Origin of the sequence: Stutzerimonas stutzeri KOS6 (assembly GCF_000307775.2) — a bacterium.
Taxonomy (GTDB): domain Bacteria; phylum Pseudomonadota; class Gammaproteobacteria; order Pseudomonadales; family Pseudomonadaceae; genus Stutzerimonas; species Stutzerimonas stutzeri_B.
Window position 1 is genome coordinate 360,625 of record NZ_KK020677.1, and the last position, 56,084, is coordinate 416,708.

Consider the following 56,084-nt stretch of genomic DNA (forward strand, 5'->3'; position numbering starts at 1 on the left):
ATACTGGATGCCGTGCGTAACCTGACTCAGAATGCACTGGTGCATTCCGGCGAAGGCAACGTCACCGCCGAAGCCGGTGGCGACCTGCTGATGACGGCCAACGGCAGCACCACCGCCACTCTCGGCAACGTCGACTACAGCGCCGTGGGTGATGCGACCATCCAGGACGTCAGTGTCGGTACCGGCGATGTGGTTCTTGCGGCCCAGGGCGACCTAGTGCAGAACGGCACCGTTTCCGTGACCGAAGGTCAGGTGAACGCCGACGCCAATGGTGACCTGAGCATGAGCGTGGGCGCACTGACCAACGTTGCTGGCAAGGGCGATGTCGCCTACAGCGCTGGTGGCAACCTGCTGATCGACCAGATCCGCACCGCTGACGGCAATGTGGCACTCACCGCCGAAGAAGGTGACATTCAGGTACAAGGCACTGCCGAACGCAACGTTACGGCCAAGCAGCTGACGGCGAACGCTTCGGGCGATATCGGTACCAACGATGCCTTGCGCACCGACGTCGATACCTTGGTTGCCAAGGCCGATAACGGGTCGATCGTGGTCAACGAAGCTGACGGCATCACTCTGGATGACGTGGCAGCTGCCAATGGCCTCGTGTCGGTGGATGCGGGTGACATCGCCATCCAGCAACTGCAGGGCGACTCCATCGAGCTGGTTTCCAGTGGCAAGGTCGAAACCCTGAGCAATGGTCTGGTCCAGAGCGGCAGCCTGAGCGTCGACGCCGAAACCGGCGTGAACCTGCACACTGCGGTGGACAGCGCCACGGTAACGGTCAACGGCACCGGCGACCTGACCCTTGCGGAGGACGACGACATCACCCTGACCCGGCTGGTCACCGCCGACGGCGACATCACCGTCACCGCCGGTGGCGACATCGGCGTGAATACGGTCGATGCCGGTAGCCACAACGTAAGCCTGACCTCCAACGGAGGGGCCATCGTCACTGATCAGCCATCGATCTTGCGTCGCCTGTTTGCCCGCATCGCCCAGGTCACCGGTATCAGCGGTGACCGCGTCGAGCTCAACGCCGCCAGCGGCCTGGGTAACGGCGATCAGGGCGCGCTGCAACTGAGCGCCAATACCATCGATGCCAGCACCACCGCCGGCAACGTCGACCTGACGCAATCCCAGGCAGTGACTCTGGAGCACGTCAGTACCGGTAACGGCAACGTGCAGGTGGCAGTCAACGACGGCAATGCCGTGGTCGGCGAAGTCAGCGGCAGCGGCGCGGTGAACCTGTCGGTGAATAACGGTCAACTGATCGACGATGGCGATAACAATACGCTCATCGAAGGTCAGGACCTGAGTCTGGCCGCCAGCGGTGGTATCGGTGCCGACGGCGCTCTGCAGACGCGGGTGAAGACCCTCGACGCGCAGGTTTCCGGCAGCGGCAATATTGCCATCGACGAAGCGGACGGCCTGGACAGCCTGACCGTCAACAGCGGCGACGGTGATGTGGCCATCAACAGTGCCAGCGGCGACCTGAATGTCGACGTGATCAACGCCGAAGGTCACAACGTCAGCCTGCAGGCTGGCGCCGGTGCCATCCTCGATGTGCAAAACGATGATGTTGATGACATCAACGCCAACGGTGTCGAGCTGGTCGCGGCCAACGGTGTGGGTTCCAGCGGTAACGCCTTCGATGTGAACGTGCAGACCCTCGGGGCTGACGGCGGCACCGGCGGTATCCGTGTCAACAGCACTTCGAGCGGTACGCTGACCCTGTCGTCGACCTCGGGCGATGCACTCAAGGCCAGCAAGGGCGACATCGTGCTGACCACCGCAGGCGATCTGCAGGTGGGTGGCAACGTCGAGCACAGCGGCAATGGCAACATCTCGCTGAGCGGTGCGAATGTTGCGCAGAACGCTGACATCACTACCCAAGGCAGTGGCAACGTCACCGTCAATGGTAGCGGCGCGGTAAACATGGCGGCTGGAACCACCACGTCCACCAGCAACGGTACCGTCACCTACAAGGGCGGCCAGAGCGTCAGCGTGTCCTCGATCCAGACCTCCAACAAGGCCGGAGGCGGCAAGGTGATCTTCGAAGCGCCGAGGGTGCTCGACAACCTGCCGGGCGTGTCGAACGTCAAGGCCTGGGAGGTCACGGTCAACGCCAACAACGGCTCTGCCGGGTTGATCAGAGAGCTGATGGGTAACATCAACGGTTCTGCTCACGTCAACTTGGATAACCGTGTGATTGGTGGCAGCCTGGCCGAAAGCCGACGCTTCATGGAGGCCCTGTTGCAGCCGGCGGTGCAGCAGCAGAGCCGTCCGGAGCAGATGTTCGCGGTCGGTGTGATCAACGAGGCACAGCTCGCTCCGAGCCGAGGCTTCGTGGAGGGTGAGGATGGCGTGATGACCTACAACAAGTAAGTCACCACGTTGTGAAAAAGGCCGCCGGGTTTGCCCGGCGGCCTTTTTTCAGTTCTGTACTTTTTGCTTGCCCGGACCGCTACATGGGGGCGAGCTTGCCAGCGAAGCATCGTGAATACGCTTCCTCACCCGACTGCCGATAACTTGCGCTGTGCTGTTTCCCGGCAGGGATCATCCCCCGCTCGACCATTCGCTCAAAAACTTTATCGAAAGGCTACGTCGTGCTTCATGATCGCTCTGGACGGGCGGCTGTATAAGGCTGCTGGAGACAAGGTCAGTCTGCTCCGGCGCCGGAGCAGACACTTGCCTGGCTGATGGCAGGCATCTTCGTGCGCGCTGTGGCTCGGTCTGTTGGCCGGGTTCTGCCGCACGGTTCCTGTCCTTGCAGGTGGTCGATGTTAATCTAACGGCGCATTCAGGGCGGTGCTCGCGAGGGCGCCGGGACCGTCCTGGTAATTGTTAAGAGAAGGAAGTACCTATGAAAAAGCTGAACATGAGCGCTGTCGCCGCGGGTCTCGCCCTGCTGGCCGGTTGCACCAGCAACCCCTATACCGGTGAGCAGCAGGCGGGCAAGGCCGGCATCTATGGCGGCATTGGTGCCATCAGCGGTGCAGTCATCGGCGCGGCGACTTCAAGCAAAAAGGATCGCACCAAGGGTGCCCTGATCGGTGCTGCGGTTGGCGGTGCTGCCGCCGGTGGCTATGGCTATTACGTTGACACGCAGGAAGCCAAGTTGCGCCAGACCCTGCAGGGCACCGGGGTTCAGGTACAGCGCGACGGTGACAACCTGACGCTGATCATGCCGGGCAACATCACCTTCGCCAGTAACTCGGCCGATATTTCCAGCACCTTCTATCCGACGCTGAATTCGCTGGTGCAGGTGTTCAGGGAGTTCGACAAGAACGGCGTCGATATCGTCGGTCATACCGATAGTACGGGATCGCTGCAGCTGAACCAGGACCTGTCCAACCGCCGCGCGCAAAGCGTTGCATCGTACCTGGTGGGCAATGGCGTGGCGGCGGCGCGAATTTCGTCCTACGGCGCCGGTCCGAGCCAGCCGGTTGCCAGCAACGACACGGCAGCCGGCCGTGCTCAGAATCGCCGTGTCGAGATCAATCTTCGTCCGCTGTAACAGCTGATAGGCAACAGGGGCGCAAGGCCCCTGCTGCCGTCGTGATTCAGACGCCATTAATTCGTTTCCCTCTGCGGGCGTTGAACCTCTCTGCGCTATCCGAATCTGACACTGGATAGCGCGCCAGTAGTGGCACAGAGGAGGTCGAATGGATGATCGTCCCGCTCTCCATTCCCGCAGGACCCGGCTGCCAGTACTGGTCGCTCTGGTCCTGATGGCGGGGTTGGGTGGATGGATTGGCTGGCAGTGGCATGTTCAAGAGCAGCGCAGCGAGGCCGAGCAGGAGCAGCGCTTCATCTTCGCCGTCGATGACATCGAGCACACCCTGCGCGAACGGATGCGAGCCTACGAGATGGTGCTGCGCGGGCTGGCCGGCGTAGTGGCGGGCAGCGATGAAGTCAGTGCGGACGACTGGACGCGTGCCGCGTACCAGTTGCAGCTGCAGGACTTCTATCCGGGCATCCAGGGCATCGCGCTGGCCCGGCATGCCACTGCGGCAACCATCGACGGTATGATCGAACGGATCCGCGCGGACGGGCGCGAACGCTTTCGCATGTACCCGCCCGGCGAACGGGACGAGTATGTCGTCGTCGACTACATCCATCCCGCCGACTGGCGGAATCGCCGAGTGCTGGGCTTCGATCTCTTCAGCGAAGCCACCCGCCGCGAGGCCATCATCAGCACGCGCGACAGTGGCAATCCGGTGCTCACGGGGCCGCTGCGCCTCAAGCAGGAAACCGAAAAGAACGTCCAGGTAGGCGTGCTGCTGTTTCTGCCGCTTTATGCCTCTGCCGCCCCGGTCACTACCGAGGAAGAACGCCGGCAGGCCTTCGTTGGAACGCTGCATGGTGCGTTCCGGCTGACCGATCTGATGGAGGGCATCCTCGGCTCGCGCAGCCGGATGCTGCAGTTGCAGCTTTACGACGCCGCGAACCCGGATGCCCCGCTGCTGGCCGGGCGGGCTCCGGTCAGCGACGACGCGGCCTTTCAGCGGGTGCGCAACATCTACATGTATGGGCGCAGCTGGCAGCTTCAGGTCGCCAGCACGCCGGAGTACGAGGCGCTGCTGCGTGACCATAACCGCGCCTTCAACCTGGCCGCGGCGCTGACGGCGGCGGTGTTGTTTTCGCTTCTGGTCGGGGGCTACCTGTACCTGCGCGAACGCGCGCTGCGCAGCAGCCAGGTACTCAGCCTGCAACTGCAGGAGCGAGAGGCGCGTTTTCGCCAGTTAATTGAACAACTGCCGGTCGCGACGCTGCTGTGCAACGCCAGCGGGCGCATCGAACTGGCCAACCAGAGCGCCGGGCAATTGCTCGGCAGCACCGCCGAACTGCTCGCCGGCGAGCGTGTCGGTCGCTACGTGCCCGGGGTACTCGGCGAGCAGATCCTCCGGCAGTTGCGGGAAGCCAGCCAGCTTGAACTGCAGGCCCAGCGGGAGGACGGCAGCCCCATTCCGGTGGCCGTCAGCCTGACCAGTTTCAGTCACGACGATGCGTTGTACTACGTGCTCAACCTGCTCGATCTGCAGGCGCGGAAGCGTGACGAGGAGCGTTTCCGCAATGTCGTCGAGGCGTCTCCCAATGCGTTCGTGCTGGTGGACGGGCACGGTGACATCGTCATGGTCAATCGCCAGACCGAACTGCTGTTCGGCTATAGCCGGCAGGAACTGCTCGGCCAACCGGTCGAGCTGCTGCTGCCTGAAACGCTACGGGAAGTGCATCGCGGCCTGCGCCAGGATTTCGCCAGGCATCCGGAGCCACGGCGCATGGGCAGCAACCGCGAGCTGTTCGGTCGTCATCAGGACGGCAGCGCGCTGCCGGTCGAGATCGGCCTGTCGCCGTTGCGCAGCGGCGACGAGCAACTGGTGCAGGCGGTCATCATCGATATCAGCCACCGCAAGGCGGCCGAGCGACGGTTGCGTGAACAGGCTGACCAACTGGCTGTGGCCAATCGCTACAAGTCCGAATTCCTCGCCAACATGTCCCATGAGCTGCGTACACCGCTGAACAGCATTCTTATTCTCAGCGACCAGCTGCGGCAGAACGGTTCGGGCAACCTCAACGACAAGCAGGTGCGTCATGCCGACATCATTCACCGTGCCGGCCACGAGTTGTTGCAACTGATCAACGACGTGCTCGATCTCGCCAAGATCGAGTCCGGGCGCATGCAGCTCAAGCTGGAGCCGCTGAATCTGCGCGAGCTCTTGACCGAACTGGAGGTTGGTCTGAGGCCGATGGCCGAGCAGAAAGGACTGGTGCTGAAGGTGAATATCGACCCGGACGTGCCGTCCGTCCTGAGTTCCGATCGCGCGCGGCTGCAACAGGTCCTGCACAACCTGTTGACCAATGCCTTGAAATTCACCGAGCACGGCGAAGTGGAGTTGCTGGTGAGCTGCCCGGCAGCCGATCACGCGGCTGAGCAGATGCTGCAGCTACAGGTGCGTGACACGGGCATCGGTATCGCCAAGGACCAGCAGGAGCGCATCTTCCAGGCGTTCCAGCAGATCGATGGTTCGATCAGTCGGCAGTACGGCGGTACCGGTTTGGGGCTGGCGATCACCCGACAGCTGGTTGAAGTGCTGGGTGGGGAGGTTGCCGTCGCGAGCGAGCTTGGCGAGGGGGCCATCTTTACCGTCCGGCTACCCGTGGGCTCGGTACCGGCGACGCCTGCAGCGTCGTTTTTTCCGCCCCAGCCTCAGCGGCGAGGGCGGGGCCCAGGGCTGTTGATCATCGAGGATGATGCGGATTTCGCATCCGTGGTGGCCGAGGTCGGGCAGAACCATGGGTTCACCAGCCTGATCTGCAACACCGGCCAGCAAGGGTTGGAAGCGCTGAAGCGGGAGCACTTCGCCGCGGTGATCATCGATATCCTGCTGCCGGATATCAGCGGCTGGCAGGTGCATCGCGAACTGCGCGCCGATGAACGCCATCAAGGCATGCCGGCACTGATCATTTCCTGCGTGCCGCAGCCCCATGACTGGAACGACGACGGCTCGCGCTATCTGGTCAAACCAGTTGCGCAGGCGGAACTCGAGCGCATCTTCATTGAAATCGCGCGTCATGAGCACAACCCGCTGCGCCTTCTGCTGGTGGAGACCGATCCACGGCGCCGGGGTCTGATTCGCGACCATTTCGAACGACTCGGTTACAGCGTCACGCTGGCGGCTACGGGGGGCGGTGCTCAACTGGCCTATGCCGAGCATGTCTTTTCGGTCGTGGTGGTCGATAACGAACTGGCCGATGGCAACGGCCTGGGTCTGCTGGACGCTCTGGAGCGGGTCCGCTCGCTACGAGGGGTTACGGTGCTGCTGACCAGCGAGGAGCCGCTGTCAGACGTAGATCAACGACGACTACGCCAGTATTCGGGGACGGTAATAGCCAAGTCGGAAGCCGTGGAACGCATGGGCGACGTCCTGCGGCCGCAGCCTGCGCCGTTATCATCCGACGCTGCCGCCGCGCTGCAACTGGCTGCACCCGGACGAAGGGTGTTGCTGGTGGATGAAGACGTGCGCCTGATCTATTCGTTGACTGCTCAGCTCGACCAGTTGGGTCTACAGGTGGTCCCGGCGACCAGTGCCGAAGAGGCCATCCAGCGGTTCGAGGCCGATGCCTTCGATCTGGTACTGCTGGACATGCACCAGCCAGGGGTGGAAGGTCCCGAGCTGGCGCGACGACTCAGGCAGGAGCATGGTTGCCAGGTGCCGATCGTGGCGCTGGCCGGCGCCGATGAAGTGGGGGCACCCGAGCATTACCTTGCCGCGGGTGCGGACGATGTGCTGGTCAAACCGGTCGAAGACGTGGCGCTGCTGGAGCTGCTGCGGCTCTGGCTGGGTCTGGAGCAGGCCGCGGCCGATGCGGAAGAGGAGTAGGGCGTGCGACATGCCGGACAATGGGGTCTCAGGGCCGTGGCTCAGTTGCTTTCGTGCGCGGTGCATGAGCCCATCGTGTTCATTACCGACAGCCCTGTGCTGCCGGCCGGAGGTTGGCGATGACGCAGACGCAGCTTAAGACCAGGCCACGCAGTCGTACGCTGCTGGTAGTCGATGATCGTGAGGCCAATCTGGTGGCAATGGAGGCGCTGCTGGGCGACGGCGACTGGCAGGTACATACCGTCAACTCCGGTGAGGCGGCGCTCAAGGCGCTGCTCGAACGGGATGTCGAACTGGTTCTGCTGGACGTGCAGATGCCCGGCATGGATGGCTTCGAAGTCGCCCGACTGATGCGCGGCAGCCCGCATACGCGTTACACGCCGATCATCTTCGTTTCGGCCATTGCCCATACGCGCGATTCGGTATTGCGCGGTTATGCCACCGGAGCGGTGGATTTCATCCTCAAGCCGTTCGACCCCCAGGTGCTCAAGCACAAGATCAATACCCTGCTGGCCCACGAGCATAACCGCCGCGACCTGCAACTGCTCTCGCAACAGCTGGATAGCGCCCGTGCCTTCAACGCCTCGGTGCTGAGTAACGCGGCGGAAGGGATCCTGGTGGTCGCCGAGGACGGTTTCATCAGCTTCGCCAATCCGGCGATTGCCGGCATGCTGCATACCCGCGTCGAGGATCTGCAGGGCACGATGCTGCTGTCACACCTGGCAGCGCCGCAGATGCCGGCCAGTTGGCACGAATCCGATTTCTATCGTTACTGGCGCAGCGGTTCCACGTACCGGCTGCACGAGGCGCAGTTGCATACCGCCAATGGCTCGACTCTGCCGGTGGCCCTGTCCAGTTCACCGTTGCCACGCCAGCAGCGCTCGATGGTGGTCATCGCCCTGGACATGTCGGTGGTGCGCAACCTGCACGACCAGCTGGAAACCCAGGCGGTCACCGACTCGCTGACCGGGCTGTTGAACCGGCGCGGTTTCCATCAGGCACTCGAGTCGTCGCTGGCGCGGGTCGATCGCAACGGCAAGCGGATGGCCATCCTCTACATCGATCTGGATGGCTTCAAACGCATCAACGACTCGCTAGGCCACGACGCCGGTGACGAGATCCTGTGCAAAGTGGCGCGCCTGCTGGAAACCTGCATGCGTCCGTACGACATCATCGCGCGCATGGGCGGCGATGAGTTCACCGCACTGCTGGATTCCCTCGACCAGCCGGAGGACGCCGCGCGTGTCGCGGAAAAGCTGATCGAGCTGATCTCGGTGCGGCACCGGATCGACGGTACCGAGGTTACCCTCGGTGCCAGCATCGGCATTGCGCACTTTCCCGATTGCGGGGTCAGCGTCGACCAGTTGCTGCGCTCGGCGGACATGGCGATGTACGAGGCCAAGCGTGCCGGTCGCCGGCAGTACCGGTTCTTTTCCAACGATATGAACGAGCGGGCGCACGCGCGGCTGATGATGGAGGAAAACCTGCGCAGCGCCACCGACCGCAACGATTTCGAACTGCTCTATCAGCCGCAGATCATCCTCGACAGCGGGGCACTGCGCGGCTTCGAAGGCCTGCTGCGCTGGCCGCAGGGCGAGGCCGGCGAGAATCAGCCGGGCGTATTCATCCCGCTACTGGAAGAGACCCGGCTGATCGAGCGCGTGGGGGACTGGGTGCTGCGCGAGGGCATGAACCAGCATTCGCAGTGGCTGTCGGCGCTTGGCAGCGATCTCGTGCTCAGTCTCAACGTCAGCCCGGTGCAGTTCAGTCGTGCCGGGCTGTTCGATTCGCTTCGGCGGCTGCTCGACGAATTCCAGCTGAACCCCGCCCAGCTCGAGCTGGAGGTCACCGAAGGCACGCTCATGCAGGACCTCGAGCAGAGCTGCGAGAAGCTGCGTCAGTTGCGCAAGCTCGGGGTGCGGGTGGCGATTGACGATTTCGGCACAGGCTATTCGTCATTGGCCTATCTGCGCCATTTCGAGCTGGATACGCTGAAGATCGACCGCTTGTTCATCTCCAACATGCTTGACTCGCCGCGCGACGCTGCGGTCGTCAGCACCATCATCGATCTGGGCCGCAACCTGGGCCTGGAGGTGGTTGCCGAGGGCGTGGAGACCCTCGCTCAGCGCGATTGGCTGGTGGAAAACGGTTGTGATGTCATGCAGGGCTTTCTGGTATCTCCCGCTGTAAACGCTGAGCAGGCCCGCGCGTTTCCCGCCCGGTTCGCCTGGGAGCCAGCCCTGAACCGGTAGCGGGCCGAACTCAGCGCTGGGCCGGAAACTGCTCGTGCAGCTGCGCCAGATGAAGGTCCTTTTCGCTCCAGAGCTGGTTGACCCACTGCTGGAAGGCCAGCCGATACGCTTCGTCCTGGTCATAGTTTCTGCGCAGGAACTCGCTGGGAATCGGCTGCGCCTTGATCCGTAACACCACCTGGCGAATGTTGCCTGCCAGCAGATCCCAGAATGTCGGGCGACCGTCTGGGTAGTGGATGGTGACGTTGATCAGCGCCGTCAGTTGCTCGCCCATCGCGTCGATGACGAAGGCGATGCCGCCGGCTCTGGGTTTGAGCAGGTAGCGGTATGGCGAGGCCTGCTCGGTGTGTTTGTCATCGGTAAAGCGTGTGCCTTCGATGAAGTTGAATACCGAAACCGGATTGGTCCGGTAGCGTTCGCACGCCTTGCGCGTCGTCGCCAGATCCTGGCCGCGCTTTTCCGGATATTTGGCCAGATATGCCTTGCTGAAGCGCTTCATGAACGGAAACTCGAGCGCCCACCAGCACAAGCCGATCACCGGCACCCAGATCAGCTCCTGCTTGAGGAAGAACTTGAGGATCGGCATGCGCCGGTTGAACTGATACTGCAGGGCGAGAATGTCAGCCCAGCTCTGGTGATTGCTGGTCACCAGGTAGGAATGCTGCATGTCGACCTGATTGAGCCCCTGGACGTCCCAGCGAATGGAGCGGACCGAATCCATCCAGAAGCTGTTCACCGCTATCCAGGACTCGGCTATCCAGTGCATGCCAAAACGCAGCGTGCGTTGAATGGCCGGGAAGGGAAGCAACAGTTTCAGCAGCGAAAGGGCGAAAAGCGGCCAGCACCAGAAGAGGGTATTGAGTGCCAGGAGCAGCGCGGCGAGGGCGCCACGCAGTGGAGCAGGAAGAAAGCTCAGCATGTAATTCTCATCGATACGGCGGATTCGAGGCGCCAAGAGTAGCGATTGCGCGCCGAACTGCAACAGTCGTGCACACGCCCGATCGTGTTGGACAGCCTCACGGCTGGATGGGCTCGCCGAGGTGAGCTGCCCAACGGCGATGAACAGGCGACGCATCGGTGAGCGTTGGGCTTCGGCGCTGCGCGCCTCAACCGCAACCTACGGCGCGCACCTGTGGATGGGTGGAGCGATCGTAGGTTGCGTTGAGCGAAGCCCAACGAGCAATGCAAGAGGCGGCATGTCGGCGCAAGTTGGCCTTCGGCGCCTCTCAACCGCTACGCCGTCGACATGCCGGTTGCCCGACGCAACGTACCGCGCTTCGCGGCGTCCCTGCCGCTCGATCACGTTTTTGCGAGTCAGCCGTTCTGGTTGGCAGCCTGCAGCGCGGTCAGGGCGATGGTAAAGACGATGTCGTCCACCAGCGCGCCGCGCGACAGATCGTTGACCGGCTTGGCCAGACCCTGCAGCATCGGGCCGACGCTGAGGCAGTTGGCGTTGCGCTGCACCGCCTTGTAGGTGGTGTTGCCGGTGTTCAGGTCGGGGAAGATGAACACGGTGGCCTGCCCGGCGACCTTGCTGTTCGGCGCCTTCTGCCTGCCGACGCTGAGCACGGAGGCGGCGTCGTACTGCAGCGGGCCGTCGATCGGCAGTTCGGGGGCGCGTTCCTGGGCGATGCGGGTAGCTTCGGCGACCTTTTCTACTTCCGCACCGCTGCCGGAACTGCCAGTGGAGTAGCTGATCATTGCCACGCGTGGGGTAACGCCTAGTGCCACGGCGGACTCGGCGCTCTGCAGGGCGATTTCGGCCAGCTCGGTGGCGCTCGGGTTCGGGTTCACCGCGCAGTCGCCGTAGACCAGCACCTGGTCCGGCAGCAGCATGAAGAATACCGAGGACACCAGGCTGTAGCCCGGCGCGGTCTTGATCAGTTGCAGGGCCGGGCGAATGGTGTTGGCTGTGGTATGCACGGCGCCGGACACCAGGCCGTCGACTTCGTCGAGTGCCAGCATCATGGTGCCCAGCACCACGGTATCCTTCAGCTGTTCGCGAGCGTCATCGGGCGTCAGGCCCTTGGCCTTGCGCATCTCGCACATCGGCTCGACGTAGCGGTTGGCGATGGCGTCCGGGTCGAGGATCTCCAGGCTGGCCGGCAGAGTAATGCCCTGCTCGCGAGCGACCTGCTGAACTTCCTCCGGCTTGGCCAGCAGTACGCAACGGGCGATGCCGCGGTCCTGGCAGATGGCAGCGGCGCGGATGGTGCGCGGCTCGTTGCCTTCCGGCAGGACGATGCGCTTGTTGGCTTCCTGGGCGCGCTTGACCAACTGGTAGCGGAAGGCTGCCGGGGACATGCGCAGCTCGCCGCGCGGCACGCTGCAGCGGGTGTGCAGGAATTCGGGATGCAGATGGCTGGCGATGAAATCGGTTACCCGCTTGGCACGCTCGATGTCGTCCGCAGGGGTTTCCTTGTTCAGGCCGAACAGGTTGTTGGCCGTGTCGTAGGAATTGGTTTCGACGGTCATCACCGGCAGGCCGCCATCCAGGGCTGCCTTGCACAGCTCGAGGATGCGCGGGTCCGGCGTGAAGTCGCTGCACAGCAGCAGGCCTGCGAGCTTCTCGCCGTTGAGCGAGGCCAGGCTGGCGGCAAGAATGATGTCGTCGCGATCGCCCGGGGTCACCACCAGTACGCCGGATTGCAGCAGCTGCACGGTGTTCGGAACGGCGCGAGCGCAGAGCACGATCTTGTTGACGCGGCGCTGGTCGGCCTCGCCGGCGTTGAGCACCTGGGCGCCGAGCAGCTCGGCGATGTCGCGGGTACGCAGGGCGTTGAGCTCTTCGGAGAAAGGAATGGCGCCGAGCAACTGGAACTCTGCGCTACCCAGTAGCGGCAGATGCTGCTTGAGGTTGTCGATGAACGTCGGCAGCCCCTCGTCAGTCTTGACCTTGTTGAGAATCACGCCCAGCACCTTGGGGTCCTTGGCGCCGCCGTACAGGTGTGCCTGAATCTCGATGCGCTCGGCCAGACGCTTGAGGCTGTCGCTGCCTTGCGCAGCGATCAGGATGACCTCTGCGTCCAGGCTCTTGGCCAGCTGGGTGTTGATGCGCTGGGTGTAGTTCGACTCGCGAGTCGGCACCATGCCTTCGACGATGACCACATCCTTGCCGGCAGCCACTTCCTGATAGCGACTGATCACGTCTTCGAGCAGCAGGTCGATTTCGCCATCGGCGAGCTGGCGTTCCACCTGTTCCAGCGGCAGCGGCTCGGGGGAGGTCAGGTTCAGTGTGCGCTCGACGAGAATGCAGGAGCGCTCACGGCCTTGATCGACCGGGAACGGCTGGGCGATGGGCTTGAAGAAACCGACCTTGAGGCCCGCATTTTCCAGCGCGCGAATCAGGCCCAGGCTGATGGAATTGAGGCCGCCACCGAAACCGGTAGGGGCGAGAAAGAGTGTGTGCATGGCATCTCCTTTATGACAGGGTGCTCGGATAACGGTGGGCCAGGCTAGGCAAATCGTGCCGGTGCGGGAACTGCCTGATTGCCGCGGCGCTCAAGAGCAGAAACCCGACGGCTCGGGCCTGTCGGGTTTCGCTATGCTGCTTGCCTCTGCGATCAGGCGTCCAGCAGGGCCAGCGTGTCGAGGGCGATCTGGCGTTCCTCGTTGGTCGGCACCACCATGATGCGCGGGCTGCCTTCGCTCTGGATCTCGCCAGCGACACCGCGGGTGCAGCGGGCATTGGCTTCGGCATCGACCTTGAAGCCGAACAGCTTGAGGTGATCCAGGGTCCGCTCACGCACGGCAGAGGAGTTTTCGCCGATGCCGCCGGTGAACACCAGGCCGTCCAGCTGCGGCAATGCGCAGGACATGGCGGCCAGGGACTTGGCCAGGCGGTAGCAGAACACCTCGAAGGCCAGCATGGCGCCCGGATGGCCGGCCTGGCGGGCTTCGGCCAGGGTGCGCATGTCGTTGGACAGGCCGGACAGGCCCTTCAGGCCGCTTTCCTTGTTGAGCATGTTGTCGATCTTGGGCAGATCCCAGCCCAGGGTCTTGTTCAGGAAGTTGTGCAGGCTCGGGTCGACATCGCCGCTGCGGGTGCCCATCACCAGGCCTTCGAGTGGGGTCAGGCCCATGCTGGTATCACGGCTTTCGCCATTGACCACGGCACAGGTCGAGCAGCCGTTGCCCAGGTGGGCGACCAGCCAGCTGCTGTTTTCCACCGCTACGCCGGCCAGCTCGGCCGCGCGCTTGCTGACATAGCGATGGCTGGTGCCATGGAAGCCATAGCGACGCACGCCGTGCTCCTTGTAGAGCACGTCCGGCACGGCGTAACGGTAGGCATGCTCGGGCATGGTCTGGTGGAAGGCGGTGTCGAATACGCCGACCTGTGGCAGATCCGGGAACAGATTGATGGCGGCATGGATGCCGCTGAGGTTGGCCGGGTTGTGCAGCGGCGCCAGTTGGATGTTGGCTTCGATGCCGGCCAGCGTCTCATCGTTGAGCAGCGAGGAGGCGAAGAACTTTTCACCGCCATGTACAACGCGGTGGCCGATGCCGTGCAGGTGACCGCCGGCGGCGTCTTCCACCCGCGGCAGGATCTGGGCGAGAGCAGCCTGATGGTCGGCGTTCGGCACCTTGACGCTTTCCTTGCCAGCGGCGCTCTCGAAGTGGATGACGGCCTCCGGGCTGCCGATGCATTCGGCCAGGCCTTGTAGCGGGAAGGTCGCTTGCGCTTCGTTGACCAGGGCGAACTTGATCGACGAGCTGCCACAGTTAATCACCAGGATGTTACGAGCCGACATCGGTGCTCCTTGGTTCTCTAATGTTATTGAAATGGTTGCCAAAGATATTTTTCGCCGATTCTTGCACATCGGCTTCGAAAGCGATGCCATCCAAAGGTTGTAGTCCGGTGTTCGAAGGCACTACAACGGCATCCATGACGACGGGTGGCACTGGTCCGTTCATCCAAGGCCGGTTCGCATTCGGCGCGGTGGATGGTTAAACTTCGACATCCATTCTCTCAAGCGAAGGTTCTGTCCCATGCTGATTGCCGCTAACAAGGCTGTCTCCATCGACTACACACTCACCAACGACGCCGGTGAGGTGATCGACAGCTCGTCCGGCGGCGCACCGCTGGTCTACCTGCACGGTGCAGGCAACATCATTCCCGGTCTGGAAAAGGCGCTCGAGGGCAAGCAGGGCGGTGACCACATCCAGGTCGCCATCGAGCCTCAGGATGCCTATGGCGAGTACAGCGCCGAGCTGGTTGCCACGCTGAATCGCGCCATGTTCGAAGGCGTCGACGAGCTGGAAGTGGGCATGCAGTTCCACGCTTCCGGTCCGGACGGCGGCATGCAGATCGTCACCATCCGTGACGTCGAGGGCGACGATGTGATCGTCGACGGCAATCATCCGCTGGCCGGTCAGCGCCTGAATTTCGACGTCAAGGTCGTCAGCGTGCGTGATGCCAGCGAAGAGGAAGTGGCTCATGGCCACGTCCATGGCGAAGGTGGTCACCACCACTGATCAGGTCCGCCGCACAGGCGTTCGCATGCACGGTGGCAGACCTGTCTGCCGTGCCGATCGAAAGAAAAGCGCTCCGGTTGCCTGCCGGGGCGTTTTTTTGTCAGGAGAGATGACATGAGCGCATTCCACCAATTGGTGTTGCCGGGGCTGGGCGGCGAGCAATTGCCATTGGCGCAGTTCGGCGATCAGATCACGCTGGTGGTCAATGTCGCCTCGCAATGCGGGCTGACGCCACAATACGCCGGCCTCGAACGGCTGCACCAGCAATACGGTCCCCGCGGGTTCAGCGTGCTGGGCATACCGTGCAACCAGTTCGCTGCGCAGGAACCGGGAAGCGATGAGGAGATTCGTTCGTTCTGCACGCTCAACTACGGCGTCAGTTTCCCCTTGAGCGGCAAGCTCGAGGTGAACGGCCCGCAGCGCCATCCGCTGTATCGTTTGCTGGCAGGCGAAGGTGCCGATTTTCCGGGTGACATCACCTGGAACTTCGAAAAATTCCTGGTGGGCAAGGATGGCCGCGTGCTGGCCCGCTTCTCGCCCCGTACCGCGCCGGACGACGCCGCGTTGCTCCAGGCGATCGAAGGCGCCCTGGCCTGATCCCGTTCGCGGCCGCATGCGCGGTCGCGTCTCCTTCTTCTGCGTTGCGCGCTGCGCCATGGTCGCCGTGGTTGCGCCTGGATAAGCGCGATGGATGATGCTGTGCCGGCGAGACGACCGGTCATATCCTCGGCGCATGAGCACTCCAGCACGCAACGACAAGCGCGACCTGATCCTTTCCAGAGGCGCCCAGGTGATGACCCGCCGTGGCTATCACGGCACGGGCGTGCAAGAGATCGTCCAGGCGGCCGGCATTCCCAAGGGTTCGTTCTATCACTACTTCGCCAGCAAGGAAGAATTCGCCCTGCAGGCCCTGGATTACATCTATGTCCCGCGCCTGCAGCGCTATCAGGCCGCACTCAGCAACGGCGCGGTCGCGCCACGCCAGCGCATTCTCGGCTACTACGCGGAGCTCGTCGCTCACTTCGCGCGAAAGGAGACGCCCGAGTATCACTGTTTCATCGGCAGCCTGAGCTTCGAAATGGCCGAGTTGTGTCCGCCCATTGCGCGGCGGCTCAGCGAGATCCTCGCCCGCTCGGTCGAGCTGCTGGCGTACTGCCTGGAGCAGGCGCGCAGCGCGGGAGAGATCGCTCCGGACTGCGATTGTCCGGCAACCGCGGAGTTCATCAGTGATGCCTGGGAAGGCGCACTCCTGCGTATGAAAGTGAGCGGTAGCGTCGCGCCGCTGCAGGTATTTCTTCAACAGATCGGGCGCCTGCTGGCGCCGGTTGCAGTCCATTCGCCGGGCCGCGAGCGCCCGGCTGCCTTGCCCAAACAATTAGGAGACGATCGATGACCGCTAGCGTACAAGCCCTGTTTGAGCCCTTCGAGCTGGGCGCCCTTCGTTTGCCGACCCGTGTGGTCATGGCACCGATGACCCGTTCGTTCTCGCCCAATGGCGTGCCCACCGCCGACGTGGTCGAGTACTACCGCCGTCGTGCCGCGTCCGGGGTCGGGCTGATCATCACCGAGGGCACCACGGTCGGCCACACCGCCGCGAATGGCTATCCGCAGGTGCCGCGCTTCTACGGTGAAGATGCGCTGGCTGGCTGGAAGGCCGTGGTCGATGCTGTGCATGCGGCCGGCGGCAAGATCGTCCCGCAGCTCTGGCACGTGGGCAATGTGCGCCGCAAGGGCACCGAGCCGGAGCCGGAGGTGCCCGGTTATGGCCCGATGGAAAAGCAGAAGGACGGGCAGGTCGTCGTTCATGGCATGACCACGCAGGACATTCAGGACGTGATCGAAGCGTTCGCCCAGGCTGCACGCGATGCGCAGGCGATCGGCATGGATGGCGTGGAAATCCATGGCGCCCACGGCTACCTGATCGACCAGTTCTTCTGGGAAGGCAGCAACCAGCGCACCGACGAGTACGGCGGCAGCCTGGCCAACCGCTCGCGCTTCGCCATCGAACTGGTGCAGGCCGTGCGCGCGGCGGTTGGGCCTGACTTCCCGATCATCTTCCGCTTCTCGCAGTGGAAGCAGCAGGACTACACCGCGCGGCTGGTGCAATCGCCCGAAGCGCTTGGCGAATTCCTGGCGCCTCTGTCGGCTGCCGGGGTGGACATCTTCCACTGCTCGACCCGCCGCTTCTGGGAGCCGGAATTCGAGGGCTCGGACCTGAACCTGGCCGGTTGGACCCGTCAGCTGACCGGCAAGCCGACCATCACCGTCGGCAGCGTCGGCCTGGATGGCGAATTCCTGCAGTTCATGGTCAAGACCGACAAGGTCGCGCAGCCGGCCAACATCGAAGGGCTGCTGGAGCGCTTGAACAAGCAGGAATTCGATCTGGTGGCGGTGGGGCGTGCGCTGATCTGCGATCCGGATTGGGCGGTGAAGGTACGTGAGGGGCGGATGGAAGATATCCTGCCGTTCAGTCGCGAGGCGTTGAAGACGCTGGCGTAATGCTCATGTCCGGCAACGATGCATGCGCCAGCCAAGGCTCATCTTCGTTGCCGATCGAGCTGCCGATTCGGCCCGCCTTCCCGTACCCAGAACAACGTAGCCCCCGCCACCGCCGCCGGCATGATCAACAGGTTCAGCACCGGCACCAGCAACGCTGCATAGGTCACCGCGCCGAAGCTCAGGCTCTGCCAGCGGCGCTGGCGCAGCCAGCTCATCATGTCCGACCAGCTCAGCTTGTTGTTGTCCGCCGGGTAGTCGATGTATTGAACCGCCATCATCCACACGCCGAACAACAGCCATAACGGCGCGGCCGCAAGATTCAGCACGGGGATGAATGAAAGCACCAGCAATGCCAGCGCGCGAGGTGCGAAGTAGGCCAGTTTGCGTAGCTCGCGGCCAATCGTGCGCGGCAGCATGGCCAGCAGTTCGGCCCAACTGAAAGGCGGCGCGGCATCTTCACCGCGTACCACCACCTCGACCTTTTCCGCCAGAAAACCGTTGAACGGTGCGGCGATGATGTTGGCCAGCATGGTGAAGCTGAAGAACACCATCAGCACCACCAGCGCGACGAACAGCGGCCAGAGCACATACTCGAGAAACGCCAGCCAGCCCGGCAGGCTGGGCATGAAGGTGTCGACCCAGCTGTCGAACTGATCGATGGCAATCCAGATCAGTCCGAAGAACAGCAGCACGTTGACCGTCAGCGGCAAAATCACGAACAGCCGCAGGCCGGGGCTGAGCACCAGGCGCAGGCCTTCGCGCAGATAGTGCGGGCCGGAGAGGGCGGATACGGGCATTGGCGTCTCCTGAGTCGATGCGGGTCGGATCGGATCGGGCAAAGAGGAATAGTCCATCCCTATGGGCGGGATGAAAAAGCTGAATTGTCCGCGGGTTCGGCAGAGGGGTAAGGTGGCACTCAACGGTTTCGGGTCATCCACTCCTACAGCCTTCCCCAAGTGCCTGGGATGACCCTTTTTACTCCTCGCGAGCCGGACATTTCCGGCTCGCTCTCGCCGTATGCCGGGGGGCGTTACTTGCGCCTGATCGGCTGGCTGTCGAAGCGAACGCCAGGCAGCCCGGTATCCATCAGGGCGCGGATGTTGCGGTGATCGCTGCCGTTCGGATTGGCCAGTACCGCTTTGTAGTGCTCACCGAACGCAAGCAGGGCCTCTTCGCTGCTGAAACCTTCCAGCTGCGCCAGCCCAAGGGTCTTGCACGACCCTTCGTTTTCACCAGCGGCGTTTTCCAGCGTGCCGTTGACGAAGCGACTCGGCTGGTAGTCGTAAGCGCTCTCGATGAAGGCGAGGGTATCGCTGAACGCGTGGTCATGATTGCGCAGGCTTGCGCGAAAGCTCTTCAGGTCGTTCATTCTTTTTGTGCCTTGTCGAAAGCGGCCTGTTGCTCGGCGCTCGCTTCCTTCTGATAGCGTTTCTTCCATTCGCTGTACGGCATGCCGTACACCTCTTCCCGGGCCTGGTCGATGCTGACCTCGACTTCTAGGTCGTCCGCCGCGGCCTTGTACCATTTGGACAGGCAGTTGCGGCAGAAGCCGGCCAGGTTCATCAGTTCGATGTTCTGCACATCGGGACGGGTGCGCAGGTGCTGGACCAGGCGGCGGAAGGCGGCGGCTTCCAGTTCGGTGCGTTCTTGTTCGTTCATATCTCGGGTCTCGGCATTGGCTGAGGTCGGCCGGATCATAACCTTGCGCCGTTGAGCGAGCCAGCCTTGGCAGTCGTCAATCCCGGTGTGCGGCGAGGGTGATCGAGACGGATTCGGCGAAGCGCAGGGCATGGGGCTTGTCGACCTCGACCTCGGCATAGCGCACCTGCGGGTAGCGCATGACCAGGTCGAGTATCTCCTGGGTCAGCCGTTCGAGCAGGGCGAAGCGGTTGTCTTCGACGTGCTGGATGATCGCCTTGGTGATGGTGCGGTAGTTAAGCGCCTGTTCGATGTCGTTCTCGCGCACCGCCTCCGCGGCCGGGTAGAGCATCGTCAGGTTGATCAATACGTCCTGGCGGTTGAGGATTTCCTCTTCCTTGATGCCGATGTAGGTGCGCAGCCGCAGGTCCTTGACGCGGATGCGCGCCATTGCGGGTTCCAGTCGGGGCATGTCGTCTCCTCGGTCTTCAGATCAGATGGCGACCGCCGTTCACGGTCAGTGTGGTGCCGGTGACGTAGGGATTGTCGAGCAGGTAGCGCAGGCTCTGGTAGATCACCTCGGCGCCGGGCTCGATACCCAGCGCGGATTTGGCCAGCGCCTTGCGACGGTATTGCGGATCATCGTCCGGGTTGAACTGGATCAGCGCCGGCGCGATGCCGTTGACCTTGATTGCCGGGGCCAGGCTGGCGGCGAAGGATAGCGTCAGGTTGTCCAGGCCGGCCTTGCTGGCGGCGTAGGCGATGTGCTTCCTGCTGCCCTTGCGGGTGACGTCATCGCCAATGTGCACGATATCGGCCGGCCCGCCGTGGCGCAGCAGGTCGGCACAGTGCAGGTTGATCAGATAGGGCGCGAGCATATGCACCTGGAACAGCTGGCGGAACGCCTCGGCCTCCTGGCCGGGTGTATCCGGGCGCCATTCGGAGGCGTTGTGGACTATTGCCCGCAGCCCGTCGGTCTGCTCCCTGAGCGCCGCGATGAAACCGGTGATGCCGGCTTCGTCGCTGAAGTCCGCGTGCAGCGCCGTGGCACCACGGGAACGCAAACGCTCGATGCCTTCGCGTTCGCGACGATAGGTGACGATGACCTGGAAACCGTCCTCCAGCAGTCGTTCGGCGCAATGCAGCCCGATCCGCTGACTGGCTCCGGTGATGAGAATCGGGGCCTGATGCATGAAAGTCCACTGCCGGATATGGATGGGCCGCCTGCCATTGCAGGCGGCTGCCAGAGGCGTTGCAGCTTACACCAGATCGGCGGGCAGCTCAGGCTGCAAATCAGGATGCAGCCGCTGGTGCTGGCGGTAGAGGAAGGATCGAATGCGTTCGGCATCCTTTTGCCGGGCGAACTCGACTTCGTATGCCGCCCGGCCGCCGCTCAACTCGCGAACACGATGGGCATCGATCTCCAGCGGTGTGTCGTCCGGCAGCGCCAGGCGCAAATGGAAGTGCTTGGGTGGCTTGCGATGTTTGCCGGCCTCCACCAGCAGGCCGTGCGGAGACAGTTCGTGCACGCTGAGTGCGCTCTGGCCGCCATCGTTTTCCAGCAGGGCGAGCGGCTCATCCAGATGCAGGCGCCAGGCCCGGGTCGTCGGCCCGCGCTCGTAGATCACCGGCGGTGCCAGTTGCAGGTCCAGGCTGTGCAGCTCGTCTTCCTGCAGCTGTAGCGGAAACGACATGCAGAAGTCCCCGAACTCTGCCCGCAGCGATAGCTCCGCGCGAGCGGCCAGTTGCATCAGCAGCTCGTTGGAACTGGCACCGCCGTCGATCCGAAAGCCCGTTGCGCGCTCAGTGCTGCCGCCGCCGTTGCGCTGCATGAGCGTGCGGATGAAGGTCAGTTCGTCGTTGTTGAGTATCGTCTCGTCCGCCATGCGGATAACCTCGGAGGGGCGATGCCTCTCCCTGAGCGTCGCTGCGGATTCGCGTGGCGCAGCGGCTTGACGGCTGCGGTGGGGCAGTCGCAGCTCTGACCATGGGCGGTCTTCCTAGTTCCGCTTCGCGGGCGGTTCCGGACCGCAGGGGAGCGCCATCCGCGCCGGTTGCCGCGTCGGTCCGGTGATTGCGGCATAATGCGCGGCTCGATTCGTCTCGGAGCTGCACATGAAAGTCGCCATCCTTTCCGCAAGCGTCTACGGCACCGCCGAAGAGGTCGCTCGCCATGCCGAACGCCAGCTCAAGGCCGCCGGCTTCGACGCCTGGCACGACCCCCGCGCGCAACTGCCACAGATTCTCGAATTCGCGCCCGACGCGTTGCTGGTCGTGACCTCCACCACAGGCATGGGTGAGTTGCCGGACAGCTTCATCCCGCTGTATTCGACCATCCGCGACCAGTTTCCGGCTTGGAGCGGTCTGCCTGGCGGCGTCATCGCACTTGGCGATGCCAGCTATGGCGAGACCTTCTGTGGTGGCGGTGAGCTGATTCGCGAGCTCTACACCGAACTGGGCGTGCGTGAGGTGCAGGACATGCTGCGTCTCGACGCCAGCGAGACGGTTACCCCGGAAGCCGACGCCGAGCCCTGGCTCGAGGCCTTCGCCGCCGCCCTGCGTGGCTGATCCTGGCTCGTCGGGTCAGCGGCCTGGCTGCGGCGGCAACTGCCGAGTAGTCCGCGTCTGGCTAGAATCGATGGCACCTTCACGACAATAACAAGAGGTGCCTTCGATGACTGCGCTGCACACCCTGCCTTCTCTTCAGTCCCAGGTCAGTTCCGCCGAATGGCAGGCGCGGGTCGATCTCGCCGCCTGCTATCGGCTGGTCGCGTTGCACGGCTGGGATGACCTGATCTTTACCCATATCTCGGCGAAGATTCCTGACACCGAACACTTCCTGATCAACCCGTACGGCCTGATGTTCCACGAGATCACCGCGTCGAGCCTGGTCAAGGTCGACCTGGCCGGCAACAAGCTGATGGACACTCCTTACGAGATCAACCCCGCCGGCTACACCATCCACAGCGCCGTGCACGAGGTGCGCCACGACGTGGCCTGCGTCATGCACACCCATACCGCGGCCGGGGTTGCGGTTTCGGCTCAGCGCCCGGGCCTGCTGCCCATCAGTCAGCAGTCGCTGTTCGTGCTGGCGAGCCTTTCGACCCATGGTTACGAAGGCGTGGCGCTGAACCACGACGAGAAGGCGCGGCTGCAGGCCGATCTTGGCGACACCGGCTTCATGCTGCTGCACAACCACGGGTTGCTGACCTGCGGCGGCAGCATTGCCGATACCTTTCTGATGATGTTCATCTTCCAGCGCGCCTGCGAAATCCAGGTCATGGCGCAATCCGGTGGCAGCGAACTGATCGCGATCCCGGAGCAGATCCTGGCCGGAGCCAAGGCCATGGCCGCGGGGGTCACCCGTACCCGCACGGGCATGGGTGGTGCACTGGCCTGGCCGGCCCTCTTGCGCAAGCTGGATGTGCAAAGCCCCGGCTACGATGCCTGAGGCAGTAGCGCCTCAGGCCGTTCTAGCGAATTGCTGGAGCGCTGGATAGAAGTCGCGGAAGTCCTGGAGCAGCGGTTCGTACAGCTGCTCCAGCTCGGCCAGCCCACCGGCCAGGCCATCCGCTCGGCTCAGGCGCCGGCTCATGTTCGCCAGCACCCGTTCCAGCACATCGAACTCGCGGTAGCTGCCCAGCCAATCGTGCGCCGCCATGTGCGGCGCGATCACTGCGAGCTTGCCTGGCAGCTCGGGTTCGGCAGCCAGCACGCCGTAGACGCGCTGGGTAAAGCGCGCGAGGGGCTCGGTCGAATAGTCCGCCCAGTTGGCCGCCAGGCAGTGATCGAAGAACAGGTCGATCAGGATGCCGGCGTAGCGGCGCCGTTCGCTGGGGAAGCGGCTTTTGGCCTGCAGGACCAGCGGATGACTGTCGGTGAAGGCGTCGATCTGGCGATGCAGGCGGATGCCGGCTTCGATCTCGGCAGGCCAACGGCCCTGCAGCGGACCCTTGACGAAGTCTCCGTAGAGGCTGCCGAGCATGTCGGCCGGGTTGGGGCCGCCCAGATGAAGGTGTGCGAGATAGTTCATGGACGAAGCTTACCGCAGCGTCGCTATCCGTGGAGGCTATGCGGCCTCTCTCGTGGCGTCCTGCACCGGCGCAAACAGCACCTGCTCGATCGCCTGTTGCGCTTGCTCTGCGACGGCTTTGCGGCTGAGTGAGGTGACGGAAATGGGTGCCAGCAGATGGATTTCCACTTGCGCCACGTCATCGGCCAGCAGCCTGCGCAGATGTGCAGACAGTTCGTCGTCGCCGATGAAGGGAGTGATGCTGTCGCGCTTGCCGTTGCGCAGATAGCGGATGGCGACGGGTTGAACGGCGCAGTCGGCGGCTATCGCGCAGGCAAACAGTCGGGGGTGGAAGGTTCGCACGCTGCTGCCGTCGGTCGAGGTGCCCTCGGGAAAGATCAGCAGATGGCGTCCCTGGCTGAGGTGGCTGGCCAGTTGCTGGTTGATCTGCGCTGCATCGCCAGCACCGCGACGGATGAACAGCGTGCCGGCCTGGCGAGCCAGCCAGCCAAGCACGGGCCAGGCGGAGACTTCGGCCTTGGCGAGAAACGACAGTGGCCGCAGCATTCCCAGCAGTGTAATGTCGCACCAGGACACATGATTGGCGACCCACAGCATCGGCTGCGCTGGCGGCTCGCCAATGACTCGCACACGATAGGGCAGCGCGCCTGCCAGGCGAACCATGAACCAGCGGCTCAGTCGCTGTCTGCGTTGCAGCGACGCCCGTATTGCACAGCGTTCGCCGAGTCCCAGCGCAGCCGCCAGCAGCAATCCCAGCAGGATCACCGCGCCAATGCGCAGCAGGCGCCAGCAAAGGCGCAACCGCGCCATCTATACCGCAGCCTTGAAATGACGGGCGTAGCGCGGGCAGAGCTCCTCGCGTTTGAGCAGGATGAATACGTCGGCGACCTGGAATTCCGGATCCCAGCAGGGCTCGCCACAGATCTTCGCGCCAAGGCGCATGTAGGCCTTGAGCAGCGGTGGCAGCTGCGCCGTTACGTTATCCGCGAGCTCCAGCTCGGGAAGCGGCGTGCGCGGCTCGGCATGCAGCAGCTCCGTGCTCAGGTGACTGTCGCGCAGTCGCTGCATGATGGCGCGGGCCTGAATCCCACCGTCGCGCATCGGGATGCTGGCGCAGCCCATCAGGTAGCGATAGCCGCCCTGGTTGAGTACCTCGGCCAGTTCGCTCCACAGCACCGCGATGGTCGCCCCGTTGCGATAGGCCGGTGCAACGCAGGTGCGGCCGATTTCCAGCACCGGCTCGTTGATCTGCGCCAGGCCGTGCAGGGCGAACTCGCCTTCGCTGTAGAAGCGTCCAAGCTGCTTTGCGGTGAGGTGGTCGAGCAACCGGGTAGTGGCGACCAGCTCGCCGGTCGCCAGATCGCGCACGCCGATATGCCGGCAATGGATGTCGAAGTCGTCCATGTCCAGGCCGAACTCGGCGCCGTGCAGCTGGGCATCGAATTCGTTGCTGAATACCCGGTAGCGCAAGGCCTGGGCTTCGCGTAGGGCCGCTGCGCCGTGCAGGCGTTCGGCTCGGAGTTGACGCGTGCTGCGTGGGTCGACGATGGCTTTCATGCTCTGGCTCCTTGTCCGCCTGGGCAACAGGTTGGCAAATGCAGCGCGAGCGTCTGATTGTTATCGTTGGGCTCGGCTGGTCTGGCTGGATCAGGCTAGGAGCGCGGCATGTCGCCGCTGTGACGAACAGATGATGCTTGGATGACTGTCGCTGCAGTCGCGCGGCGTCCACTTGGAGGAGGCAAGCATGTCGTGGGAGCGATGGATCGGATCGCTGCAGCCGCTCGCTACGGCGTCGGGGCCGGGCGAGTGGTATCGGGAAGTGCGCGTCGCTGCCGGCGATGCGGACAGCTTCGGCCAGGCGATATACGGCGGCCGACTGGCAGCCACGCCGGGGCTGGCGTTTCTCGGCGGGTACCAGGCCGCATTGCGCGCGCTCTGGCCGGCTGCACCGGCGGGGCTGGGCGCGCTCTGCACGACGGAACGGCGCAAGGTGCGGCCTGCCGACATGGCGACGCGCTGCGATGAAGGTCGACTGAGTGGCTGCAAGGATTTCGTCACGGCTGGCGCTGCGGTGCAGTGGCTGCTGGTGTCGGCGCGGGAGGAGGGCGCGGGGGAGCGGCCCCGGCTCGGTCTGTTTGTCGTCGCGGCCGACGCCTCCGGCGTGACGGTCGATAGCGGACCGCTCCTGCCGATCATTCCGGACATAGCGCATGGCCGTCTGCGCCTGGAACGGGCAGTCGGCGAGCGGTTGCCGGGCGATGGCTGGGGCGATCACGTCAGGCCGTTTCGCACCCATGAAGACCTCCACGTAATGGCAGCGCTCGGCGCCTGGCTTTACGGCGTGGCCCTGCACGACCGTTGGCCAGCTAGTCTGCTGCTGCGCCTGGCAGGATTGCTGGGCGGGGCGGCGGAGGCTGCCCGCATGGCGCCGGACGACGCTGCCGGCCATCTGCTGCTGGCGGGGCTGCTCGAGCAGTTCGCTGCGTTGCAGCCAGAGATCGAAAGCGCGCTGGGCGCCCGGGGTGTGCTCTGGCAACGCGATCGAGCCGTCGTGACGCTCGCCCGCGAAGCCCAGGCACGCCGCCTGGAGCTGGCCGCTGCAGCGCTTGGAGTGACGCTCGGCTAGGGGCTGTTGGCGTTTCATTCACAGCAACACGGCTTGCGCTGAAACGCCAACAAGCCCTGGAGTCCGACCGCCCATGCCTGTCGCCAGGGAACTTGAGTCGCCGAAGCCTGGCCTATAGGAAGTCGCACCCGGCTGCGGTCGGGCTGACCTGGCGCGCCGCTGGCGGTGCACCTGCCTTGTCTTGCCGCTCGGGCTGGCTAAGCTAGCGCACGGCACATGCCGCTTATCGGTAACGGGTGTGGCAGTCCGTGCCTCGGGACGCCGACCGAATAAAGGGAAGTCATGTCATTTCGTTGTTCGTCTGATTCGTCGCTTCGTTGGGCGCTGAGCGTTTCCGTGCCGGGTGCTGCCACATGATGCTGGCGGGCGCGGTATTTCCCTGGCGCAGCGATAACCGCTTCCGCCTCCTGATAGACGGGCCGCAGTTCTTTCCGCCCATGCTGGAAGCGATCGAACGCGCCGAGCGGCGTGTCGATCTGGAGCTGTATCTGGTAGAGGACGGGTATTGTCTCGAACGGCTGTTGGAGCCTCTGCTGCGGGCCGCGGCACGCGGCGTTCGGGTGCGCTGTCTGTTCGATGGCTTCGGCTGCCTGAAGATGGGGCGGGCCAGCCGCGACCGCATGACCGAGGCCGGTATCGAGTTGCGCCTGTACAACCCGCTTTCGTGGCGCCTCAAGTTCCGCAACCTGCACCGTGACCATCGCAAGTTGCTGCTGGTCGACGGCAGTCTCGGCTACGTCGGTGGCACCGGGGTTACCGACGAGTTCTGGAATCCGCGCAAGCCAGGGGTTCACTGGCACGAGGTAATGGTCGAGATGGCCGGCCCGCTGCTGCAGGACTGGCAGGAACTGTTCGACAGCCAGTGGGTGTATTGCCTGAAGCGGCGAATCTGGCAGCTGCCCCTGCCAACCGGCGCGCCGCGCATTCCGGTGTTGCCTGATGGCTCGGGGCTGGGACGGGTCGCCTATGCGGCGGCCCGCCAGCACCGCGACATCCTGCTCAGCCTGTTGCGCAACCTGCGGCGCGCACAGACGCGCATCTGGCTGGCCACGCCGTATTTCCTGCCTACCGGCAAGGTGCGGCGGGCACTGATCCAGGCGGCCCGTCGCGGTGTCGATGTGCGCCTGCTGCTGACCAGCCGCAACACCGACAATCCACCCGTACGCTATGCAGGGCAGCGCTTCTACCCGCGCCTGCTGCGTGCCGGCGTGCGAATCCACGAATATCAGCCACACTTCTCCCACTTGAAGATGGTGTTGGTGGATGACTGGGTCAGTGTCGGCTCATGCAATTTCGACCACTGGAACCTGCGCTGGAATCAGGAGGCCAATCTCGAGGCGATCGATGCCGCGTTGAGCGCGCAGGTCCGACAGAGTTTCGAGCGCGACTTCCAGGACAGTATCGAAATCGACATGCAGAGCTGGTACGCCAGGCCCTTGCATCAGCGCCTGTACCAGCGCATGTGGGGCTGGATGGACCGGCTGCTGGTGAATATCTTCAATCGTGGTGGCTGAGGCTGCCGCGTATCGGAGCGATGCTTCAGACGCGTAAGGAGGATTATCCAAATGGCGGCAAAGAATATTCTGATGCTGGTGGGCGATTACGCCGAGGATTACGAGACGATGGTGCCGTTCCAGGCATTGCAGATGGTCGGTCATCGTGTACATGCGGTGTGCCCGGACAAGAAGGTCGGGGATATCGTGCGTACGGCGATTCACGACTTCGAGGGCGACCAGACCTACAGCGAGAAGCCAGGCCACAACTTCGCACTCAACTTCGACTTCGCGGCGGTGCGCGCCGAAGACTACGACGCGCTGGTGATCCCCGGTGGACGGGCGCCAGAATACCTGCGGCTGAACGAGCAGGTTCTGGCCCTCGTCCGCGCCTTCGACGAGGCGAAGAAGCCGATCGCCGCCGTTTGTCACGGAGCCCAGCTGCTCGCTGCGGCCGGTGTGCTGAAGGGGCGTTCGTGCAGTGCCTATCCGGCCTGTGCGCCGGAGGTGAGGCTGGCTGGTGGTGATTACGTGGAAATCCCCGTGGATCAGGCGCACACAGAAGGTAATCTGGTCAGCGCCCCGGCCTGGCCTGCGCACCCAGCCTGGCTGGCGGGCTTTCTCAAGCTGCTCGGCACCGAGATAAAGCTGTAGGATGCGCCCCCCATTCGCGCGTCCCGGCTGGCTCGGGACGCGCAACGTTTCATTATCAGCGCAGCGCAGGCTGCCCCATGGAGAGCGCTGTCCTTGACTACCCCGAATGATCCGTTGCACGGCGTTACGCTCGAAAAAGTGCTCGGCGAACTGCAGGCCCATTATGGCTGGGAGGGCCTGGCCCAGCGGGTCGACATTCGCTGCTTCAGGAGCGATCCGAGCATCAAGTCCAGTCTGACCTTCCTGCGCCGGACGCCTTGGGCGAGGCAGAAGGTGGAGGCCCTGTTCGTGCAGTTGCGTCGCCGCGGCTGAGCTTGGCAGGCCGCCAGAATGCACAAAGCCCGGCGCAAGGCCGGGCTTTGTGCATTCTGGGGGTCGCGATTACTGCACCTCGACCGCCAGGCTGTCGGCAATCTTCTGTTGCCAGATCGCCGGCCCGGTGATGTGCACCGACTCGCCATTGGTATCGACCGCAACGGTGACCGGCATGTCCTTCACTTCGAACTCGTAGATCGCTTCCATGCCCAGTTCGGCAAAGGCCAGTACCTTGGACTTCTTGATCGCCTGGGCGACCAGATAAGCTGCACCGCCGACTGCCATCAGGTAGACGGCCTTGTTGTCCTTGATCGCGTCGATGGCGATCGGGCCACGCTCGGACTTGCCGATCATGCCCAAGAGGCCCGTGCTTTCCAGGATCTGACGGGTGAACTTGTCCATCCGCGTCGCGGTGGTCGGGCCAGCCGGGCCAACCACTTCGTCACCGACCGGATCGACCGGGCCGACGTAGTAGATGAAGCGGCCCTTGAGGTCCACCGGCAGTTCTTCACCCTTGTTCAGCATGTCGACCATGCGCTTGTGCGCGGCGTCGCGGCCGGTGAGCATCTTGCCGTTGAGCAGGACGGTTTCGCCCGGCTTCCAGCTCTGCACCTCTTCCGGCGTGATGCTGTCGAGGTTGACGCGACGGGCACTCGGGCCGGCTTCCCAGACGATCTCCGGGTAGGCGTCCAGCGGCGGCGGGGTGAGCTCGGCAGGGCCGGAGCCGTCGAGCACGAAGTGCGCGTGACGGGTGGCGGCGCAGTTGGGGATCATGCACACCGGCAGCGAAGCGGCGTGGGTCGGGTAGTCCATGATCTTGACGTCGAGCACGGTGGTCAGGCCGCCGAGGCCCTGGGCACCGATACCCAGCTGGTTGACCTTGTCGAACAGCTCCAGGCGCAGTTCCTCGATGCGGTTCTGCGGGCCACGGGCCTTGAGCTCGTGGATGTCGATGGACTCCATCAACACTTCCTTGGCCATCACCGCGGCCTTCTCGGCGGTGCCGCCGATGCCGATGCCGAGCATGCCCGGCGGGCACCAGCCGGCGCCCATGGTCGGCACGGTCTTGAGTACCCAGTCGACGATGGAGTCGGACGGGTTGAGCATGGCCATCTTCGACTTGTTCTCGGAGCCGCCGCCCTTGGCCGCGACATCCACTTCCACCTTGTCACCCGGAACGATGGAGTAGTGGATGACCGCAGGAGTGTTGTCCTTGGTGTTTTTGCGGGAACCTGCCGGGTCGGCGAGGATCGAAGCCCGCAGGACATTTTCCGGCAGGTTGTAGGCGCGGCGCACGCCCTCGTTGATCATGTCGTCCAGGCTCATGGTGGCGCCATCCCAGCGCACGTCCATGCCGACCTTGACGAAAACGGTGACGATGCCGGTGTCTTGGCAGATCGGGCGATGGCCGGTGGCGCACATGCGCGAGTTGATCAGGATCTGCGCCATGGAGTCGCGGGCAGCTGGGGATTCTTCACGCAGGTAGGCTTCGTGCATCGCCTGAATGAAGTCCACGGGATGGTAGTAAGAAATGAACTGCAAAGCATCAGCGACGCTTTGAATCAGGTCGTCTTGCTTGATCACGGTCATGCAGCGCGTCCTCATGGCGGGGGCGGGAATTGGCGCGTCGAGCATGGCAGTCGGCGTGCCGCGGTAAAAAAGGGCGCGGCAGTATAACGCGTCAGGCGGCGCGGTACACGGATGGACCAGAGGCGATGGGAATGCCAGCTAGGTTTTTATTTTCGGTAGGCGTAAAGTGCGGAGATTGGCACAGTGGGACGGATCCCTATGAGCGCGATGCGTGACGAGACCGATGAGCGGGCGCTACAGCAGTTGGTCACTCGGCGCTTCGCGATGGCCTCCTTGACCTATGGTCTGGGGCTGGTGCTGACGTGGGTCGCGGTCGCGGGCGGTTTCTACGAAGCCTCCATTGCCAGCGCGGTCGTGCATTCGGCACTCATGGTCTTGAGCCAACTGTTGTTCTTCTGGCTTTTCCATCGCGGAATCAACCTGCGCTTCAGAGACCCCAGCCTGACCGAACCCCAGGTGCTGGTGGGCCTGGTCTGGCTGACCAGTTTCCTGTTCAACCTGGGCAGCGCACGCGGGTCGTTGCTGGTCCTCTATCTGCTGGTGCTGATGTTCGCCGTGTTCCTTCCGCCGAAGGTGTTCATCCGCTACGCTGCGTTGGCCTTTCTCAGTTTCGTTGGCCTGGCCGCCATGGACCACTGGTTGCAGCGAGCGGTGGACATCACGGCGTTTCTGTTGCAGGCCAGCGTGCTGCTGGTGACGCTGATCTGGATGTGCCTGTTCGCCAGCCATGTCTACCGTCTGCGTCAGCGCATGCGTCAGCGGCGCTTCGCATTGCAGGCGCATCAGGACACGCTGCGCGGCATGATGCGCCAACTGGAGGATCTGGCCTCTACCGACGAGTTGACCGGGCTGTACAACCGGCGCCGGTTCCTGCGGATCGCCGAGGGCGAGCTGAGTCGCCTGCGCAAGGGTCACCAGTGCGGCCTGGCGCTGATCGACCTGGATCATTTCAAGCGCATCAACGACATCCATGGGCATGCCACTGGCGATCGCGTGCTCCAGACCTTCTCCAGCGTGGCCCGCGCCTGCCTGCGCGACGGTGACGTGCTGGCCCGCTACGGTGGTGAGGAATTCGTGCTGCTGCTGCCCAATACCGACGCCGAACAGTTCAGCGCCTGCTGCGAGCGCGTGCGTGAGGCCTTTGCCAACGCAGAACCGGAAGACACAGACATCACTTCCGGCCAGCTCAGTCTGTCGATCGGTCTCACGCTGCTGGACGCCGGGGACGAACTGGAAGCCGCCCTGCAGCGTGCCGACGAAGCGCTCTACCGGGCCAAGCGAGCCGGGCGCAACCGCTGTGAGCCGGCCTGGGCGACCAGCGATGCCTGAGCTGAGCTGCGCCGGTCGGCGCTGGACGGTGGCGGTTGACAGCAACCTGCTCGATGCCCTGCTCGATGCCGGTGTACCCGTGCCGTTCAGCTGTCGTGCCGGGAGCTGCCACGCCTGTCTGGTCCGTTGTGTCGCTGGCTCGGCGCAGGAGCAGCAAACGGGTCTGCTGAGTGCCGAGCAGCATGCCCGGGGCTGGCGTCTGGCCTGCCAGTGTCGCGTCGAGAGTGACCTCGGTGTCGAGGTCTTCGACCCGCTTCGCGACGGTCAGCTGGCGCGCGTCGAGAGCCTGCACTGGCTGAGCGGCAGTGTGCTGCGTCTGCGTCTGCTGCCGGAGCGACCGCTGCGCTACCGGGCCGGGCAGCATCTGCTGCTATGGACGGCCGATGGCATCGCTCGACCATACTCTCTTGCCAGCCTCCCCGGCGAAGACCCCTGGCTGGAGTTCCACCTCGATTGCAGTCGGCCTGGCGCTTTCTGCGATGTCGCCCGGCGGCTGCGCCCCGGCGACGAATTGCGCCTGGGCGAGCTGCACGCTGGAGCGCTGCACTACGACCCGGACTGGACCGAGCGACCGATACTGCTGCTCGCCTCGGGCACCGGGCTGGCGCCCTTGTGGGGCCTGCTGCGCGAAAGCCTGCGCCAGGGACATTGCGGCACGATCCGGCTGCTGCATTTCTGCCGAGACGGGCACTACCTGCGCGAGGCTCTGCTTGACCTGGCGAGCCGGTACGACAATCTGCAGCTGGAGTGGATCGATGCGGATGCGCGCGCTGGCGTATTGCAGGCGCTACGGCCCGCATCGCGTCGGGACATTGCACTGATATGCGGTAGTGCGGCATTCGTGGAGGCCTGTGCCAGGCGCCTGTTCCTGGCGGGTCTGCCGCGCGGACAGATCCTCGCCGATACGTTCGTCGGCACGAGCGACGTCCTCTAGCGGGGCACCCGCCCACTGGGGCGGACAGCAAAAGGCCGGCAATCCGCCGGCCTTCGCTCATGCGCAGTGAGCTTACTGGTCCCCGACCCGGAGGATCTTCATGGTATTGGTGCCACCGGTGCTGTCGTGGTAGCTGTCGCCCTTGGTCAGGATCACCCAGTCGCCCGGCTGCACGATGTTGCGCTTGAGCAGTTCCTCGACGGCCATCTGGCTGACCTTGTCTGCCGGCAGCGCAGCCGGATCGAACGGCACTGTCTGCACGCCGCGGAACAGCGCGACGCGTGCCTGGGTTTCGCGGTGCGGCGAGAAGGCGAAGATCGGCACGGAGGAGCGGATGCGGGACATGATCAGCGGCGTGTATCCGCTCTCGGTCAGGGCGATGATGGCCTTGACCCCGGGGAAGTGGTTGGCGGTATACATCGCCGCCAGTGCGGCACTCTCGTCACAGCGCTCGAACTGCTGGCCGAGGCGGTGGCCGGAGCGGGTGCTGGTGGGATGCTTCTCCGCGCCGCAGCATACCCGTGCCATGGCCTTGATCGCTTCGACCGGGTACTCGCCGGCAGCGCTTTCGGCCGAGAGCATCACCGCGTCGGTGTAGTCGAGCACGGCGTTGGCTACATCCGATACCTCGGCGCGGGTCGGCATCGGGCTGTGGATCATCGACTCCATCATCTGGGTTGCGGTGATCACCACCTTGTTGTGGCGGCGCGCGTGCAGAATGATTTTCTTCTGGATTCCGACCAGTTCGGCATCGCCGATTTCCACACCGAGGTCGCCGCGGGCCACCATCACGCCGTCGCTGGCGCGGATCAGCCCATCCAGCGCCTCGTCGTCGGCGACCGCTTCGGCGCGCTCGATCTTGGCGATCAGCCAGGCGTCCGAGCCGGCTTCGTCGCGCAGGCGCCGCGCCAGGTCCATGTCGGCAGCGTCACGCGGAAAGGAGACGGCCAGGTAATCCAGCTGCAGGTCCGCAGCCAGCTTGATGTCGGCCTTGTCCTTGGCGGTCAGTGCCGGCGCGGTCAGGCCGCCGCCACGGCGATTGATGCCCTTGTTGTCCGACAGCGGGCCGCCGATCAGGACGGTACAGTGCAGTTCGTCGGCAGTGGCGTTGTCGACACGCATCACCACGCGGCCGTCGTCCAGCAGCAGTTCGTCTCCGATGCTGCAATCCTTGACCAGGTCCGGGTAGTCGATACCGACGACGTCCTGGTTGCCGGCATCGCGCGGGTGGGTGACGGAGAAGCGGAAGCGGTCGCCTTCCTTCAGCTCGATGCGCTTGTCGGTGAACTTGGCAATGCGGATCTTCGGTCCCTGCAGGTCACCGAGCAGCGCGACGAAGCGACCATGGCGCGCGGCGATTTCACGGACCAGTTCGGCTCGGGCACGATGCTCGTCAGGGCTGCCATGGGAGAAATTCAGACGGGCTACGTCCAGCCCGGCGACGATCATCTTCTCCAGCACCTCCGGCGAGCTGCTTGCCGGGCCTAGGGTGGCGACGATCTTGGTGCGACGCGGAATCATTCAATTGCTCCTTCTTCTGGCTGGCCCCGAGGCTACTATGCCCACCCGTTGTAGTCATCGTCCGGTGACCACTACTCTTTCGCCCGCTCTGGTGGGTCTGCAGGATTTCCCGATGCGGTCGATACAGGAGCATACGGAGGAACCCATGCGAACCCTGATCATCCTTTTCCTGTCCTTTCTGAGCGTCGGTTGCAGCAGCCGGCACGCTTTCGATCGCTACCTGGACGCGGCCTACCAGCACTACGAGGCGGACAATTGCGAGCGTGTCATGCAATCGCTGTCGCAAGCGGAGCGCAGCAGCAGGCCGCACAGCCCGGTGCAGCCCGAAATATCCCTGCTGCGCGGCCAGTGCCTGGAGCGCCAGAGTCTGTTCGTCGATGCTGGCGAGACCTATCGCTTCATCATCGAGCGCTACCCGGCCAGCGAATACGCCTATCGTGCCCGCGCGCGGCTGGAGACGCTGCGGCAGCTCGGCCACTATCATGCCGAGGCGCAGCTGGTGGTTCAGCCGGCAAAACGCTGATGCCGTGATCGAGCCGGTTCATGCGAGGGTCTATGCGAGTTCTGCTTCTTCTGACAGCCGCTCTGATGCCGGTGCTGGCCGGTGCCGAAATCTATCGCTGGACCGATGCCGAAGGGCGCGTGCATTTCGGCCAACGTCCGGCTGCCGGGGCCGAGCAGATTCAGGTACGGCCACAGGTGATCGAGCGCGATGAGCTGACTCGCCAGCGTGAGTCTCGCCGCGAACGCATCTTCGCTGCGCGTCGACAGGAGCAACTTACGGCGCGGGAGCAGGCCAGCCAGGCCCGGGCCGCGCGGGAGCAGGAATGCCTGGGTCTGCACAGCCAATTGTCGCGGCTGCAGCTTGGCGGGCGCTATTTTCGTAACGATGCAGCGGGAGCGCGCGTCTACTACAGTGACAGTGAATTAGAGGCGGCTCGACAGCGCCTGGCGACGCGCATCGGCCAGGCATGCAACTGAACGGATTCGAACCGTAGCGCCCCCGGCCAAAGGCTTCAACGATATGAACATGGCGAACCAGCGTCGTATTCAGCGGCATCAGTTGCCGTATTACCTCAACGTATTCAACCGTTTCACCGACAGGCCGCTGGGTTTCATCGGCAACCTGTCCGAGGCCGGGCTGATGCTGATCAGCCCCTATCCGATGATGCTCGGCGTGCGTTTCGAGATGCGCCTGAAGATTCCTGGGCAGACCGGGCAGCTGCGCCATGTGGATTTCAGTGCCTTCAGCCTGTGGTCGAGCGAGGACGTCACGCCCGGCAGTTACGACACCGGCTTTTCCTTGATCGAGCCTCCGGGCGACATTGGCGAGATGATCATCGCGCTGCATCACTATTTCAGTTTTCAGCCGATGCTGCCCATTCCCCCGGCGCATCACTGCGGCACGGCGCCCGACCGGTTCACCGACAGGGACTGCTGTTGCGGGATGTGAGGCCGGCTCACAGCGCCCCGGTCTTCTTCCATGCCAGGTAGCGCCCGACCAGGGCGGGGCCCAGGTCGCAAGGCTGTGTATCGAGCACTGGCGTGCCGTGGGCAGCCAGCCGTTTGTGCAGTTCCTGGCGTGCGCTGAGATAGTCCTGCGCGCCGCAGTAATCCAGCGCATCTTCCAGGCTTTGCACCGGTCGCAGGCGCAGCTGATCCAGCACTTCTTCCCGGAGACTCACCAGCAGTACGCGGTGCCGCCGCGACAGGCGCCGCAACGCGGCGTGCAGCTCGGCGTCGTCCTCATCGCGCAGGTTGCTCAGCACGATGACCAGTGCCTGGCGCTGCTGGCGGGCCAGCAGTCGATCGACTGCCGCGGCATAGTCGGCAGGCTGTTGGGTGGCCTGCAGGTCGTAGACCGCATTCAGCAGCACCCGTAGCTGCTGCTGGCCCTTGGCGGGGAGAACCTGGCGCTGCTGTTCGCTGGCGAACGTGCAGATCCCGACGGCATCGCCCTGGCGCAGCGCAGCGTAGGCCAGTAGCAGGCTGGCATTGAGTGCATGATCGAAATGGGTGAGCTCGCCATCCCGGCTGCGCATGCGGCGGCCGCAGTCGAGCATCAGCATGATCTGCTGGTCGCGTTCGTCCTGGTACTCACGGGCAATCGGCATGCGGCTGCGGGCGGTGGCCTTCCAGTCGATCTGACGCAGGGTGTCGCCCTCGCGAAACTCGCGCAACTGGTGAAATTCCAGGCCCAGCCCACGGCGAGGCTGCTGGCGAACGCCGAGGCGGTTCAGCCACAGGTCGATCGCCTGCAGGCCGGCGCCCTGCAGTTGGGCGAAGTCGGGATACACCCGGGTTTCGTCGATAAGCTCCAATTGGCGCCGACTGCGCCACAGACCGAAACGGCTGGTCAGCCGCACATCGCAGTGCTGGAAGCGGAAATGGCCACGCTGGAGCGGACGCAAACGGTAGTCGAGCAGGCAGTGCTGCTCAGGCAGCAAACGCAGGCGTTGCGGTAGCTGCTCGACGAGCATGCCGGCCGGCACGTGATCGAACAGCTCGATTTCCAGCGGCCGGGAATGCAGGTTTCGCACCATCAGCTGCACGCTGTTCCAGTGTCCGAGCGGCAGGTTGCCCGGCAGGCTGCGCTGCAGGGCTGGATCGCGTAGGCGGCGCAGCGCGAGCGCATCCTGCAGGGCCAGAGCGGCCAGTGCCAGCAACAGGCCCCACCACGCGCTGTGCCAGCTGTCGGCCGGCTCGATGCCGAGCGCAGCGCGGATGCCGAGCGGCAGCGCCAGCAGTGCCAGTGCGGCCAGCGCAACGAGCAGGCGGCGAGACGGGGTCATGCGCGCGGCGCCGGGACCTGGTCGAGCAACTGCTGCAACACCTGATCCACCGAAAGCCCCTCGATGTCCAGCTGCGCGGACAATCGTACGCGATGGCGCAGAACCGCCATGGCGCAGGTCTTGATGTCGTCGGGCGTGACGAATTCGCCGCCGCGTAGCAGAGCCCTGGCGCGCGCTCCGCGCACCAGCGCGATCGATGCGCGTGGCCCGGCGCCCAGCGTCAGTCCCGGCCAGTTGCGGGTGCTGCGTGTCAGGCGCACGGCATAGTCCAGGACCTGCTCGTCCAGCGGCAATTCGCTGGCGATTTTCTGCAGCGCCAGCACGTCGCGCGGCTGCACCAGCTGGCGCAAGGTGCTGACGTCGAGTATGTCGGCGCGCGCCGAACGGGTGACCTGACGCACCAGTTCCAGCTCCTCGTCGGCTTGCGGATAATCCATGCGCAGCATCAGCATGAAGCGGTCGAGCTCGGCTTCGGGCAGTGGGTAGGTGCCTTCCTGTTCGATGGGGTTCTGGGTGGCCATGACCAGGAACGGTTGCGGCACGACCAGCGCCTTGCCTTCGAGGGTCACTTGCCGCTCCTGCATCACCTCGAGCAGCGCGGCCTGGGTTTTCGCCGGCGCACGGTTGATTTCATCGGCCAGCAGCAGATGGGTGAATACCGGGCCCTTGCGCAGCTTGAACTGCTCGCTCTGCAGGTCGTACACCGCATGGCCGGTAACGTCGCTGGGCATCAGGTCGGGGGTGAACTGGATGCGCGAGAACTCGCCACCGAAGCAGCGCGCCAGCGCCCGTACCAGCAAGGTCTTGCCCAGGCCGGGTACGCCCTCGATCAGCACATGGCCGCCAGCGATCAGGGCGGTCAGCACACCATCGATGACCGCCTCCTGGCCGATCACGGCCTTGTGCAGTTCGTTGCGCAGGGCCTGGGCCAGCTGGCTCGCGCGCAGACGCTGGCCGCTTGGGTCGGAAGCCGGGACGGGGCTGTTCGATTCGGAGGTGTGTTCGCTCATAGCGCGTTCCTGAGACGTTGCAGGTGTGCGACCTGCCGGGTGAATTCGGTGGCGGGTAGGCGGTGCGGGTGGGGCGGGCTCATGGCCCGGTCGATGTTGGAAATCGGCAGATTGGAAAGACGTGCAAGCAGTGAGCGCTGTGCCGGTTCCGCGAGCTCCTCGAAGCCGGGATGACGAAGACTGGCCCTGCGCCGGATATCCTGTTGCAGGCGCTGCAGCAGGCTGCGCTGGTGGCCGTGACGCAGGAGGAATTGCGCCGAGCCGCGCAGGTGCTCCTGCAGCTGACGCCGAGCGTTGCTGGCAGGGGGCAGCAGTGGGCCGAAACGCTGTCCGGCATGCCAGAGCCCGAACAGGACGAGCAAGCCGAGCGCCGCAAGCAACTCCGGAAAATGACGGCGCAACTGCGTCAGCAGCGCGTCGTGCTCGCTGCGGTGTACCAAGGTCACTGCGCTGTCCTGGGTCAGGTACCAGAGCAGCCAGGCATGGTCGTACTGGTCGATGTTGCGGTTCTGCCAGATCCAGCTATCGGTCAGGGCGGTGACGAGCCCTTCGCCGTGCTGGAGTTGCAGCATATGAGTGGCACCGGCGCTGTTGGCCCAGGCATGGGCTCGCTTGTCCGCATCGTAAAGATGGAAGGCGGTATCGAAGGCCAGGTACGCGGGTGCGCTTTCGTTTTCCAGATAAAGCTTGGTCAGTTGGGAATGATCGTCGGCAGAGCCCTGGACGGACGCCTGGCGGTCTTCCTTGCGTTCATCGGTTTCGAACTGCTGAAGGTTGAGTCGGTCGAGCAGCAGGTCACCACTTTTGCCTGCCTCGTCATCCCAGAGCCGCTCGGCGACCACTACCAGGTGGCCGCCGGAGGCGGCCCAGTCGAGCAGGCGATCAGTCTGTCGGGGTGTCAGGTTGTGGTGATCGCCGAGCAGTAGCAGGGTCTGCTTGTCGCTCGGCAAAGACTCCAGCCCGGCAGTGCTCTCGAGATGGGTTACCGACACGCCAAGGTCGCGCAAAAACAGTTCGGCTGCCAGGTACGTGTTGCTCCGTGCCTCTGGAGCCGGCCCATGTTCGATCACTTCCTCGTAGGGCTGTAGCGTGCCCAGCGAGCAGATGGCCGCCAGGGTGACCAGCCCCGCGAAGGCCGCGACCAGCAGGCGCGAACGGAGCCGGCTCATGTAGGCCTCTGCGGCGAGAACAGCGCGCGCCAGTCGGCGCAGAGCCTGTCGCGGACAGCTTCGTCCGCATCCAGGTGTCCATAGGCCTGGCGCTGCCAGTGGTGGGTTAGGCACTCGGCGAATTGTGTCAGTCGAGGCTCCTGCAACCGGCGCAGTGCGTGCAGCATCTCGCCCTCTGTGTCGGCGTCTTTCAATGGCAGCCGGAACTCGTGCAGCAGGTGGCTGAGCAGGCCGCGATAGAGCAGCGCGAGTGCCGCCCGCGGATTCTCGCGCCAGAGCCGTTCCACTTCGCTGGCGATGTCGGCCGGCAGGCTTTCGGGAGCGACATCCAGCCCGAACATTTGAACGGGGGGTTGGCCGCGATGCCGGTTCGGCAGCCGCGCCCGGCCACCGAAGGTGCGCAACCAGTCGCGATAACGCCAGAACAGCAGCGCGGCCAGTACGCCCAGGGCCGCCCACAGCAGCACCTCGAGCGCCTGTGCCAGTCGCTCGAGGTGCTGCCAGAGCGAACCGTCATGCAGCAGCCTTTCGATCAGGCGTGCCAACGTGCCAGGGTCCTGCTGCCGGTCGTCGTCACCCAGTCGCCACCGGGTGACGGTTTCGCGATGTTGAAAGGGTGGCTGATCGAGCAGTGCATCGATGCGCTGGCGTGCGGCCTCGCTGGTCAGCGGCTGATTGAGCAGGCGCCCGCTATCCGGGCCGGGCTGGACCTGGTCCGGCGCAGCGGCCGGTGTCGCCCAGGCGGCGTGCTCTGCCGGCCAGAGCAGAAGGCTGCCGCCAAGCAGAACCGCAGGCACTGCACCGAGCAGGCGCTGGCGTAGCCGGCGGAAGGCCAGTTCGATATCCCAGGCCTCCAGATGGGTGCGCCGGTTGAGGTAGAGGCTGAACCCGCAGGCGACGTAGATCGGCTCCCAGACCACCAGCACCAGTACGTAGAGCAAGTTGGACAGGTGCTCCAGCCAGAGCCACTGTTCGCTGAGCCCGAGCAGGTCCTCCCAGCTCCAGCTCTGCACCAGCTGCGCTGGCAGCATGAAATAGAGCAGGCCCAGCAGACCGAGCCAGAGTGCGCCCTCCAGATGCATGCCGACCACCGTCAGCCAACTGGCGGCGCGACCACTGCGCCGGGAAAGCGTTACCAGCCGCTGTCTGCGTGCCTGGCCGCTGAGCCCCTCGAGTTGCTGCACCGGCAGGTCGAAGCTGCGGGTCGTACTGAGTCGGCGCCAGGTCAGGCTGGCGAACCACTGCGGGCGCAGCAATCCGGGAAAGGCCTTCAGGCTTTCCCTGAGACCGGGTATTTCGCCGAACAACGCTCTGGACAGGATATGCAGCGGAAGCCTTTCGTACAGCGGCTTGAGCCACCAGAACAGCAGCAGCGCCAGGCTCGGATGCTGCCAAAGCAGCAGGCTGATCGTGGCGAAGAGTGGCAGCGTGATGGCGGCCCAACTGGCCATCAGCAGCTTCGCATGGCGCCTGGCGAGCAGGATGCCGAGGTCTGTCGCCTCCCATGGACTGCGCGGTCGGATCGACACGCTGGCGTCAGTCAGCTGCATGGCTGCTCCGTCCGGCAAGCGTGAAGTAGCAGGCGACCAGCAACCAGAGCAGCGCGCCGACGATGAACTTGACCGTCGGCGAGGTCAGGGTCATGGATGACCAGTACGCCTCGACGAAGGCGGCGATCAACAGGAAGCCGGTTGCCCCGCCGACCAGCCGGATGCCGCGCCGGGCTGCCTGGCGTAGCGCGTCGCTGCGGGTCAGGCGGCCTGGCGCCAGCAGTGCGACACCAAGCTGCAGTCCCGCCGCACCGGCGAGCGTGATGGCGGTCAGCTCGAATGCGCCGTGGCCGATGACGAACGACCAGAACGGCAGGTGGTAGCCGATCTCGCTCAGATGACCGGCCACGGCGCCAATGGTCAGCCCATTGAACAGCAGGAAGAACAGAGTGCCGAGGCCGAACAGCAGTCCGCTGGCGAATGTCTGGAAGGCGATGCCGATGTTGTTCATCACGTAATAGCCGAACATCAGCCAGTCGTCGCCGGCAGCGCGCTCGGCGAAGCGCCCCAGCCGGCTGGCGTCCGGGTCGTACATTTGCTCCATCTGAGCGACCTGGTCGGGCGACAGGATGCTGTAGAGCAGGTCGGGAAAGGCATAGACCAGCACGCCCGTACCGAGGAGGCTGCCGTAGAACAGCAGGCTGGCCGCCGCCACGTAACGCCACTGTTCGCGGACTGAACGAGCAAACCCGCCAGTGACGAAACCCAGCAGCCTGCCGAGCAAGGTACTGCGATGCCGGTAGAGCTGCTGATGGCCGCGCAGGGCGAGCTGGTGCAGTTGATCGACCAGCTGGCTGCTGTAGCCGCGTGATTCGGCCAGGGCCAGGTGCTGGCAGAGCTGGCGATAGGCTGCCGGGAAGGTATCGGTCGGCAGGTTGCCGGGCTTGCCTCGCTCGAGGGCATCCAGCTGCTCGGCGAGTTCCAGCCATTGCCGCTGGTACTGGCTTTCGAACGCGGCCTGTTTCATGGCGACCCCGTCAGGCTGCGGGCCATGCCATGTATGGCCGCTTCGGCATCTTCGGCGCTCGTTGCGAGCGGCTCGGCGAGGATCGATGCCAGTTCGCGGCGGCGCTCCGGCGTCAGGCTGGACTGGCGTTCGCTGAACGCGATGAGCGCTCGCTGCTCATGGAGGCTGAGTCCGGTCGGGGGTGGCACAGGCTCGGCCGGGGGAAGCGTGGGGCGCGCGGCAGGCGTTTCCCGATAGACCACCAGGGTGCCGGCAGCGATGTCGCCTAGGCGTTTGAACATCGGATGGCCCAGGCAACTGAGCGCGCCGAGGAAATAGCCGAACGGCAACAGGTCGACGAAGCGCAGCAGGTTGCGGGTAAGCGAAGAGGCCCAGCCGACAGGTGTCCCGTCGTCATGCACGACACGCAGGCCGAGCCAGTACTTGCCAGGCGTGCGCCCCTGATTCAATACCTCGAACAACACCATGTACCACCACTGCACCAGAAACAGCAGCAAGGCCCCGAGTCCGATGCCGAACTTGCCCAGCAGGCCGAAGGTGGTGAACAGCGCCAGCAGTATGGCGCCGCGAATCGCCAGGTCCACGGCGAAGGCCAGCGCCCGCGGGACGAGGCCGGCCGGGCGCAACAGCAGGTCGATGCCTTCGGGGGTTTCCACGCGGAGGCGGTTATCCAGCAGGGGTGGTGAATCGAGAGCTGAGGACAAGGGATACGTCGTCTAGGTGCAGGCAAGGCCGATGCTATGCGGCAGCGGTGCCCACGGCAATGCATCAATCGGTGCAGGCTGGGCGGTGGAGACACATTATGGCCAAATGCCTGCCTCCTTTGTCGGATGTCGTTCGCAGAGTTGCCGCCGAGTGCGTCCGAAGTTCGGCTGTGCTGGCGAGAACCCTGTGCCACGTACGGCGTGCTGTCCGGGTTCGGGCTGGTAGACTGCTGCGCGTCGATCGAGAAGGACCCTCCCGTGACCCCAAGCATCTTCTGGTATGACTTCGAAACCACTGGCGTGTCGCCCAGCCGTGACCGTCCGTTGCAGGTGGCGGGTATCCGCACCAATGAAGCGCTCGAGGAAATAGGCGAGCCGCTGAACATCTATTGCCAGCCCGGCGATGACATCCTTCCCCATCCGGCGGCCTGTCTGGTCACCGGAATAGCCCCTGCGACCCTGCAGCAGAAGGGCCTGTGCGAAGCCGAATTCATCCATCGGCTGCATCAGGAGCTGGCAGCTCCCGGCACCTGTGTCGCTGGTTACAACAGCCTGCGTTTCGACGATGAGGTCACGCGCTACAGCCTGTATCGCAACTTCTATGATCCCTATGCGCGTGAATGGCAGGGCGGTAACAGTCGCTGGGATCTGATCGATCTGGTACGCACCGCTTATGCGCTGCGACCCGAAGGGCTGGCCTGGCCGGAGGAGGATGGCCGGGTCACGCTCAAGCTCGAGCGCCTGAGTGTCGCCAATGGCCTGGAGCATCTGAACGCCCATGACGCCTTGTCCGATGTGCGCGCCACTATCGCCCTGGCCAGGCTTGTTCGCGACCGGCAGCCGCGGCTGTACGACTACCTCTACAACCTGCGCCGCAAGCAGGCGGTACTCGAGCAGATCAACCTGTTCGAGCCGCTGGTTCACGTGTCTGGGCGCTTTTCCGCCGCTCGGCACTTTCTCTCGGTCGTCCTGCCGCTGGCTTGGCATCCGGGCAATCGCAACGCGCTGATCGTCTGTGATCTGCAGGCCGAGCCGGATCTGCTCTGGAGCGAGTCCGCCGAGGCCTTACGCAAGCGCCTCTATACACGGCATGACCAGCTCGCCGATGGCGAGTTGCCGGTGCCCCTGAAGCTCGTGCACGTCAATCGCTGCCCCGTGCTGGCACCGCTCAAGGTGCTGCGGGCGGCGGACATCCAGCGGCTGGGGCTGGATATGCCGGCTTGTCATGCGCGTGCTGCGCTATTGCGTGAGCATCGACACGCCTGGAGCGACAAGCTGGCCGACATCTATCGAGAGGAGGGCTTCAGAGGCAGCGATGATCCGGAGCAGCAGTTGTATGACGGCTTTCTCGGCGAGCGCGACCGGCGTTTGTGCGAGCAGATACGCAACCTGGCGCCAGCCGAGCTGGCCAGGCATCCCTGTCGTTTCGATGATGTGCGTCTGGAGGCGCTGCTGTTTCGCTACCGCGCGCGCAATTTTCCCGCAACGTTATCCGGCCCGGAGCAGTTGCAGTGGCGCGAGTTCTGTCAGCAGCGGCTGAGCGATCCGGCCTGCGGCGCGCCCAATACTCTGGTGCAGTTCGAAGCGGAGATACAGCGGTTGATGAGCACTGCCGCACCCGAGCAACAACGACTGTTGCAACAATGGCGCGAGTACGGACAGGGGTTATACGAGCGTTATGGCTTGAGCAAGTAGCTATGGTCTTCAGGCAAGGGCTGGTTGCCCGAGTGCGGCGCTGGCGCTTGCTGCGCAAAACGACTGGTGGTGGGAGGCATGCAAATGAAAAACGCCGTTTCCGGCACTGCTTCTGAGTGTCGAGAAACGGCGTTTCTTATAAAACCGGTATTGCTTAGCCCAGAAGAGTGGCCCAGCTTTCCACGGTATCGGAGCCCCATTGGGCTTTCCATTCTTTCAGCGTCTTGTGATTGCCGCCTTTGGTTTCAATCACTTCACCACTGTGCGGATTCTTGTACTGCTTTACGCGGCGGGCACGCTTGCTGGTAGCCGGTGCTTTCGCTGCGCGCGGGCTTTTGCCGCTGCGCGAGGCATCCGGATCGAGCAGGGCGATGATGTCACGCAGCGACTTCTGGTATTCGCCCATGAGTTCGCGCAGCTTGCCTTCGAACTCCAGTTCCTTTTTCAGTTTGTCATCTTCGGAAAGGGACTTCAGTCGCTCCTGAAGTTCCTTGATGGCTTCTTCAGTGGCGCGATACTCGTTGATCAGTGACATGTGGCTTCCTTGAGATAGGTTTGAGCACTAGTGCTGGCAATCATAGTCCTGCCTTATGCGCAAGTAAATATCACCCGTTAAAAAAGCGGAATTAGTATTTGAAGGGATATTTCAAGTCTGCAGGTAGCTAATGCTTCGAGTGCAACGGTTAAAGCACGCTCAAGCCTGTTTAATTGGACAAGTTTTTTCGATCGGTCTGCCCGCCGGTCATAACCTCCAGGCGAAAGGCTCGAGGTGGTCGGCTCTGCGAGTGCTCGCCGGTAGTTGGCTGGCGGCATGCTGGCGTTTAATGCGATAGCTGCGATTTTGCCTGCTGCGCTAGAATGCCGCGTTTTCTTTGAGCCGGAGTAACCTTTAATGCGCACTTTCAGGCTGGTCATTGCCTGTCCCGATGGCGTTGGCATTGTTGCCAAGGTCAGCAACTTCCTCGCTACCTACAACGGCTGGATCACTGAGGCCAATCACCACTCCGACCACCAGAGTGGCTGGTTCTTCATGCGCCATGAGATTCGTGCGGACTCGCTGCCGTTCGATCTCGATGGTTTCCGTCAGGCGTTCGCACCGATTGCCCGCGAGTTCTCCATGGAGTGGCGCATTACCGACTCCGAGCAGCGCAAGCGGGTAGTGTTGATGGCGAGTCGCGAATCCCATTGCCTGGCGGATCTTCTGCACCGCTGGCACAGTGGGGAGCTGGACTGCGACATCCCGTGCGTGATCTCCAACCACGACGACCTGCGCAGCATGGTCGAATGGCATGACATTCCCTATTTCCATGTGCCGGTCGATCCTGCAGACAAGCAGGCGGCATTCGCCGAGGTGACCCGGTTGGTGCGCGAGCAGCGCGCCGACGTGATCGTGCTGGCGCGCTACATGCAGATATTGCCGGCGGAACTGTGCGACGAGTTCGCCCAGCGGGTCATCAACATCCACCACAGCTTTCTGCCGTCATTCGTTGGCGCCAAGCCTTATCACCAGGCCTCGCTGCGCGGCGTGAAGCTGATCGGTGCGACCTGTCACTACGTCACCGAAGAGCTCGATGCCGGCCCGATCATCGAGCAGGACGTGGTCCGCGTCAGTCATCGCGACAGCATCGAGGACATGGTCCGGCTCGGCAAGGATGTGGAGAAAATGGTGTTGTCTCGTGGTCTGCGCTATCACTTGCAGGACCGTGTGCTGGTGCACAGCAACAAGACCCTGGTGTTCAACTGACAGGCTGGAGTTGACCGTGTCCGACCCGTTCGAGCGCGCGGCAGCCAAGTCTCCGCCGATTATCGGTAGTGGCTGTACCCAGCGATACGACCCCGCGGCACTATCGCCCGAACAGGGTGCCGAATTTGCCGGGGCCGCATTACTCTGGGCGCAGTTGCAGGGCGACGCTGGGCAGGTGCTGCGGCCTGCGACGGTGAACACTGACGATCCATCGCTGCAGGCCGGCAGCACTATCGGGAGGCGCGCTGATGAAGACTTTGATCGATCGGCTGGTGCTCGGCGCTGACGCTGCTGGCGAGCCCAATACCCAGTCTCTGCGCCTGGCCAATCGGCACGGATTGATTGCCGGCGCTACCGGTACTGGCAAGACCGTGACCTTGCAGCGCCTGGCCGAACAGTTCAGCGATGCCGGCGTGGCGGTCTTCGCCGCCGACATCAAGGGTGATCTCTGCGGCCTGGGCGCGCCGGGCACGCCGCAGGGTAAAGTTGCCGAGCGTATCGCCAGCATGCCCTGGCTGGATCATCAGCCGCAGGGCTATCCAGTCACTCTGTGGGACGTGCACGGACGCAGTGGCCACCCACTGAGAACTACGTTGAGCGAGATGGGGCCGTTGTTGCTTGGCAATCTTCTGCAGCTTACGGACAGCCAGCAGTCGGCTTTGTACGCAGCCTTCAAGGTGGCGGACCAGCAGGGTCTGCTATTGCTCGATCTGAAGGATCTCAAGGCATTGCTCGCGTATATCAGGGCAGAGCCTCACGTGCTCGGCGAGGATGGCGCGCTGTTCACCGGCACGTCGTCCCAGGCGTTGCTGCGGCGCCTGGCTACTCTGGAACAGCAAGGCGCCGAAGCCCTCTTCGGCGAGCCCGCACTGCTGCTCGAGGATCTTTTTCAGCCGGGTGCCGATGGGCGTGGCCCCATCCATCTGCTCGACGCGCGCATGCTGGTACACGAGGCACCGAAGGTATATGCGACCTTCCTGCTGTGGCTGCTTGCCGAGCTGTTCGAGCAGTTGCCTGAGCGCGGGGATGCCGACCAGCCGGTACTCGCGCTATTTTTCGATGAGGCCCATCTGTTGTTCGGTGACACACCCAAGGTGTTGCAGGATCGACTGGTACAGGTCGTGCGGTTGATTCGTTCGAAGGGGGTGGGCGTCTATTTCGTGACCCAGTCGCCTGCCGATCTGCCCGATCAGGTACTGGCACAGCTGGGGTTGCGAATCCAGCACGGCTTGCGCGCATATACCGTCAAGGAGCAGAAAGCGCTGCGTTCGGTAGCTGATGGCTTCCGTGCAAATCCGGATTTCGTGACGCTGGATGCCCTGACCCAGCTAGGCATCGGCGAAGCGCTGGTTGGTGGGCTGGAGGAAAACGGCACCCCGGCGATGGTCCGGCGTGTGGCGATTGCACCGCCGCAGTCGCGAATGGGGCCCCTGAGCGAAGCCGAGCGTGCCGCTCTCGTTGCACGTTCCGCTCTTCGGGAACGCTACGGCAGTCCTGTCGATCGCGAGTCGGCATACGAAATGTTGAACGCGAGAGCGAGGCAGACCGCAAAACCGCGCAAGACGGACGAAGAGCTTCGGCGGGAAGATAGCCGCGACGATAGTGATCTGGGCGCGCTGGCCGGGCGGGTGATGAAAAGTGCACTGAACCATGCGGCCAGCCAATTGGGGCGGCAGCTTGCCAGAGGCTTGCTGGGCTCTCTGCTTGGCGGCAAGCGCTAGGTTGGCGTGATCGCTCAACTATCGGTGCGGGTCTTCAGCTTGGCGGGCAGAGCCGTTAACAGATGCGGCTGAACGGCTGGGCTTGTTCCTAGGCCGGACTTTCAAGGTCGGAACGTTTGTCCTGCTCAAGCTTCTGCAGTTCCTGCTGGAACACCTGATCAACCAGCGAAGGCTTTTTCCGCCATGGCTTGCGCTCGGGTTCACGCTCGGCGGCATAAGTGGTTACTTCGCCGCCGTAAATATTTGTAAAGCGCTGTGCCTGGCGCTCAAGTTCGGCGCGTAATTCGTCTTTTGTCACGTAGGAAACCTTGAGTTGAAGTGTGGGTAATTGCACGCAGGCCGCGTGCAGCTGTATTCGAAGTTAACCGAGACAGTGTCATGCCCGCTGTTTCAGGATATGACGCCAGTTCGATTGAAAGGTTTACGCAAAGTCCGAGCTGGCTCAAAAAGCGAGGCGTAGTTCAAGAATCGAGGGATTTTGCGCGGTGTGGGCACGCAGGAGTTACATGGTCGTGCGACACGCTGGAAGTATGCACCCTTTCCGTCTATCCGAGCCAGCGTGGCTGAAAAGAAAAGCCCGCGCATATGCGCGGGCTTTCCGGTCGTCGCTGCTGCCGATCAACGAGCCACTTTGGCCTCGTTACTCTGCTCGGCGCGTCCATATACGTCATCGAAACGTTCGATGTCATCTTCTCCGAGATAACTACCTGACTGCACTTCGATGATTTCCAGCGGGATCTTGCCAGGGTTGGCCAGGCGATGTACCGAGGTGATCGGAATATAGGTCGACTGGTTTTCGGTGAGCAGGAACGTCTTCTCGTTGCAGGTGACATGGGCGGTTCCCGATACCACGATCCAGTGTTCCGCACGGTGATGGTGCATCTGCAGAGAGAGACTGGCACCGGGGTTGACGCAGATACGCTTGACCTGGAAGCGCCCGCCCATGTCGACCGAGTCGTACCAGCCCCACGGCCGGTATACGGCGCAGTGGTTCCTGGTTTCGCTACGGTCCTGGGCGTCGAGCTTGCTGACCAGCTTCTTGACGTCCTGTACCCGGTCCTTGTGGGCGACCATCATAGCGTCCTTGGTTTCCACCACGACGATATCGTCCAGGCCCAGTACGGTGACCAGCTTGCCGTTACCGTGAACCAGGCAGTTGCGCGAATCTTCGGCGATCACGTCGCCCTTCAGGACGTTGCCGTCCTGGTCTTTGTCATGCACGTCCCAGATCGAGGCCCAGGAACCGACGTCGCTCCAGCCGGCGGACATTGGAACCACGCAGGCGAGCTGCGTCTTTTCCATGACGGCATAGTCGATGGAGTTGTCCGGGCAGCAGGCGAAGGTAGCGGGATCGATCAGTATTTCTTCGCCGTTCTTCACGCTGCGCTCAAGGGCCAGCGAGCAAGTGTCGTAGATATCCGGATCGTGCTTCTTCAGTTCTTCCAGGAAGACGCTGGCGCGGAACAAGAACATGCCGCTGTTCCAGAAGTAGTCGCCTGAATCCACATAGCTCTGGGCGCGCGCCTCGTCCGGCTTTTCGACGAACTGCGCCACACGCTTGATGCCTTCCGGCAGTCCGGCGCTGGCCTCCTGGCTGCCTTTGATATAGCCATAACCGGTTTCGGGGCGAGTCGGCGGTACACCGAAAAGCACCATTTCGCCGTTTTCGGCGGCATTCGTTGCCAGCGCCAGCGAGCGCTGGAAGGCCTTCTGGTCCTCCATCACATGGTCTGCCGGCAGTACCAGCAGCAGTTCGTCGCGACCCTCTTCGACCAGCTTCATGGCTGCGATCGCAATGGCCGGTGCAGTATTGCGACCGAACGGCTCCAGAAGCAGGCCCTGAACGCCAAGCTTGCGCGCCGCCAGTTGGTCCTTGACGATGAAGCGGTGATCCTTGTTGCACACCAGCAACGGCTGTTGCATGCCTTCGAAGGCCAGTCGTTCGACTGTCTGCTGGAACAGCGTTTGTTCGCCGGTAAGTGCGAGGAATTGCTTGGGGAACGACTTGCGGGATAGGGGCCACAGCCTGGAGCCGCTACCACCTGAAAGAATAACCGGGATCATATTGCTTCTCCTGAATCGTTTCGAAGGTCGTTCTGCTTGTTCGCTGGCTCAGCCATACGGCGGCGCCCTGGATCGTCATGCTGCTGATGGGAATCGCCGGTGGGCCGGAACGAAATCCACACGGTCCCGAAGCACTGCATCGGGATTGGAAAGCTGCTGTCGATTGATCGATGGTTTCGCGGCGCCGGTAAGGCCGGATGCGCCTGTTGTGCAGTGCCAGTCAGATGAACCCGTGTCGTATGCCTGTGACCGGCGGGCGACAAGAGGCGGTTGCCGTCGTCGTCGCGAGCGCTGCGGGGTATCCGCTGTCTTTCGGATAGGGGCGGTGCATGTGCATGGCCGTAACCCTCTGTTCGTGCCTTGCTCGGCGGTTGTCTGCCCAGGCTCCGCATTGGTCCTGGTCGACGCCGCGGCCATTGGCCGGGCATCCGGCAGCGTCGCTGCGCGGAGTTGCGCTACCGCACAAGCCGCGTTGCGGGCGGGGGCGGAGCGGTTTACAAGATCGATGGCCCGATGCACGTTCATGTGCGACGTCCCTTTCCACATGGAATTGTCGGTACGCGCTTATGATTGCCAGCCCCGCTCGATAGTTCCCGGGCCGGCTACCGTTGATCGGTGAGTTTTATCGAATGGTTTGCGCAGCTGAGCGCCGCGCCGGCAAGCATGCGGCCGGCTTGTCTGGAGGCGTGGCGGGAGGGCGGCTGCGACATCGAGCAGAAGCCGTGCGGCGCAGGTGTGGCTGCAGGGATTCTGGCGGAGCCGCGGGGATTCCGCCGCTCCGCGTTGCGTCGCTTAGTGGTCGGTGGCGTCGCGCAGGAATACCAAGTGGTCGGTGGCTGAATCGTCCGGACTGTAGCGATAGCCGTGGTAGTCGAAGGCCGGCAACTGATCCGGATTGGCGATACGCTCCTTGATGACCCAGCGCGCCATCAGGCCCCGGGCTTTCTTCGCGTAAAAGGAAATGATCTTGTACTGGCCGTTCTTCATGTCCTTGAAATCGACATTGATCACCCGCGCATTCAGTGCCTTGCGCTTGACTGCACCGAAGTACTCGTTGGAGGCGAGATTGAGAACGACATCGTCTCCCTGCTCGGCGAGGGCCTCGTTCAGCCAGCCGCTGATACGCTCGCCCCAGAACGCGTAGAGGTCCTTGCCACGAGGATTGACCAGCTTGGTGCCCATTTCCAGGCGATAGGGCTGCATCAGGTCGAGCGGTCGCAGCAGACCGTAAAGCCCGGAGAGCATGCGCAGGTGTTGCTGAGCGAACTGCAGGTCGTCCTCGGTGAAGTCATCGGCACTGAGGCCGGTATAGACGTCGCCTTTGAATGCCAGCAGAGCCTGCTTGGCGTTCTCCGGCGTGAAGTTCGCTGTCCAGCTGCCGTAGCGGGCGACGTTGAGGGCTGCCAGCTTGTCCGAAAGATGCATCAGCTCGCTGATCTGCGCCGGCGAGTAGGTCCGCAACAGCTCGATCAGCTGTTGAGAGTGGTCGAGGTATTGCGGCAGGGTGAAGCGCTCGGTTATCGCGGGCGTTTCGTAGTCGAGTGTCTTGGCTGGGGAAATCACCATCAGCATGCGCGGTCTCCTATCTGATGGCGCGATTGTAGGGATACGGCCGGCACAGCTCCAGCTATGGCCACCATAGGTTCCGCGGTTGACCTTCCCCGTGTGGCAAGGCGCAAGCTATGACCCTTCGCATCAGGAGTTCGTATGTCCGACTGTAATCATGCGCAATGGCAACCACCACACGACTACCGCCCGCTGGAGCGCAGCTCCGAGCGCCAGACATGGGCCGTAGTGATCCTGACCGGACTGACCATGGTGGTGGAAGTCGCCGCCGGCTACTGGTTCAACTCGATGGCGTTGCTCGCGGATGGCTGGCACATGGCTTCGCACATGGTTGCCATCGGTCTGGCTGCATTGGCCTATCTGCTGGCGCGACGCTATGCAGCGGACCATCGCTTCGCGTTCGGAACCTGGAAGATCGAGGTCCTGGCCGGCTTTGCCAGTGCGCTGCTGCTGGTAGTCGTGGCGCTGTTCATGATCGGCGAGTCGCTATCGCGGTTCTGGTCGCCGGCGGCGATCGGTTTTGACGAGGCGCTGACCATTGCCGTGATCGGCCTGCTGGTGAACCTGCTGTCCGCCTGGCTATTGCGCGATCAGCATGATCACGGCCACGGCCACGGCCACGGCCACGGCCACGGTGAACACCGGCACGAGCATGCGCAGGGCGCTGCGGGCAAGGACCTGAACCGCCACGCCGCCTTCGTTCATGTGCTGACCGATGCACTGACCTCGGTTGCGGCAATCGTTGCCCTGCTGGGTGGCAAGCTCTTCGGGTGGGGCTGGCTGGACCCGGCCATGGGCATCATCGGTGCGCTGGTGATACTGGCGTGGGCGCGCGGATTGCTGCGCGACACGGCCAAGGCGCTGCTGGACCGGGAGATGGATGACCCGCTGGTCGACAAGGTGCGCGAGGCGCTGGAGCAGGTGCCCGATACGGAGGTCGCCGACCTGCATCTGTGGCGCGTGGGGCGAGCGCAATACAGCTGCATCCTGAGTGTCGTCACGCACCAGGCGCACACTGCAGATCGGTACAAGGCCGCGCTGCAGCCTTTTGCGCAGCTGGTCCACATCACCGCCGAGGTCAATCGTTGCGACGAAAGCGCACACCCGAGTCGCCGACAATAACGTGCATGAAAGCCGCGAGCCAAGGCCCTGTGGTCGGTTCGTGAAAAAAAGCCGCGCTCAACGGAAAAGTCTTTTGCCTGTCATAACTTTTACGGTATTACCAAGTTCAGACCGCCGGACCCTGCGACACAGGTGGCGGCTCCTGGGTAGCCCCGAATCCACCGGCTCCCCTCGTCCGCTCACCTGAATCGCATGGCGGTCACTCTGCGGCGGAGCGCTTGCAGCGCTTCGCTTCTGGCCCTAGCTAGAGAAGGTGATCGGTATGGATGACTACGGCAGACCTCGCGCGACCCAGCCCACGCTATACGTGCTCGACACGAATGTACTGATCCACGATCCCAATGCCTTGCTGAATTTTCAGGAGCACCAGGTCGCGATTCCCATGACCGTGCTCGAAGAGCTCGATCAACTCAAGACAGGAAAACACAGCGTGGCGGCCGAGTGCCGTCAGGCTATCCGCCTGATCGACAAGCTGCTGGGCGACGCCACGCCGGAAGAAGTCGAGCAGGGTGTGCCGATCCGGCGGGGCAAGAGCGGGCCGTGCGGCAGCCTTTCTATTCTGATGAGCAAGCGCGGCGAAACCAGTGCGCTCCCGGAAGACCTGAACGACAACAAGATCATCAATCAGGTCGTCGAGCTCAGCCGGCAGCGCCCCGACGTGCCGGTAGTACTGGTGACCAAGGACATCAATATGCGCCTGAAGGCGCGTGCCTGCGGCGTGGCTGCGGAGGACTACCACACCGATCAGTTGGTTGACGATGTGGGCCAGCTGTCGCGGGGCTATCACAGCGTCACCGGGTCGTTCTGGGACCGCGTGAGCAAGGTGGAAACCCATCAGGGCCATGGGCGCACCTGGCATCGCGTTCAGCTGACGGACAACCTGCCGGCTGTGCATATCAACGAGTTCATCATCGACGAGCAGGGTTTCGTCGGCTGGATCAAGGGCATCAAGGCCGACGAGCTGCTCTTGCTCGACCTGCATCAGGAGCCGCTGCTGCATCAGGAAGCCTGGGGCTTGCGGCCGCGCGACATCCATCAGGCGCTGGCGCTGTTTGCCTTGCTCGATCCAGACATCCATCTGGTCAACCTGTCAGGTGCCGCGGGTTCGGGCAAGACCATCCTCGCCCTGGCTGCTGCCATTGAGCAGACCGTGGTCAGCAAGCGTTACCGGCGCATCATCGCCACCCGCAGCGTGCAGGGCCTGGACGAGGATATCGGCTTTCTGCCAGGCACCGAGGCGGAAAAGATGGAGCCCTGGCTCGGTGCGATCACCGATAACCTCGAAGCCCTGCACATGGAGGATGAGAGCACCCACGGCAGCATCGACTACATCCTGCAGAAGGTGCCGCTGCAGTTCAAATCGCTGAACTACATCCGTGGTCGCAGCTTCCAGCAGAGCCTGATCCTGATCGACGAGTGCCAGAACCTTACCCCCCACCAGATGAAGACCATCATCACCCGCGCCGGCAACGGTTCGAAGGTCGTCTGTCTGGGCAACCTGGCGCAGATCGATACGCCTTACCTGTCGGCTACCAGCTCCGGACTGACCTATCTCACCGAGCGCTTCAAGGACTTCTCCCACGGTGTGCACATCACCCTGCAGGGCGTTCCGCGCTCGGTACTCGCCGAGTACGCCGAAGCGCACATGTAGCGAAGTCGAGAAGCCGATAGCAGCGCTTGAGGCTGGACGAGAAAGGTGGCTTCATTTCGTCCAGCCTCCATCGGTTAGACTGCGCCTGATCCAATGACAAATAAGGTTCAGCGATGCTCACCCACCTCGATTCCCAAGGCCGTGCCAGCATGGTCGATGTCACCCACAAGGCCGTCACCGCGCGCGAAGCCGTAGCCGAGGCCCGCGTGCGGATGCTGCCGCAGACGCTACAGATGATTCAGCAGGGCGGTCATCCCAAGGGCGACGTCTTCGCCGTAGCCCGTATCGCCGGCATCCAGGCGGCGAAGAAGACCCATGATCTGATTCCGCTGTGTCATCCGTTGCTGCTCACCAGTATCAAGGTCGAACTGGAGGCGGACGGCGAGGATGGCGTCCTGATTCGCGCCGCGTGCAAGCTGGCGGGACAGACCGGGGTCGAGATGGAGGCGCTGACTGCGGCCAGTGTCGCGGCGTTGACGATCTACGATATGTGCAAGGCGGTGGATCGCGGCATGGTGATCGAAGGCGTGCGTTTACTGGAGAAGCTGGGCGGCAAGAGCGGTCATTGGCAGGTGCAGGCATGATCAACATTCAGTTTTTCGCCCGTTATCGGGAAACCCTTGGTTCGGACGGCGAGCGCCTGGACTGGGATGCCTCGCTCGCCAGCGTGAATGACGTGCGCCTGCAGCTGCTTGCCCGTGGCGGTGCCTGGGAGGTGCTCGCCGAGCAGAACCTGATGTGCGCGCGCAATCAGGAGCTTTGCAGTCTCGAGGAGCCGGTCGTCGATGGCGACGAGCTGGCCTTTTTCCCTACCGTGACCGGAGGCTGAGCATGAGCGTTCGTGTACAGCAGGCGCCGTTCGATCCCGGTGCCGAGCTCAATGCGCTGCATGCGGCCAATCTCGGCATCGGTGCGGTAGCCGGGTTCGTTGGTTACGTGCGCGACTTCAACGACGGGCAGGAAGTTGCCGGCATGTTCCTCGAGCATGCGCCAGGCATGACCGAGAAGGCGTTGGCGAAGATTGTCGAGGAGGCCCAACAGCGCTGGCCGCTGCTGCGCCTGGATGTTCTGCACCGCGTCGGTCCGCTGGAGCCTGGCGAACCCATCGTTTTCGTCGGTGCCGCCAGTGCCCATCGCGATGCGGCCTTCGACGCCTGTCGTTTCGTGATGGATTACCTGAAAACGCGGGCGCCGTTCTGGAAGAAGGAGAACACCACGTCGGGACCGCGCTGGGTAGAGGGTCGCGCCAGCGATCAGCTGGCGGCCGAACGCTGGCGCGAGGAAGGCTGAGCCTTCAGGGGAAGGTGATGTAGATCTTGAAGGCCAGCGTCGAGAACATGGTCAGCACGCCCAAGCTCAGCAGGCCGACGCCCCATTGCGTATCCCGGTAGTTGAAACCCACGCAGAGCATGACGAAACCGATGACGATGAGCGTCAGAAGCCAGTGAATGCTGTCCATCGGTGCCTCCTCGATCCTGATTCCGGGTACAACTCTAGCCGCCCGACGATGATCGCCGCCTGACTCAGATCATCGAGTCAGGCAGTGGATCAGGAATACGGCGCGCCGAGGTCACGCCGGAGGGACTCAACGTGCTTGGGGTACCGGGGTGAGCAGTTCTGCCGGCGGCATTTCGCACTGTATCTTGCGGCCGATCAGTGCCTCGATGGGCGGCAGCGCAAAGGAGTCGTCTTCGCCGGCGAAGCTGATTGACGTGCCGCTGGTGCCGGCACGGCCGGTGCGGCCGATGCGGTGCACGTAATCGTCGGGATCTTCCGGCAGGGTGAAATTGATCACATGGCTGATGCCATCGACGTGAATGCCTCGACCGGCGACGTCGGTGGCCACCAGTACGCGGATCTTGCCTTCACGAAAGCCTTCCAACGTGCGGATACGCTTGTGCTGCGGTACGTCGCCGGACATCTGCGCAGCACTGATGCCGTCGCGGGTCAGGCGCTCTTCGATGCGCCGCACTTCGTCCTTGCGGTTGGCGAAGACCATTACCCGCGTCCAGTCGTTCTGGGTGATCAGGTTGTACAACAGCTTGTACTTGTCGCTGCCGGCCACGGCGTAGACATGCTGCTCGACGGTGTCGCTGGCCACGTTCTCCGGCTCGATTTCGACTACCGCGGGATTGGTCGTCCACTGCTGCGCCAGGTTCATCACGTCGTCGGTGAAGGTGGCGGAGAACAGCAGGGTCTGACGTTCGCTCTTGGGTGGTGTCTGTCGGATGATCTGGCGGACCTGCGGAATGAAGCCCATGTCGAGCATGCGGTCGGCTTCGTCCAGCACCATCACCTCGACCATGTCCAGGTGCACCTCGCCACGCTGGTTGAAATCCAGCAGGCGCCCGGGCGTGGCAACCAGAATGTCGCAGTACTTCGATTCCAGCAGCTTGAGCTGCTTGTCGAAGTCCATGCCGCCGACGAAGCTCATCACATTCAGCCCGGTGTACTTGGTCAGGTCCAGCGCGTCGTTGGCGATCTGCACCACCAGTTCGCGGGTAGGGGCGATGATCAGTGCGCGTGGCTCGCCCATGTAGCGATCCTTGGGCGGCGGCGTCTGGAGCAACTGAGTGATGGTG

The 56,084-nt window shown here is 63.5% G+C and carries 55 protein-coding genes (1 of these 55 running past the window's edge); 28 read left to right on the plus strand and 27 right to left on the minus strand.

All coding sequences use genetic code 11. From position 1 onward, the window contains the following. From B597_RS0223720 to B597_RS42130, 4 genes are all read left to right on the plus strand, one after another. Positions 1–2,388: beta strand repeat-containing protein (locus B597_RS0223720; RefSeq protein ID WP_031323717.1), on the plus strand; the 2,388-nt coding region annotated here is incomplete at its 5' end. 478 nt (positions 2,389–2,866) lie between these two features. Then, a complete protein-coding gene (locus B597_RS42120; protein ID WP_003293713.1) occupies positions 2,867–3,520 on the plus strand; it encodes a YiaD family glycine zipper/OmpA-like lipoprotein in 654 nt (217 codons plus the stop codon). Between the two features lie 148 nt (positions 3,521–3,668). Next, a complete protein-coding gene (locus B597_RS42125) occupies positions 3,669–7,388 on the plus strand; it encodes a CHASE domain-containing protein (protein WP_024162414.1) in 3,720 nt (1,239 codons plus the stop codon). Positions 7,389–7,507: 119 nt separating this feature from the next. Then, a complete protein-coding gene (locus B597_RS42130) occupies positions 7,508–9,640 on the plus strand; it encodes a putative bifunctional diguanylate cyclase/phosphodiesterase (protein ID WP_003293712.1) in 2,133 nt (710 codons plus the stop codon). 10 nt (positions 9,641–9,650) lie between these two features. On the opposite strand, the gene B597_RS42135 is transcribed toward B597_RS42130, so the two are convergent. The 3 genes from B597_RS42135 to B597_RS42145 all read right to left on the minus strand — a co-directional run bounded on the left by B597_RS42135 (position 9,651) and on the right by B597_RS42145 (position 14,391). Then, complete coding sequence (locus B597_RS42135; RefSeq protein WP_003293711.1) at positions 9,651–10,559, minus strand: acyltransferase; 909 nt, start codon at positions 10,557–10,559, stop codon at positions 9,651–9,653. A gap of 395 nt (positions 10,560–10,954) precedes the next feature. Beyond that, on the minus strand, positions 10,955–13,051 hold the full coding sequence (gene pta, locus B597_RS42140) for a phosphate acetyltransferase (RefSeq protein ID WP_003293710.1): 2,097 nt from the start codon (positions 13,049–13,051) through the stop codon (positions 10,955–10,957). A 152-nt stretch (positions 13,052–13,203) separates the two neighbouring features. Then, the gene (locus B597_RS42145; RefSeq protein WP_003293709.1) at positions 13,204–14,391 is read right to left on the minus strand and encodes an acetate kinase; all 1,188 of its coding nucleotides are present in this window, start codon (positions 14,389–14,391) and stop codon (positions 13,204–13,206) included. A 238-nt stretch (positions 14,392–14,629) separates the two neighbouring features. On the opposite strand from B597_RS42145, the gene B597_RS42150 reads away from it, so the two are divergent. From B597_RS42150 to B597_RS42165, 4 genes are all read left to right on the plus strand, one after another. After that, complete coding sequence (locus tag B597_RS42150; RefSeq protein ID WP_003293708.1) at positions 14,630–15,115, plus strand: FKBP-type peptidyl-prolyl cis-trans isomerase; 486 nt, start codon at positions 14,630–14,632, stop codon at positions 15,113–15,115. 114 nt (positions 15,116–15,229) lie between these two features. Then, on the plus strand, positions 15,230–15,712 hold the full coding sequence (locus B597_RS42155; protein ID WP_003293706.1) for a glutathione peroxidase: 483 nt from the start codon (positions 15,230–15,232) through the stop codon (positions 15,710–15,712). A gap of 136 nt (positions 15,713–15,848) precedes the next feature. Beyond that, positions 15,849–16,508 (plus strand): TetR/AcrR family transcriptional regulator, encoded by a 660-nt coding sequence (locus tag B597_RS42160; protein WP_003293704.1) that lies wholly within the window; start codon positions 15,849–15,851, stop codon positions 16,506–16,508. Further along, positions 16,505–17,614 carry an NADH:flavin oxidoreductase gene (locus B597_RS42165; RefSeq protein WP_003293703.1) on the plus strand — a complete coding sequence of 370 codons (1,110 nt, stop codon included), beginning with the start codon at positions 16,505–16,507 and terminating at the stop codon, positions 17,612–17,614. The genes B597_RS42160 and B597_RS42165 overlap by 4 nt, the downstream gene beginning before the upstream one ends. A 38-nt stretch (positions 17,615–17,652) precedes the next feature. Here the strand turns inward: B597_RS42165 and cysZ are convergent, their stop codons facing one another. The 6 genes from cysZ to B597_RS42195 all read right to left on the minus strand — a co-directional run bounded on the left by cysZ (position 17,653) and on the right by B597_RS42195 (position 21,138). Continuing rightward, positions 17,653–18,411 (minus strand): sulfate transporter CysZ, encoded by a 759-nt coding sequence (gene cysZ / locus B597_RS42170; protein WP_003293702.1) that lies wholly within the window; start codon positions 18,409–18,411, stop codon positions 17,653–17,655. A 233-nt stretch (positions 18,412–18,644) separates the two neighbouring features. Continuing rightward, the gene (locus B597_RS42175) at positions 18,645–18,983 is read right to left on the minus strand and encodes a HopJ type III effector protein (RefSeq protein ID WP_003293701.1); all 339 of its coding nucleotides are present in this window, start codon (positions 18,981–18,983) and stop codon (positions 18,645–18,647) included. After that, positions 18,980–19,273 (minus strand): DUF1244 domain-containing protein, encoded by a 294-nt coding sequence (locus B597_RS42180; protein WP_003293700.1) that lies wholly within the window; start codon positions 19,271–19,273, stop codon positions 18,980–18,982. Before B597_RS42180 ends, B597_RS42175 begins: the two co-directional genes overlap by 4 nt. A gap of 76 nt (positions 19,274–19,349) precedes the next feature. After that, positions 19,350–19,724, minus strand: a complete 375-nt coding sequence (gene folX, locus B597_RS42185; protein WP_003285881.1) for a dihydroneopterin triphosphate 2'-epimerase — start codon at positions 19,722–19,724, stop codon at positions 19,350–19,352. A gap of 16 nt (positions 19,725–19,740) precedes the next feature. Then, positions 19,741–20,445 carry a dihydromonapterin reductase gene (gene folM / locus B597_RS42190; protein ID WP_003293699.1) on the minus strand — a complete coding sequence of 235 codons (705 nt, stop codon included), beginning with the start codon at positions 20,443–20,445 and terminating at the stop codon, positions 19,741–19,743. A gap of 66 nt (positions 20,446–20,511) precedes the next feature. Continuing rightward, positions 20,512–21,138, minus strand: a complete 627-nt coding sequence (locus B597_RS42195; protein WP_003293697.1) for a hypothetical protein — start codon at positions 21,136–21,138, stop codon at positions 20,512–20,514. Positions 21,139–21,367: 229 nt separating this feature from the next. Here B597_RS42195 and B597_RS42200 point away from each other — a divergent pair, with 229 nt between their 5' ends. Both B597_RS42200 and B597_RS42205 read left to right on the plus strand, forming a co-directional pair. Continuing rightward, complete coding sequence (locus B597_RS42200; RefSeq protein ID WP_024162418.1) at positions 21,368–21,820, plus strand: flavodoxin; 453 nt, start codon at positions 21,368–21,370, stop codon at positions 21,818–21,820. 106 nt (positions 21,821–21,926) lie between these two features. Further along, on the plus strand, positions 21,927–22,703 hold the full coding sequence (locus B597_RS42205) for a class II aldolase/adducin family protein (protein ID WP_003293695.1): 777 nt from the start codon (positions 21,927–21,929) through the stop codon (positions 22,701–22,703). Positions 22,704–22,715: 12 nt separating this feature from the next. Here B597_RS42205 and B597_RS42210 read toward each other — a convergent pair whose 3' ends face one another. Genes B597_RS42210 through olsB form a run of 3 tightly spaced genes read right to left on the minus strand, consistent with a single transcriptional unit; the run spans position 22,716 to position 24,842 of the window. Beyond that, positions 22,716–23,285, minus strand: a complete 570-nt coding sequence (locus B597_RS42210) for an acyl carrier protein phosphodiesterase (RefSeq protein WP_003293694.1) — start codon at positions 23,283–23,285, stop codon at positions 22,716–22,718. A gap of 36 nt (positions 23,286–23,321) precedes the next feature. Further along, positions 23,322–24,095 carry a lysophospholipid acyltransferase family protein gene (locus B597_RS42215; protein WP_003293692.1) on the minus strand — a complete coding sequence of 258 codons (774 nt, stop codon included), beginning with the start codon at positions 24,093–24,095 and terminating at the stop codon, positions 23,322–23,324. Then, positions 24,096–24,842 (minus strand): L-ornithine N(alpha)-acyltransferase, encoded by a 747-nt coding sequence (olsB, locus tag B597_RS42220; protein ID WP_003293690.1) that lies wholly within the window; start codon positions 24,840–24,842, stop codon positions 24,096–24,098. It lies immediately after the preceding gene. Positions 24,843–25,029: 187 nt separating this feature from the next. Here olsB and B597_RS42225 point away from each other — a divergent pair, with 187 nt between their 5' ends. The 4 genes from B597_RS42225 to B597_RS42240 all read left to right on the plus strand — a co-directional run bounded on the left by B597_RS42225 (position 25,030) and on the right by B597_RS42240 (position 28,370). Next, positions 25,030–25,911: an acyl-CoA dehydrogenase middle domain-containing protein gene (locus B597_RS42225; protein ID WP_003293689.1), complete on the plus strand. Its 882-nt coding sequence runs from the start codon at positions 25,030–25,032 to the stop codon at positions 25,909–25,911. A 356-nt stretch (positions 25,912–26,267) separates the two neighbouring features. Next, positions 26,268–27,425, plus strand: coding sequence for a phospholipase D-like domain-containing protein (locus B597_RS42230; RefSeq protein ID WP_031323718.1), 1,158 nt, complete (start codon positions 26,268–26,270; stop codon positions 27,423–27,425). Between the two features lie 51 nt (positions 27,426–27,476). Then, positions 27,477–28,058, plus strand: a complete 582-nt coding sequence (locus B597_RS42235; RefSeq protein WP_003293686.1) for a DJ-1/PfpI family protein — start codon at positions 27,477–27,479, stop codon at positions 28,056–28,058. A 93-nt stretch (positions 28,059–28,151) separates the two neighbouring features. Beyond that, the gene (locus B597_RS42240) at positions 28,152–28,370 is read left to right on the plus strand and encodes a VF530 family protein (RefSeq protein ID WP_003293684.1); all 219 of its coding nucleotides are present in this window, start codon (positions 28,152–28,154) and stop codon (positions 28,368–28,370) included. Between the two features lie 69 nt (positions 28,371–28,439). Here B597_RS42240 and B597_RS42245 read toward each other — a convergent pair whose 3' ends face one another. Next, on the minus strand, positions 28,440–29,963 hold the full coding sequence (locus tag B597_RS42245) for a fumarate hydratase (RefSeq protein WP_024162420.1): 1,524 nt from the start codon (positions 29,961–29,963) through the stop codon (positions 28,440–28,442). Positions 29,964–30,161: 198 nt separating this feature from the next. Between B597_RS42245 and B597_RS42250 the strand changes: the two genes are divergently transcribed. Next, a complete protein-coding gene (locus tag B597_RS42250) occupies positions 30,162–31,292 on the plus strand; it encodes a GGDEF domain-containing protein (protein ID WP_003293682.1) in 1,131 nt (376 codons plus the stop codon). Continuing rightward, positions 31,285–32,226 (plus strand): iron-sulfur-binding ferredoxin reductase, encoded by a 942-nt coding sequence (locus B597_RS42255; protein WP_003293681.1) that lies wholly within the window; start codon positions 31,285–31,287, stop codon positions 32,224–32,226. The genes B597_RS42250 and B597_RS42255 overlap by 8 nt, the downstream gene beginning before the upstream one ends. A 72-nt stretch (positions 32,227–32,298) precedes the next feature. Here the strand turns inward: B597_RS42255 and pyk are convergent, their stop codons facing one another. After that, positions 32,299–33,747 carry a pyruvate kinase gene (gene pyk / locus B597_RS42260; protein WP_003293680.1) on the minus strand — a complete coding sequence of 483 codons (1,449 nt, stop codon included), beginning with the start codon at positions 33,745–33,747 and terminating at the stop codon, positions 32,299–32,301. Between the two features lie 145 nt (positions 33,748–33,892). Here pyk and B597_RS42265 point away from each other — a divergent pair, with 145 nt between their 5' ends. From B597_RS42265 to B597_RS42275, 3 genes are read left to right on the plus strand one after another with little or no spacing between them, the layout of a single operon-like run. Further along, positions 33,893–34,270 carry a tetratricopeptide repeat protein gene (locus tag B597_RS42265; RefSeq protein ID WP_003293679.1) on the plus strand — a complete coding sequence of 126 codons (378 nt, stop codon included), beginning with the start codon at positions 33,893–33,895 and terminating at the stop codon, positions 34,268–34,270. A 32-nt stretch (positions 34,271–34,302) separates the two neighbouring features. Beyond that, the gene (locus B597_RS42270; RefSeq protein WP_003293677.1) at positions 34,303–34,728 is read left to right on the plus strand and encodes a DUF4124 domain-containing protein; all 426 of its coding nucleotides are present in this window, start codon (positions 34,303–34,305) and stop codon (positions 34,726–34,728) included. A gap of 43 nt (positions 34,729–34,771) precedes the next feature. Continuing rightward, positions 34,772–35,200 carry a PilZ domain-containing protein gene (locus B597_RS42275; RefSeq protein ID WP_003293676.1) on the plus strand — a complete coding sequence of 143 codons (429 nt, stop codon included), beginning with the start codon at positions 34,772–34,774 and terminating at the stop codon, positions 35,198–35,200. Between the two features lie 7 nt (positions 35,201–35,207). Here the strand turns inward: B597_RS42275 and B597_RS42280 are convergent, their stop codons facing one another. From B597_RS42280 to B597_RS42305, 6 genes are read right to left on the minus strand one after another with little or no spacing between them, the layout of a single operon-like run. After that, positions 35,208–36,539: a DUF58 domain-containing protein gene (locus tag B597_RS42280; RefSeq protein ID WP_024162421.1), complete on the minus strand. Its 1,332-nt coding sequence runs from the start codon at positions 36,537–36,539 to the stop codon at positions 35,208–35,210. Beyond that, positions 36,536–37,549 (minus strand): AAA family ATPase, encoded by a 1,014-nt coding sequence (locus B597_RS42285; RefSeq protein ID WP_024162422.1) that lies wholly within the window; start codon positions 37,547–37,549, stop codon positions 36,536–36,538. The genes B597_RS42280 and B597_RS42285 overlap by 4 nt, the downstream gene beginning before the upstream one ends. After that, a complete protein-coding gene (locus B597_RS42290; protein ID WP_003293674.1) occupies positions 37,546–38,718 on the minus strand; it encodes a DUF4350 domain-containing protein in 1,173 nt (390 codons plus the stop codon). Before B597_RS42290 ends, B597_RS42285 begins: the two co-directional genes overlap by 4 nt. Beyond that, positions 38,715–40,268, minus strand: coding sequence for a DUF4129 domain-containing protein (locus B597_RS42295; protein WP_031323720.1), 1,554 nt, complete (start codon positions 40,266–40,268; stop codon positions 38,715–38,717). Before B597_RS42295 ends, B597_RS42290 begins: the two co-directional genes overlap by 4 nt. Then, on the minus strand, positions 40,255–41,235 hold the full coding sequence (locus B597_RS42300) for a stage II sporulation protein M (protein ID WP_003293671.1): 981 nt from the start codon (positions 41,233–41,235) through the stop codon (positions 40,255–40,257). Before B597_RS42300 ends, B597_RS42295 begins: the two co-directional genes overlap by 14 nt. After that, a complete protein-coding gene (locus B597_RS42305) occupies positions 41,232–41,939 on the minus strand; it encodes an RDD family protein (protein WP_031323722.1) in 708 nt (235 codons plus the stop codon). The genes B597_RS42300 and B597_RS42305 overlap by 4 nt, the downstream gene beginning before the upstream one ends. A 258-nt stretch (positions 41,940–42,197) precedes the next feature. Between B597_RS42305 and sbcB the strand changes: the two genes are divergently transcribed. Beyond that, positions 42,198–43,634: an exodeoxyribonuclease I gene (sbcB, locus tag B597_RS42310; protein WP_003293669.1), complete on the plus strand. Its 1,437-nt coding sequence runs from the start codon at positions 42,198–42,200 to the stop codon at positions 43,632–43,634. A gap of 154 nt (positions 43,635–43,788) precedes the next feature. Here the strand turns inward: sbcB and mvaT are convergent, their stop codons facing one another. Continuing rightward, a complete protein-coding gene (mvaT, locus tag B597_RS42315) occupies positions 43,789–44,169 on the minus strand; it encodes a histone-like nucleoid-structuring protein MvaT (protein WP_003293667.1) in 381 nt (126 codons plus the stop codon). 77 nt (positions 44,170–44,246) lie between these two features. Further along, on the minus strand, positions 44,247–44,549 hold the full coding sequence (locus B597_RS47115; protein WP_152028200.1) for a hypothetical protein: 303 nt from the start codon (positions 44,547–44,549) through the stop codon (positions 44,247–44,249). On the opposite strand from B597_RS47115, the gene purU reads away from it, so the two are divergent. Genes purU through B597_RS42325 form a run of 3 tightly spaced genes read left to right on the plus strand, consistent with a single transcriptional unit; the run spans position 44,527 to position 47,099 of the window. Next, a complete protein-coding gene (gene purU, locus B597_RS42320; protein WP_003293666.1) occupies positions 44,527–45,378 on the plus strand; it encodes a formyltetrahydrofolate deformylase in 852 nt (283 codons plus the stop codon). The genes B597_RS47115 and purU overlap by 23 nt on opposite strands. Positions 45,379–45,394: 16 nt before the next feature. Beyond that, a complete protein-coding gene (locus B597_RS47715; RefSeq protein ID WP_082321576.1) occupies positions 45,395–45,664 on the plus strand; it encodes a hypothetical protein in 270 nt (89 codons plus the stop codon). Continuing rightward, the gene (locus B597_RS42325) at positions 45,627–47,099 is read left to right on the plus strand and encodes a helicase HerA-like domain-containing protein (RefSeq protein ID WP_003293665.1); all 1,473 of its coding nucleotides are present in this window, start codon (positions 45,627–45,629) and stop codon (positions 47,097–47,099) included. Before B597_RS47715 ends, B597_RS42325 begins: the two co-directional genes overlap by 38 nt. Before the next feature lie 88 nt (positions 47,100–47,187). On the opposite strand, the gene B597_RS46605 is transcribed toward B597_RS42325, so the two are convergent. The 3 genes from B597_RS46605 to yaaA form a co-directional block, all read right to left on the minus strand. Then, positions 47,188–47,397 (minus strand): hypothetical protein, encoded by a 210-nt coding sequence (locus tag B597_RS46605; RefSeq protein ID WP_003293664.1) that lies wholly within the window; start codon positions 47,395–47,397, stop codon positions 47,188–47,190. A 320-nt stretch (positions 47,398–47,717) separates the two neighbouring features. Then, positions 47,718–49,163, minus strand: coding sequence for a mannose-1-phosphate guanylyltransferase/mannose-6-phosphate isomerase (locus tag B597_RS42335; RefSeq protein ID WP_003293663.1), 1,446 nt, complete (start codon positions 49,161–49,163; stop codon positions 47,718–47,720). 792 nt (positions 49,164–49,955) lie between these two features. Further along, a complete protein-coding gene (yaaA, locus tag B597_RS42340; RefSeq protein ID WP_003293661.1) occupies positions 49,956–50,735 on the minus strand; it encodes a peroxide stress protein YaaA in 780 nt (259 codons plus the stop codon). 135 nt (positions 50,736–50,870) lie between these two features. Here yaaA and dmeF point away from each other — a divergent pair, with 135 nt between their 5' ends. From dmeF to moaE, 5 genes are all read left to right on the plus strand, one after another. Continuing rightward, on the plus strand, positions 50,871–51,851 hold the full coding sequence (gene dmeF / locus B597_RS42345) for a CDF family Co(II)/Ni(II) efflux transporter DmeF (protein ID WP_003293659.1): 981 nt from the start codon (positions 50,871–50,873) through the stop codon (positions 51,849–51,851). A gap of 262 nt (positions 51,852–52,113) precedes the next feature. Next, positions 52,114–53,502, plus strand: coding sequence for a PhoH family protein (locus tag B597_RS42350; RefSeq protein ID WP_003293658.1), 1,389 nt, complete (start codon positions 52,114–52,116; stop codon positions 53,500–53,502). Between the two features lie 113 nt (positions 53,503–53,615). Then, the gene (gene moaC / locus B597_RS42355; RefSeq protein ID WP_003293657.1) at positions 53,616–54,086 is read left to right on the plus strand and encodes a cyclic pyranopterin monophosphate synthase MoaC; all 471 of its coding nucleotides are present in this window, start codon (positions 53,616–53,618) and stop codon (positions 54,084–54,086) included. Then, positions 54,083–54,331 (plus strand): MoaD/ThiS family protein, encoded by a 249-nt coding sequence (locus B597_RS42360; RefSeq protein ID WP_003293655.1) that lies wholly within the window; start codon positions 54,083–54,085, stop codon positions 54,329–54,331. Before moaC ends, B597_RS42360 begins: the two co-directional genes overlap by 4 nt. Before the next feature lie 2 nt (positions 54,332–54,333). Further along, positions 54,334–54,792 carry a molybdopterin synthase catalytic subunit MoaE gene (gene moaE / locus B597_RS42365; protein WP_003293653.1) on the plus strand — a complete coding sequence of 153 codons (459 nt, stop codon included), beginning with the start codon at positions 54,334–54,336 and terminating at the stop codon, positions 54,790–54,792. A gap of 4 nt (positions 54,793–54,796) precedes the next feature. Here the strand turns inward: moaE and B597_RS47435 are convergent, their stop codons facing one another. Then, positions 54,797–54,961, minus strand: coding sequence for a hypothetical protein (locus B597_RS47435; RefSeq protein ID WP_003293652.1), 165 nt, complete (start codon positions 54,959–54,961; stop codon positions 54,797–54,799). A gap of 126 nt (positions 54,962–55,087) precedes the next feature. After that, positions 55,088–56,084, minus strand: partial view of an ATP-dependent RNA helicase RhlB gene (gene rhlB, locus B597_RS42370; protein ID WP_031323724.1) — the 3' portion only. 440 nt of this gene lie beyond the right edge of the window; the window shows 997 of its 1,437 coding nt (coding positions 441–1,437); its start codon lies off the right edge, out of view; the stop codon is at positions 55,088–55,090.

Coding starts and splice junctions, on each gene's coding strand:
- B597_RS42205 (WP_003293695.1), top strand. CDS start 21,927: ATGACTGCGCTGCACACCCTGCCTTCTCTTCAGTCCCAGGTCAGTTCC.
- B597_RS42125 (WP_024162414.1), top strand. CDS start 3,669: ATGGATGATCGTCCCGCTCTCCATTCCCGCAGGACCCGGCTGCCAGTA.
- B597_RS47115 (WP_152028200.1), bottom strand. CDS start 44,549: ATGACCAGCCTGAAAGTGCGCATTAAAGGTTACTCCGGCTCAAAGAAA.
- B597_RS42290 (WP_003293674.1), bottom strand. CDS start 38,718: ATGAGCCGGCTCCGTTCGCGCCTGCTGGTCGCGGCCTTCGCGGGGCTG.
- B597_RS42130 (WP_003293712.1), top strand. CDS start 7,508: ATGACGCAGACGCAGCTTAAGACCAGGCCACGCAGTCGTACGCTGCTG.
- B597_RS42335 (WP_003293663.1), bottom strand. CDS start 49,163: ATGATCCCGGTTATTCTTTCAGGTGGTAGCGGCTCCAGGCTGTGGCCC.
- B597_RS47435 (WP_003293652.1), bottom strand. CDS start 54,961: ATGGACAGCATTCACTGGCTTCTGACGCTCATCGTCATCGGTTTCGTC.
- B597_RS42120 (WP_003293713.1), top strand. CDS start 2,867: ATGAAAAAGCTGAACATGAGCGCTGTCGCCGCGGGTCTCGCCCTGCTG.
- B597_RS42300 (WP_003293671.1), bottom strand. CDS start 41,235: ATGAAACAGGCCGCGTTCGAAAGCCAGTACCAGCGGCAATGGCTGGAA.
- olsB (WP_003293690.1), bottom strand. CDS start 24,842: ATGAAAGCCATCGTCGACCCACGCAGCACGCGTCAACTCCGAGCCGAA.
- B597_RS42360 (WP_003293655.1), top strand. CDS start 54,083: ATGATCAACATTCAGTTTTTCGCCCGTTATCGGGAAACCCTTGGTTCG.
- B597_RS42225 (WP_003293689.1), top strand. CDS start 25,030: ATGTCGTGGGAGCGATGGATCGGATCGCTGCAGCCGCTCGCTACGGCG.
- B597_RS42200 (WP_024162418.1), top strand. CDS start 21,368: ATGAAAGTCGCCATCCTTTCCGCAAGCGTCTACGGCACCGCCGAAGAG.
- B597_RS42295 (WP_031323720.1), bottom strand. CDS start 40,268: ATGCAGCTGACTGACGCCAGCGTGTCGATCCGACCGCGCAGTCCATGG.
- pyk (WP_003293680.1), bottom strand. CDS start 33,747: ATGATTCCGCGTCGCACCAAGATCGTCGCCACCCTAGGCCCGGCAAGC.
- moaC (WP_003293657.1), top strand. CDS start 53,616: ATGCTCACCCACCTCGATTCCCAAGGCCGTGCCAGCATGGTCGATGTC.
- B597_RS42265 (WP_003293679.1), top strand. CDS start 33,893: ATGCGAACCCTGATCATCCTTTTCCTGTCCTTTCTGAGCGTCGGTTGC.
- B597_RS42155 (WP_003293706.1), top strand. CDS start 15,230: ATGAGCGCATTCCACCAATTGGTGTTGCCGGGGCTGGGCGGCGAGCAA.
- dmeF (WP_003293659.1), top strand. CDS start 50,871: ATGTCCGACTGTAATCATGCGCAATGGCAACCACCACACGACTACCGC.
- B597_RS42255 (WP_003293681.1), top strand. CDS start 31,285: ATGCCTGAGCTGAGCTGCGCCGGTCGGCGCTGGACGGTGGCGGTTGAC.
- B597_RS42135 (WP_003293711.1), bottom strand. CDS start 10,559: ATGCTGAGCTTTCTTCCTGCTCCACTGCGTGGCGCCCTCGCCGCGCTG.
- B597_RS42270 (WP_003293677.1), top strand. CDS start 34,303: ATGCGAGTTCTGCTTCTTCTGACAGCCGCTCTGATGCCGGTGCTGGCC.
- moaE (WP_003293653.1), top strand. CDS start 54,334: ATGAGCGTTCGTGTACAGCAGGCGCCGTTCGATCCCGGTGCCGAGCTC.
- folM (WP_003293699.1), bottom strand. CDS start 20,445: ATGCATCAGGCCCCGATTCTCATCACCGGAGCCAGTCAGCGGATCGGG.
- B597_RS42160 (WP_003293704.1), top strand. CDS start 15,849: ATGAGCACTCCAGCACGCAACGACAAGCGCGACCTGATCCTTTCCAGA.
- B597_RS42165 (WP_003293703.1), top strand. CDS start 16,505: ATGACCGCTAGCGTACAAGCCCTGTTTGAGCCCTTCGAGCTGGGCGCC.
- cysZ (WP_003293702.1), bottom strand. CDS start 18,411: ATGCCCGTATCCGCCCTCTCCGGCCCGCACTATCTGCGCGAAGGCCTG.
- yaaA (WP_003293661.1), bottom strand. CDS start 50,735: ATGCTGATGGTGATTTCCCCAGCCAAGACACTCGACTACGAAACGCCC.
- B597_RS42280 (WP_024162421.1), bottom strand. CDS start 36,539: ATGACCCCGTCTCGCCGCCTGCTCGTTGCGCTGGCCGCACTGGCACTG.
- B597_RS42250 (WP_003293682.1), top strand. CDS start 30,162: ATGAGCGCGATGCGTGACGAGACCGATGAGCGGGCGCTACAGCAGTTG.
- B597_RS42275 (WP_003293676.1), top strand. CDS start 34,772: ATGAACATGGCGAACCAGCGTCGTATTCAGCGGCATCAGTTGCCGTAT.
- B597_RS42150 (WP_003293708.1), top strand. CDS start 14,630: ATGCTGATTGCCGCTAACAAGGCTGTCTCCATCGACTACACACTCACC.
- folX (WP_003285881.1), bottom strand. CDS start 19,724: ATGCCCCGACTGGAACCCGCAATGGCGCGCATCCGCGTCAAGGACCTG.
- B597_RS42210 (WP_003293694.1), bottom strand. CDS start 23,285: ATGAACTATCTCGCACACCTTCATCTGGGCGGCCCCAACCCGGCCGAC.
- B597_RS42175 (WP_003293701.1), bottom strand. CDS start 18,983: ATGAACGACCTGAAGAGCTTTCGCGCAAGCCTGCGCAATCATGACCAC.
- purU (WP_003293666.1), top strand. CDS start 44,527: ATGCGCACTTTCAGGCTGGTCATTGCCTGTCCCGATGGCGTTGGCATT.
- B597_RS42195 (WP_003293697.1), bottom strand. CDS start 21,138: ATGGCGGACGAGACGATACTCAACAACGACGAACTGACCTTCATCCGC.
- B597_RS42285 (WP_024162422.1), bottom strand. CDS start 37,549: ATGAGCGAACACACCTCCGAATCGAACAGCCCCGTCCCGGCTTCCGAC.
- B597_RS42180 (WP_003293700.1), bottom strand. CDS start 19,273: ATGAACGAACAAGAACGCACCGAACTGGAAGCCGCCGCCTTCCGCCGC.
- B597_RS42325 (WP_003293665.1), top strand. CDS start 45,627: ATGAAGACTTTGATCGATCGGCTGGTGCTCGGCGCTGACGCTGCTGGC.
- mvaT (WP_003293667.1), bottom strand. CDS start 44,169: ATGTCACTGATCAACGAGTATCGCGCCACTGAAGAAGCCATCAAGGAA.
- B597_RS42235 (WP_003293686.1), top strand. CDS start 27,477: ATGGCGGCAAAGAATATTCTGATGCTGGTGGGCGATTACGCCGAGGAT.
- B597_RS42230 (WP_031323718.1), top strand. CDS start 26,268: ATGCTGGCGGGCGCGGTATTTCCCTGGCGCAGCGATAACCGCTTCCGC.
- B597_RS42245 (WP_024162420.1), bottom strand. CDS start 29,963: ATGACCGTGATCAAGCAAGACGACCTGATTCAAAGCGTCGCTGATGCT.
- B597_RS42145 (WP_003293709.1), bottom strand. CDS start 14,391: ATGTCGGCTCGTAACATCCTGGTGATTAACTGTGGCAGCTCGTCGATC.
- B597_RS42350 (WP_003293658.1), top strand. CDS start 52,114: ATGGATGACTACGGCAGACCTCGCGCGACCCAGCCCACGCTATACGTG.
- B597_RS42215 (WP_003293692.1), bottom strand. CDS start 24,095: ATGGCGCGGTTGCGCCTTTGCTGGCGCCTGCTGCGCATTGGCGCGGTG.
- pta (WP_003293710.1), bottom strand. CDS start 13,051: ATGCACACACTCTTTCTCGCCCCTACCGGTTTCGGTGGCGGCCTCAAT.